The organism is Tautonia rosea, from assembly GCF_012958305.1.
GTDB classification, from domain to species: Bacteria; Planctomycetota; Planctomycetia; order Isosphaerales; family Isosphaeraceae; genus Tautonia; species Tautonia rosea.
This window is the reverse complement of the sequence record NZ_JABBYO010000017.1, coordinates 57,672-115,342: the sequence shown is the minus strand read 5'-3', so window position 1 is coordinate 115,342 and position 57,671 is coordinate 57,672. Positions and strand designations below refer to the sequence as shown.

Sequence of the window (57,671 nt, the reverse complement as noted above, 5' to 3'; positions counted from 1 at the left end):
CCGTGCTCCAGCAGGGTCTTCTCCAGCATCAACGCGCGGGCCTGGATGGAGGCCTCGCGCTCCTGCACCGGGATGGCCGAGGAGGGCTCGAGCATATCCATCGGCGGCCCTTGATAGCCCGAGGCCGACCGCTGCGGCGACGACGGCGGACGCACGGCGGGCACCCCCGGCGTTGGTGGCGGCCCAGCGGCGGCCGGAGTTGGCCGGGTCGGGGCCGGGACCCCGGCGGGCGGTCCCCCCGCGTAGGGGGAGACCGGGGAGGGCAGGTCGGCCCCTCTCGGCCGGGCGACTGCCGGGACCGAGGCCCCTGGATGAGCAGGCATCGGCTCTCCCGCCGCACCAAGCAGGCCCGACCGGCGTCGGGGGAGGAGGAAGATCAGGTCGTGGCAGAGCGCCAGCCCCACGACTGCCGCCGAAGTCAGCACCAGGGACAAACCGATCGGCCCGACCTGGCCGCGGAGTCCCTCGCCAATCAGGACACCGAGGTAGCCTCCCGAACCGACCGGAGCCGCGCCGGGCAGGTCGGGGCGAAGCTGCTGCAAGGCGGCCGAGGTCACGCTGATCAGCAGGCCCAGTCCGAGCAAACGGGCGGGAGGGTCGGTGATCGGCCGGGACATCAGGACCCGGACGGCCACGATCAACCAGGCTGGCAGCACCAGGAGGGCTCCATAGCCGAACCCGGTGTACAGAAGATGAGCAAGCACCGCGCCAACCGGTCCGCAGGGGTTAGACAGGGCATCCCCTCGGTTGGGCGGATAGACGGCCGCACCGGGGGCGTCGGCCGGGTCGTACCCGAGCAGGCTCAATGCCAGGAACAGGCCGCCCACGAGCAGGGCGAGGCCCCGTCCGTTGCGCCAAAGTCGCTGACGATCGAGCATGAACGCCCCCCGGGCCATCCGACGAGGCCCGGAACCACCGTCGAAGGCCGCCAGGCGCGACCCTCCGGGGTCGGCCTGTTCGCGACCCCTGGTGCGAACCCGGGTCCGATCGATCCGTTAGGCGATCATCGGCAGATCCGGGCGGCGAGCTTTGCTCCTCATCGGCCCGATCCGGGGCAATCGGCGCTCAGTCTTCCGGCTGGGTAAGGTCGACCGTCTCGCCGAGCGGCCCGCCAATGTCCTCGGCCTCATCCCGCATGCGGACATTGCCGGCAAGGTCCAGGAAAATCTTGTCCTGCATGATCTCCTGGATCACGATAGCCATCTTGTCAGAGGTGCGCATGTCCACCAGGGGGCGGGCCCCCTGGTTCAGGGCGATCATGCGCTTCTGGATCAAGGTGGAGAGCTTGAATCGACCGCCGACGCGGTTGACGATCTCTTCTTCCTTCAGTTCCTCATGCATCGCGGGCGTCTCCTCCGCAACCCGACTCGGCCAGCAAGGTGTCCAGATCGGCCACCGCGCGGTCGAGGTCGTCGTTGACGATGGTATGGGTGTACAGGTGTTGAGATTCGAGTTCACGTCGGGCGTTGTCGAGCCGACGGCGGACGACAGCCTCGTGTTCGGTGCCACGACCCCGGAGGCGGGCTTCGAGGATGGCGAGGCTCGGGACGGTGATGAAGATCGTCTCGGCCGACGGCACGGCGCGGAGGACTTGCATGGCCCCCTGGACGTCGATTTCGAGGATGACGCAGTGGCCGGCTTCGAGCGAGGCGATGACCGGCTTGATCGGCGTGCCGTAGAGGTTGCCGTGGACTTCGGCCCATTCGAGGAACTCCCCTCGGTCTCGGGCGGCCTCGAAGTCGCCTCGGGAGACGAAGTGGTAGTCGCTCCCCTCTACCTCGCCGGGCCGGGGCGGTCGGCTCGTCGAGGAAACCGACAGACGGGCCCCGACGCCGGGCCGCTGCAGGACCCTGCGCAGGATCGTACTCTTGCCGCATCCGGAGGGTCCGGAGACGACGAGCAAGCGGCCAGGAAGGTGGGTCCAGTCGTAAGTCATGAGGGCAGTAGGCAGTAGGCAGCGGGCAGCCAGAAGAATCCGGAGGATTGCAAGCGGGTCGGGTCTGGAACCGAGCGACGGTGCCGTGTGGTCGGGGGTGAATCGGGTGCCGAGGAGGAATCCTTCGAGGGAGGGGGTCGGACTCATTCGACGTTCTGGATCAGTTCGCGGATCTTTTCGAGGGAGCCTTTGATCTCGACGACCGATCGGCTGATTTCGACGTCGTTGGCCTTCGAGCCGATGGTGTTGGTTTCGCGGCCCATTTCCTGGACGACGAATTCGAGCTTGCGGCCGGGGGCATCGTCGGAGGAGAGGACGGCATCGAACTGGTCGAGGTGGGCACGAAGCCGGGTGATTTCCTCGGCGATGTCGGAGCGTTCGGCGAAGATGGCGACCTCTCGGATCAGGTGCTCGGGCTCGATCGTCAGGCCGCGGTCCTGGATCAAGGCGTTGACCCGATCGGTCAGGCGGTCTCGGTAAGAGGAAACGACCTCGGGGACTCGGGAGGCGATGCGGTCAAGGTGGCCGGTGATGTCGAGGGCCAGCGAGCGGAGTTCCTGCTCCATCGACTGGCCTTCGTCGAGCCGGCTGCGGTGGAGCTGATCAAGGGCCTCGGCGACGATCGGTTCGAGGGTCGGCCAGTGCTCCCTCGGGTCGTCGAGGGCCGCCGGACGGGCCGAATCGACGACGCCAGGCAGCGCAAGCAGGGCCGAGAAGAAGTCGGGGGGCGTCGGGCCGCCTCCGAGGAAGGCGAGCAACTGGGCGCGATAGCCTTCCAGGGCGGCGAGGTTCAGGCGGTAGTCCTCGGGGCGGCGGAGCGACTCGACCCGGAGGTTGAGCTGGACCGTCCCGCGTTTCAGGCGGTGGCGGACGAGCCGCTCGATGTCCGGCTCCAGGGCCGAGAAGGGCTCGCTGATCCGGGTCGAGAGCTTCAGGTGCCGCCCGTTGACGCTGCGGACCTCGACACTGATGGTCCGGGCCTCGTCTTGCCGACGGGCTTCGCCGAATCCGGTCATGCTCAGGAGCACGGCGAGCCCTCCAGGATCAAGAGGAACCAGACGAAACCAACCAGGACGAAACCGGAACGCATTGCCGAAGCCACGAGCCGGGATCCAACCAAGGCCCGTCCGTTGCCGAGGAACCGACGGGCCGAAGGTGCAGCGGGGATCGCGACGTCTGTCACGTCAGTTCGACTCAGGAGCGGGAGCGGGAGCCGGAGACGGATCGCTGGCACCGGAGCCGGGAGTCGGGGGCAGGTCCGACGTACCGAGGTCGAGGCCGAGCGGGTCGGAATCAAGGTCCGAGTCGGCATCCGCGTCGAAATCCGGGACTGACAGGCTGTCGGTGGCGGTTTCGGCTCCCTTGGGGAGGAACTCGCTCCCGGGGCGCTGCTGGGCGGTCCGGGAGACGTTGGCGTTGACGACCAGGCCCATGTTCAGGGCGATCCAGACCGAGGCGGTGACGATGGTGATTCGGGTGAAGACATCGCCCGCCCGGGTGCCGAAGGCGCTCGATCCGCCGACGCCACCGAAGGCCCCGGCCAGCCCGCCCCCTCGACCACGCTGGATGAGGACCAGGCCGATCATGAGGATCGAGACGAGGCCGATGAGGATGTAGGTCAGCACGGGCGGCAGCAGGTAGCCGAGGAAGGTGCAGACGACCAGCGCGATCAGGCTGCTGATCACATAAGGCAGGATTTCCACAGTCGGGGACCTCGCTAAGGGATCGATCGGGACGATCGGCGACGAGCAATCAGCAGAACGGTCGGGCCGGGCCGGGGCGAGCCCGGCGATTGAGGGAATGGTTCGGTTCGATCAGGCCTTGCCGGCCTGGGTGACGGTGCGGGCGGCCTCGATGATGCCGAGGAAGTCGGCGGCCTTGAGGCTGGCCCCACCGACCAGGGCGCCGTCGATGTCGGATCGGGCGAGCAGGTCGGCGGCGTTGTCGGGCTTGACGCTCCCCCCGTATTGGATGACGACCCGGGCGGCGATCGCTTCGCCGAAGCGATCGGCCAGGCGGGCCCGGATGAAGGCGTGGACGTCCTGGGCCTGCTCGGGGCTGGCGGTCTTGCCGGTGCCGATGGCCCAGACGGGCTCATAGGCCAGGACGACGCCGGCCATTTGCTCGGGCTCCAGGCCGGCGAGCGAGCCGTCAAGCTGCTCGGCCACAACGGCTTCGGTGCGGTCGGCTTCGCGTTCGTCGAGAGTCTCGCCGATGCAGACGATCGGGATGAGGCCGACCTTCAGGGCGGCGTGGAGCTTCTGGTTGATGAAGGCGTCGGTCTCGCCGAGGCCGTGCCGTCGCTCGCTGTGGCCGAGGATGACGTGGGTGCAACCAACGTCGTTGAGCATCGCGCCGGAGAGCTCGCCGGTATAGGCCCCGGAGGGTTCGGGGTGCATGTTCTGCCCGCCGAGGCCGATGGGGGAGTTGGCCAGGGCGGCGTCGATCCGGTGCAGGAAGACCGAGGGAGGGCAGACGGCGACTCGGACGGCGTGGTCCTGGCCAACGCCTTCCTTGACGGCTTCAGCCAGGGCGACGGCGTCGGCCTCGGTCGAGGGGTTCATCTTCCAGTTGCCGGCGATGAACAAGGGTCGCATCAGGCGGGGTCCCGGGCGTTAAGGGGTGTTGTTGAGAGACGTTACGGACGAATTGGTTCGAGGTGGCTGAGGTCATCTTGACCCCAGCGGCAGCGTCCTGGGCGTGAGGAGTCAGGGGTCGAGACGACCCCAGCGACCCGGACGGCTCATCAGATCAGACGGTCAGGCTCTCGCACGAGTCGACGGTGCGGCCGAGGACGTCGGCCAGGCGTCGGAGGTCGTCGACGAGGGCGGCGAACTGGTCGGGCAAGAGGGCCTGAGGGCCGTCGGAGAGAGCCTTCTCGGGGCAGGTGTGGACCTCGATGTGGACGCCGTCTGCTCCGGCGGCGACCGAGGCGCGGGCCATCGCCGGGATGAGGTCGGGCCGGCCGGTGGCGTGGCTCGGGTCGGCGATGATTGGCAGGTGGCTCTGCCCCTGGGCGTTGGGGATGGCCGAGAGGTCCATCATGTTGCGGGTTGAGTCTTCGAAGCTGCGGACGCCGCGCTCGCAGAGGATGACCTTGTGGTTCCCTTGCGACATGATGTACTCGGCCGACATGAGCAGGTCCTTGACGGTGGCGCTCATGCCTCGCTTGAGCATGACCGGCTTGTCGGTGCGGCCGACCTCCTTGAGCAGGTCGAAGTTCTGCATGTTGCGGGCGCCGATCTGAAGCATGTCGGCGTATTCGCAGACGAGGTCGAGCTGGCGGGGGTCCATGACCTCGGTGATGGTGGGCATGCTGAAGCGCTCGCCGGCAGCCTTGAGGAGCTTCAGGCCGTCTTCGCCCATCCCCTGGAAGCTGTAGGGGCTGGTGCGGGGCTTGAAGGCGCCGCCGCGGAGGATGTTGGCTCCGGCGTTGCGGACAGCCTCGGCAATGCCAAACAGCGATTCCTCACACTCGATGGCACACGGGCCGGCGATGATTCCCAGATGGCCGCCGCCGATGCGGACCCCCTTGACCTCGATGACCGTTGGCTCGGGGCGGAACTCGCGGCTGGCGAGTTTGAACGGCTTGAGGACGGGGATGACCTGTTCCACGCCGTCGATCGCCTGCAAGGGGGTGGCTTCGAGCTTCCGCTCGTCACCGATGACGCCGATGATCGTTCGAGAGACCCCCTGGCTCAGATGGGGCTGAAATCCGAGTTCTTCGATCCGCTCCAGGACGTGCTGAATCTGGTCGGGGGTGGGTTGCGGCTTCAAGACAATGATCATCGGCCTCGGATCTCCGGCTCGATCGATGCGGACTCGTGGTGGCGACGGCACGGTCGGTTGAGCCGATGGACCTTGGTGCGTGGCGCACCCTCCCCGACTCGGGCGTGGAAACGTCACAGTGTAGCGGACCGGTTCCGGCAACGGAAGTGCAAAGCCGATCGTGAGAATGGTCGGGCTGAGATGGTGGATGGGGCCGGGTGCGCCCAACGGGTTGCGGTGCGCGGCTCGGTGCGCCTCTCGGTGCGCTTGCTGGCAGACAGGAGGGAGAGCGGTTTGGTGTTGAGGGGGAAGGAGTTGCGGCGAGGAGGCTCGGTTCGTTTCGGGAATCGAGGAGGAAAGGTTGGAGCTTCGGATGGAACACGGATGGAACTTGAATGGGAGGGAACGGTGGGGAGGGGCGGTGGAGGGATGAGGACGGGACGAGGCGGGCTGTTGCGCTGGTCGTGCGCGGGCTGGTGCGCCGTCCGGTGCGCCGGGGATGTGGAAAGGCTTCGGATGGATAGGCTATTGAGAAAAGGAGTTACAGCGAGGAGGTTCGGTTCGTTTCGAGAATTGGACGGGGGATGTAGGGGCTCGAACGACGCCGGATGGAGAGGGTGATTCGAGCGAGGAAAAGGCATTCGTGGGAGCATGTATGTTTGGGTCTGGGCAGTCATGGTGGGCGTTCGAAAGGGTGCAGCGGGCGGGTGGCGGAGCGATACAGGGAGATCGGCCGACGAAATGATCGGGGAATCGGTTGGTTTTGGTCACACGAAATCATGAGGAGGGAAGAATTTTAGGGATCGGCATTGAGCACCGTCCGCGGGTGGTCTTCAACGCAATGAGACACGGCTGGATGCGCCGTCCCCCCGTGCCTCTGATCGCGGCCTCGACCAGCACAGCGGATCAGCGGGGCACGAAGAACAGGCCCTGATTGAAGCCGCTGGGGGGGAAATCGCGCGACGGGGTTTGGCCGGGCGTGACGCCCGGCGGCCTTGGAGCGATTGGAGCGATCTCGTTCACGCCCGCGCTGCCCAGCTCGTTGAGGTAGAGCCGCTGGATTACCAGGGTAAACCGGGCGAACGCCTCTGCCTGGTCCGGCGTCACCCAGATGTACGCCCCGTTTGAGTAGCCCACGTAGAGGGTCTCATTCTTCCGGGGCACGTCTCGCTTGCCGCCGCTTCTGACGAATCCCGCCGGGATCTGGTTGAGCCCGGTGTGTCCCAGGAAGCGGATGATTTCGCCCTCTTCATCGGGGTGGATCGGTAGCCCGAGGGCGAGACGATACGCCCCGCGCATGGCCAGGAGGCGATCAGGATTGGTGGTCGGTTTGAGCGACCAGTTCCCGGTGACCTCCCGGCTCGCTCCGGTGCCGAGGGTGTTTCGTGTGAATTCCTTGACCCTAACCTGGAACGAAGCATCGACGGCGCCGGAATCCCGGACGTTGGCCACGCCGTCCGAGATCAGGGCGAAGAACGGGATGGCCGAGGGATCGGCAGCGGTCCGGGCGAGGTTCGTCAGGATCTGGTTCTGGGTGATGTCGGGAAGCGAGGATGGCAGGCGCGAACTGGTATACCGCAATTGATCGGACATGCAGCCTGTCAGCACCGAACTCGCGGCGAACATCACCGCGATGCGGAGGCCCATCCTCCTCAGGATTGCATGATTTATCATGATCCATCACCCTCCATGAACGATCGCTACAGTCATGTCGGCCTTCAGGGTCGGTAGAATTCGCGCGGTAGCTCCAAGGATTATGATCCGTTCGGACGCGCCAATGCGGTCGCATTTGTCCCCGGTGGCTCGCCGACGAAGGCGGCGCAGCTGCGCGAGTTTCCCGAAGGCGGTGGGATAACCTCGCTTCGCTTTGCGACCTAGATTGGCGATCCACCGAGGTCACCTGTGGTTTTCGATTGGTCATATCGCCTCTGCCGGAAATGGGGGACAGGCACCTCGAAGACTCGGAGCCAGTCCCCATTTCCTGACGCGCCAGTCGCAAGGGAGAAACGCGTTAGGCGAGGGGCGGCTTGCGGGCGACGAGCCAGAGGTTGCTGGCGAGGAGCTTCAGGGGCCAAACCTGTTCGAGAAGGGCGTTGAGTCGGTAGAGGGGTCGGTCGAGGCGGTTGAAGGCGGTCTGGAGCCAGCGGGGGAAGCCGTAGAGCATCGTCGGCAGGACGAAGGCGAAACCGGCATCGACGACATGGAAGCCGGCGGCCTGGAGGATGGTGGTGGTGGATGCGATCGTGTAGAGGCGGTCGTGGGCGTTGTGTTTCAGGGTGCGCTGAAGGGCCTCGGTGTAGCTGAAGCGGTGCGGCAGGCAGGTGATGACGAAGGTGCCACCGGGCCGGAGAATGCGGGCGACCTCGTGGAGGGAGGTGGCGTCATCGGCGACGTGTTCGAGAACGCCGTTGGAGGTGATCACGTCGAAGAAGCCGTCGGGATAGGGCATGAAGACGGGGTGTTCGAGTTGCCGGTACTGCAAGCCGCTGAACTGGTGGAGGACGTGGAAGGGGCCGGGCGGGTAAAGGTCGGCGCCGTGCAGCTCCAGGGTGTCGCCGAGGCGGAGGCGGTAGACGCAGGAGTCGATCGCGTGCTGGCAGCCCCACTCGAAGACCCGGCCGTGCAGGTGCGGGGTGATCTGGTCGAGGACGCGGAGGCGGCGGCGGAGGGGGATGTCCTGCTCGATGTGGGCGGCGGTGTAGGCGAAGTCGGTGCCAAGGACGCCGGAGATGGTGTCCTCACGTTTCTGACGGTTCCAAAGGGTGCGGATTGCCTGGATCTCGGCGTCGTGATCCCAACGGAGGGGCTGGGAGGCGGGGACATTGTGCGGGTGAACGGCCGAGGGGCGGGTGGTGGAGGAAGGGCGAGACGACTCCAGGACATTGGCCATAAGGCGGGTTCCTTCCCGAAGGCGAGAGAGAGAGGAGCGATCGCGGCTCGGCTCGGATCAGCTCAGATTGGATCGGCCGGGTACCGATGCCCTGGGCTACTTGGCCGGTCGGCTCGCGTTGGCTCTGTGTTCTATCGTCGATTGGGCGGGTCTTGTCTAGCGGAGCCCTCGGCCGCGGAGCAGGCCGTCGGCCCAGGAGGCGTCTTCGCCGGAGAGGGAGGGAACGGGGTCGGCGCGGTAGTCGATGTCGTCGTACTCAGCGTTCTCGTAGACCTGATCGATGAGGGCCTGGAGGTCGAGCGGGACGTCAGGATCGTGTTCGCGGAGGGGGATGGGGATTATTGGAAGTGGCTGGCGGCGGGGGGCCCGGAAGACCTCGAAGGATTTCCGGTGGTGGGCCCTCCAGCAGACGATCTGGTAGGTCGTGCGGGCGTGGGGTGGGATGTGCTCAGGCCTGAGGATCATGACGCGATCGCCATCGCGGAGCAGGTCGATTTTCACGAGGTTTACGCCTGCATCCATGAGTTGCGCCTGCTTGCGAAGATGAAGTTCTTGTCCTCGTCCCGAGACCTTATTGGCAAGGCTCAGGAATTCGATCGACGTCACGACCCGGCCTCCGTTCCCGATGTCGAGGATCTGAATGAATCGCAGTTTCTGTTCGATCTCCGGCATGTGGACGACGATTGGCTCTGCAATCGCGACCCCTCCATCTTCACGGAGCGGCGAGGGTGCGTTCAGGAGCCTTTGGCCGTTCCACGACGACGACGTCGGGCTTGATCCGGCGATTGCCTCTGGTAAGGTCCTCAATGTAGACCTGTGTTTCGATGCGGGCCCGCAAGTCCCTCGGGAGACCTCGCTGGATTGCGTCGCTGGCGTAGATTGTCAGGCGGGGATGGATGTCGGACCAGAAGGCTTCGAGGTAGGGGGCCATGCCGGGGAATGGGCTTTTCATGATCGCGAGGCTCCCAAAGACGAGCGGAGAGGTCGCCATCGTTTATTGTAACGACTAGACCGGAAGCCGATGCGGTAATGCTCTTGCGATCAGCTCTCGACGCAATCGCCGCGGGGGTAGGAGCCGAGGACTTCGAGGCGTTCGCAGCGCTTGCGGACGAGGTCGAGAACCTTGGCGACCTCGGGCTTGTCGGCGTGGCCTTCGACGTCGAGGAAGAAGAGGTAAGAGGGGTCGCGGCCGGGAAGGCTTTCGGAGGGGAGGGGAAAGGACTCGATCATCGTCAGGTTCAGACCGGCCTTTTCGAAGACAGCGAGGACCTTGGAGAGGGCGCCGGCCTGGTTGGAAATGCGGAGCAAGAGGGTGGACTTGTCGCGGCCGGTGGGGGCCTCGGACTGTTCGGCGATGACGGCGAATCGGGTGACGTTGTAGACCTGGTCTTCGATGTTCTCGGCCAGGACGTCGAGCCCGTAGGCGTCGGCGGCGGTTCGGCTGGCGATGGCGGCGGAGAACTGCTCGCGCTGGGCGATCTCGGCGGCATGGGCGGTCGAGACGACCTCAACCAGACTGGCCTGCGGCAGGTTTTTGCTCAGCCAGTGGCGGCACTGAGAGAGGGCCTGGGCCTTTGAGTAGACGCGTCGGACGTCGGCCCAGGGAGTTTTGCCGAGTAGGCAGTGGTGGATTCGCAGCTTGACCTCGGCGCGGATTTTCAACCCCGCGTGGCGGGTGAACATCTCCAGGGTGTCGGAGATGCGGCCGTCGGTCGAGTTCTCCAGGGGCACCAGGCCGAACTGGACGTGGCGGCGGTTGACTTCCTCGAAGACCGCGGCGATCGAGCCGACGGGGACGTGCTCGACGGCGTTGCCGAACTTGGCGATCGAGGCGAGGTGGCTGTAGCTGTACTTGGGACCGAGGCAGGCCACGCGGAGGCTGCGCTGAATGGAGCGAGAGCCGCTCATCAGCTCGCGGAAGATGAGGCGGACGGTCTGTTCGGGCAAGGGGCCCTTACTCTGGGAGAGGGCCCGGGTGATGACCTCCTCCTCTCGGGCGGGGGACCAGACTTCGAGTCCGTCGCGTTCCTTGACCTGGCCGATCTGGGTGGCGATTTCGGCGCGACGGTTCAGAAGGAGGACGAGTTCCTTGTCGATCCGGTCGATTTCGGCGCGCAGGCTGGCCAGGGTCGGGGCGCGTCGGGCATCGACGCGTCCTTTCCCCCGGCGAGAGGAGACGTCGGGGGACGGTTCGCCTTTGGGCTTCGTCGGCATCGGGAGTCTCGTCGGCGAGCGGTCGGCCCCGGGAACGGGGCGGTGAGGCGGGGAGTTTACTCGGGTGGTTTGCAAGTGATTACAGGGGGGTCGAAGGGTTGTCAAGCGAATTCTCTCCGGCCGCTTTCGCCCCCGACGGTCTTCGAATACAATCCGGAAGGTGAGGGTCGAACTCGGGTCGCCGCCGGGGTGCTGTCAAATTGGCAGGCCTCGGAGATGCGGCCGGGAATCGGTCCTGTCATTTCGGCATTTGCTGGACGCGATCGTGGTGCGTTTCGGTGCGGGAGTCCTCGTCGGAATCTCTTTGATCACAGGAGCTTGCGTTGCTCCACCGTCGAGATGCTCGAAGCAATGGTACACCGCTTGCGTTGGGGACCAAGAGTCTATTGCCCGCCCGAGAACCCGGGAAGTGATCCGGGTCGGAAGGTCGGGGGAGCGGGCGGACCCTGAGGTCCGTCTGGAGCCTGGGGCGGATCACTTCGGGAAAGGAGCAGCGACGTGGCAGAAGGTGAAAAGATTATCGGGATCGACCTGGGCACGACGAACAGCGTCGTCGCCGTGATGGAAGGTGGCGACGTGACGGTGATCGCCAACCAGGAAGGCAGCCGGATCACGCCGTCGGTCGTTGCGTTTACCACCAAGGGGGAAACGCTCGTCGGCGAGCCGGCCAAGCGTCAGGCGATCACCAATCCGAAGGGGACGATTTACTCGATCAAGCGCTTCATGGGCCGTCGCCACAGCGAGGTCAAGGGTGAGGAGCGCATGGTCCCCTACGAGATTACCGGGGGCGAGAGCGATTACGTCCGGGTGCAGTCGGGCGGCAAGGACCAGACTCCTCCGGAAATCTCGGCCTTGATCCTGCGCAAGCTGAAGGAAGCGGCCGAGAGCTACCTGGGGCACAAGGTCCGCAAGGCCGTGATCACCGTGCCGGCCTACTTCAACGATAGCCAGCGGCAGGCGACCAAGGACGCCGGGCAGATTGCCGGCCTCGAAGTGGCCCGGATCATCAACGAGCCGACGGCCGCGGCACTGGCCTATGGCCTGGACAAGAAGAAGAACGAGAAGATCGCCGTCTTCGACCTCGGCGGCGGCACGTTCGATATCTCGATCCTGGACGTCGGCGACGGCGTCTTTGAGGTTCTCTCGACCAACGGCGACACGCACCTCGGCGGCGACGACTGGGACGAGGCGCTCATTCACCACATTGCCGACCAGTTCCAGCGCGAGCAAGGGATCGACCTGCGCAAGGACCAGATGGCCCTGCAGCGCCTGAAGGAAGCGGCTGAGAAGGCGAAGAAAGACCTCAGCTTCCAGGCCCAGGCCGACATCAACCTGCCGTTCATCACGGCCGACCAGACCGGGCCGAAGCACCTGACGATGAGCATCAGTCGGGCCGAGTTCGAGAAGCTGACCGACAGCCTGTTCGAGCGGTGCAAGGGGCCGGTTAACAAGGCCATGCAAGACGCCGGGTTGAAGGCCAGCGACATTGACGAGGTGGTGCTCGTCGGCGGCTCGACCCGGATGCCCCGCATTCAGCAGATCGTCAAGGACATCTTCGGGAAGGAACCGCACAAGGGGGTGAACCCCGACGAGGTCGTGGCCATTGGCGCGGCCATCCAGGGGGCGGTGCTGACCGGAGACGTCAAGGATCTGTTGCTTCTGGACGTGACACCGCTGTCGCTCGGCCTGGAAACGAAGGGGGGCGTGATGACCGTCCTGGTCCCCCGCAACACGACGATTCCGACCGAGAAGAAAGAGACTTTCACCACCGCCGATGACAACCAGTCGGCCGTGACGATCAAGGTTTACCAGGGCGAGCGGCCGATGGCCGGCGACAACCGGTTGCTCGGCGAGTTCAACCTCGACGGCATTCCGCCGGCGCCGATGGGCGTGCCTCAGATCGAGGTGACGTTCAACATCGACGCCAACGGCATCCTCAACGTCTCGGCCCGAGACAAGGGGACGAGCAAGGAGCAGAAGATCACGATCCAGTCCTCCGGCGGCCTGAGCCAGGACGAGATCGAGAAGATGCGCCGCGACGCCGAGAGCCACGCCGCCGACGACAAGCGCCGTCGCGAGCTGGCCGAGGCCCGCAACGAGGCCGAGCAGCACGTTTACCGCATGGAGAAGCTGATTGCCGACAGCAAGGAGAAGCTCTCTGAGGCCGATGTGTCGGCCGTGCAGGCGGCCATTGCGAAGGTCAACGAAGTGAAAGGCTCTGACGATGTGGCCGCCATTCGGTCGGCCATCGACAACCTGATGCAGGCCAGCCGGGCGATGTCCGAGCACCTGTACGCCTCTGCGGGAGGCCCGGGAGCCGAGGCCGGAGCTGGCGCGGCCGGTCCCGACGCCGGCCATGCCCCTGGCGGCGATGGCGCCCAGACGGGCGGCCACGGCGAAGACGTCATCGACGTCGAGTTCGAAGAGAAGAAGTAACGGATCGACACGCGTAACCATGACCCTGGCGGGGTCGCCGTTCCGATCGCCTGGAGATTTCCGGGCGACGGACGCGGTGGCCCCGGAGCCATTCGGCGGCCCTCGGGGCGTCGCCGAGTCCGCCCGGCTCAAGGGCTTGCAACCGCACCCACCCCCCTGCCCGGCTCCACCCGATGCCCCTGGAGCCCGGCTTCGTTGCCCCGTTTCCGGGAGGATGGCGATGGTTCTTGACGATGCCCGGCCGGTGTACCCCTTGCTGGTGAAAATCGCCCGCGAGCTGGCCGAAGATGCTCGCAACGGCAGGCGAGGCGGCTGGATCACCTATGATGACCTCTGCCGGCGCTGCGGCGAGGAACTGTCGATCAAGGAATCGCCCCGCACCGTGTTTGCCCGTCGGCTCAAGCCGATTCAGGCCGCCTGCCTCGAACACGACAAGCCCGACCTGGCGGCGCTGGTCATCCAGAAGCCCAAGCGGAGCGACTCGGGAGAGCTGCTTCGCCCCTCGGCCATCTGGTGGGAGATCTACGTCACGCGCTCCGAGGCTGAATCCGAAGACGTGCGCTTCTGGTTCGAGCGCTACCGAACGGCCCGCGACTTCGACTGGCCGGACGAGCCGTTCTTCTGAGCGGCCGGCCCAACGCTCGCGCCAACGTCCGGTCAGACGCCTCGCTTGATCGATGCGGACTTGAGCGATCGAGCATGAGTGACCGTGAGGGAGGACAAGGTGATGGCATCCCGAACCGAATCGGACGTCGATCACCGGAGGCATCCGGAGGTGGAGCCCACGCCCCCGGAATCTTGGTACGACCGCTCGTCGATCTCAGCCGATGCGATGGTCATGATCGAGGGCCAGACCGAGGAGGACTTCTTCCGGTTCGCTCCTGAGAATCGGTACTGCGAATTCATCGACGGGATCGTTTACATGCCGTCTCCCGTGTCGCCTCGTCATCAAAAGTTGGTCGGTTTCTGGTATGTCCTGCTGTCGACTTACAGCGAGGCTCGGGAGCTGGGAGAGGTCATGATGGGGCCGGCAGTCTTCCGGGTGGCCCCGAATCGAGACCTCGAACCCGATGTCTTCGTGACTCCGGTTGGAGAGGAACCCCTGCCCCCCGGAAACCTGGCCTTTGGTGCGGCGGTCCTTGTGGTGGAAATCCTCTCTCCGGGCAATCGGTCGCACGACCTGAAGCGCAAGGCGGGCATCGATAAGGACGCGAGAGTCCCGGAGATCGTCTTCGTCGACGATTGGAACAAGGTCCTGATCGTTGAGCGGTTGGTCGGGCAGGAATACGAGACACATCGCCTCAGTTCGGGCCGGTGGGAGTCCTCGGCAGTCCCGGGATTCTGGCTCGATGTCGGATGGCTCTGGAACGATCCGCTTCCAAACAAACAACGCCCGGTGAATGTGATCCTCGGCAACCCGGCAGGCTGATCGCCAAGCCTCGAGTATGACCGACCTCGACACCTTGATCCGACGCTCCTGGCCGATCCTGAGGGAGGCGGTGCAGATGGGCAGGACGGTGACTTATACCGAGCTGGCCGGGCGGGCGGGGCCGCCGTTGAACCGGAGGCACCTGCATCGGCAGTTGCTCATCCCGCTGTCCGAACGTTGCCGACGCTCGGGCTTGCCGGACCTGGCGGCCCTGGTTGTTCGCAAGGATACGGGCATGCCCGGCGGCGGCTGGCACGTGCCGTATCCGTCGGCCGATCCTGATCGGGCCTGGGCCGAGGCGCTGGAACGCTGCCTGCACTTCGACTGGCCACGCGAGGTGCCGGCCGGATTGCTGGGGCCTGACGCCTGAGTCATCCCCAGATTCAAAGATCATTGAGGGCGAACGATTCGGGGGTTTGTGTCGTACTGTCATGAACGAACGGATGGTTCGAGAAAATTCCATATGACGCTGGGGCCGATGACGGCCCGGAGGCGGGGGAAGGGAGGACGATCATGGCGATGCGATTTGAGAAATTGACCCTTAAGAGCCAGGAAGCGGTGCAGCAATCGCAGGGGATTGCCCGCGACCACGGCCATCAGCGGCTCGTGCCGATGCACCTGCTGGCCGCCCTGCTCGGCCCGGATCAACCTGTGGTCAAGTCGATCCTGGAACACCTTGGGGTCAGTCCCGCGCAGCTCAAGAAAGCGGTCGATCAGGGGCTCGACGCCCTGCCGAAGGTCTCGGGAGGCGATCAGACCCTGAGCCCCGAGCTGGCCCAGGTCTTCGACGCCGCGCAGGCCGAAGCCGACCGGATGAAAGATCAATATGTTTCGGTCGAGCATTTGTTGATTGGCCTTTGCAAGATCAAGAGCCGAGCCCAGGAGGTGCTGGCGGCCCTCGGCGTGACCGAGCAAGACTTGCTCAAGGCCTTGCAGAACGTCCGAGGGGGGCAAGCCGTGACCGACCCGAACCCGGAAGACAAGTACCAGGCGCTCGAACGCTACGGCCGAGACCTCGTCGAGCTGGCCCGGCAGGGGAAGATCGACCCGGTGATCGGACGTGATTCCGAGATCCGGCGGGTAGTGCAGGTGTTGAGCCGCCGAACGAAGAATAATCCGGTCTTGATCGGTGAGCCGGGCGTGGGCAAGACGGCGATCATCGAAGGCCTGGCGCAGCGGATCGTCTCGGGAGACGTGCCGGAAACGCTGAAGGACCGCAAGCTGATTGCTCTGGACATGGGGGCGTTGATCGCCGGGACGAAGTACCGCGGCGAGTTCGAGGACCGACTCAAGGCGGTTCTCAAGGAAGTGACCAGCTCCGAAGGGAAGATCATCCTGTTCATCGACGAACTGCATCTGGTCGTCGGGGCCGGCAAGGCCGATGGCGCGATGGATGCCGCGAACCTGCTCAAGCCAGCACTGGCCCGAGGCGAACTGCGTTGCGTGGGGGCGACGACGCTCGACGAGTACCGCCAGCACATCGAAAAAGACCCGGCCCTGGAACGCCGATTCCAGCCGGTCTTCGTGGGAGAGCCGTCGGTCGAGGACACCATCTCGATCCTCCGAGGCTTGAAGGAGCGCTACGAGGTTCACCACAAGGTCAAGATCAAGGATTCGGCACTTGTCGCAGCGGCAAAACTATCGGACCGCTACATCACCGATCGGTTCTTGCCAGATAAGGCGATCGACCTGGTGGACGAGGCGGCGAGCCGGTTGTCGATGGAGCAGCAGTCGGTGCCGACCGAGATCGACATGCTTCAGCGCAAGCTGTTGCAACTGCAACTGGCCGAGCGGATGCTCCAGGGAGAACACGAAGAACACGCCCAGGAGCGCCTGGCCGAGATCGAGGACCAGATTGCCGACATCGAGCGGCAGCTCCAGGACCTCCGCCGTCAGTGGGAGCTGGAGAAGTCGGGGCTGGGAGACATCCACGGCATGCGGGAGCGGCTGGCGCAGATCCAGATCGAGTTCGGCCGCGCCTACGACGAACTCCGGCAAATGCAGCAACGCGGCGAGCTTCCGGGCGAGGATCGCTATCGGGCATTGGCCCAGCTCGACGCCGAGCGCAAGGAGCTGGAGCGCCGAATCGGCGAGAGCGAGGCGAACGCCGAGGCCGACGGCCAGGCCCAGGAGGGCCGCCGCCTGCTCAAGGATGAGGTGGACGCCGAGGAGATTGCCGAGGTCGTCAGCCAGTGGACCGGCATTCCGGTGAGCCGGATGCTTGCGACCGAGCGGGAAAAGCTTTTGAAGCTGGAAGATCATATCCACCAGCGTTTGGTGAATCAGGAGCAGGCCGTACATGCTGTCTCCGAGGCCGTGCGACGTGCCCGGGCCGGGTTGCAGGACCCGAACCGGCCGATCGGCTCGTTCCTGTTCCTCGGTCCGACCGGCGTGGGCAAGACCGAGCTGGCCAAGGCGCTGGCCGAGTTCCTGTTCGACAGTGAGCAGGCGATGGTCCGGATTGATATGAGCGAATACGGCGAACGGCACAACGTCGCCCGCCTGATCGGTGCCCCTCCCGGCTATGTCGGTTACGAGGAAGGGGGACGGTTGACCGAAGCGATCCGACGGCGGCCGTACTCGGTGATCCTACTCGATGAGGTGGAAAAGGCGCATCGAGACGTGTTCAACGTCTTGCTTCAGGTACTCGACGACGGACGGTTGACCGACGGCCACGGCCGGACGGTCGACTTCCGGAACACGGTGATCATCATGACCAGCAATCTCGGCAGCCAGGCAATTGCCGAACTGGCCGGGGCCGACCGCGAGGACGAGATGAAGGCCGCGGTTCGGGAGGTGCTGCGGCGCGAGTTCCTCCCTGAGTTCCTCAACCGGATCGACGAGACGGTCATCTTCCACCCGCTGGGCATGACGGAGCTGACGCAGATCGTCGACATCCAGCTTCAAAGGCTTGAGCACTTGTTGACTGAAGCTGGTCTGTCCCTGAAGGTCACGCCCAAGGCGAAGTGGCAACTGGCGGAGGAAGGGTTCGACCCGACCTTTGGCGCCCGGCCCTTGAAGCGGGTGATCCAGAGCCGCCTGGCGAACCCGATTGCCACCGGCTTGCTCGACGGCTCGATTGCCAAGGGGTCAACCCTTCAGATTGACTGGGACGAGGCAGGCGAGCGCTTCACCTTCACCCCCGCCGACGCCGGGACACCGGCCGAGGCCTAAGCCGAAGTTCGGCATTCGTAAGCCCGATCGCACGACCCGGACGGCGAGCCTGTCGTCCGGGGTGCGTTCGCGCGCGGGGCGTGGCGCGGCAGACGATCGGGGGTCTCGACAACCTGGGCCAGGACCCGGAAAAGCCGGGATCGTGCTTCCGGGCAACACGGTTGGAAAATCGCTTGACAGTGGGTGTTGGATCGGAACACGATGGTCTGGTCTGCTGATTGTGTTGGGAACTTCCCAGCACACACCTTGAGAACCGACACCGGCTGGACTTGATCCTCGTCAATGACTGATCGCCTGACTCGACACCGCTCGTGGATTGCGTTGCTGTACGGCCTGGTGGTCGTGCTGGCACACGGGTTCCACGCCCATGAAGGGCCGGTGGCGATTGCCGGGTGCGAAACGTCGGACGATCCGTGTGGAGACGAGCATCCTGCGGAAGCTGCCAATCAGTTCTTCTGGGATCAGGACGAGAATTCGTCCTGTACAACAACGACCGGCTGCCTGTCTTGCGACTTCAGTCTGAGTCATCAGGGCACACTGGCCGATCAACCGCTGCTGGTCGAGCCGGTTTGGTGCCCTCATTTCGGTCGTCCCCCCGTGGCCGACCTCCTCATCTCTGCCTCGTGGGCTCGAACCCGAGCACCTCCTCTGAGCTGACCGTGTCATCGGCCCCATGCGTGTGTCGTTTCGGTCGTGCGCATGGTGTGAACCGCTGGCACGTGCCTGGTTGCGCGGCGGTCGGTTCTGATCGGAAGAACCGGCGCTGACGTGCCCGGCCCGAGTTCCTCGTCTCTCGTCGCGTGGCTCGACATGGAGACGGAGGAGATCGCACTCGCCATTCCTTTGTCGCCGGCGTGCCCATCATCTGGGCGTCGATCGTGCGATCCTATTTTATCGAGGTTTTCTCATGCGTGTTCTCCATCGCGCGAGTCGTCTCCGGGCGTTCACACTTGTTGAGCTGCTCGTGGTCATGGCGATCATCGGGATTCTTGTCGGTTTGCTGCTGCCTGCGCTGGCCTGGTCGCGTGAGTCGGCCCGACGGGCCCAGTGCCAGAACAACATGCGCCAGCTAGGTGCGGCCTGGCTGGCCTTTGCGACGGCCAACAATGGGCGATTCCCGAGCCTGTCTCACGAACTGCACAGCGGTGGATCACCGATCGATACGACGAGAGCCACCGTGTCCTGGATTCAGAGTCTTCGGCCGTACCTCGATAATAACGATCAAATTCGCGTTTGCCCGAACGACCCCGAGGCGGACGCTCGGTTGACGGCGGAGAGCGTTTACATTGAGAACACCAACAGCGGCGTTCTTACCGACTACTGGGTCGGCAACAGCACCAGCTACACCTTGAACGAATACTTTGCCGACAGTTTCCAGAGTCAGATGACCGGACTGGACGTGACTCGGGTCCGGAACCTTTCCGACGTGAGCCGGCCGGCTCATACGATTCTCGCGTTTGAGAGCATCATTCCTGCCTCGGAAGCCGAGTCGGGTGATCACACGCACTCAACGTCCTGGTTCCGGCCTCCTTACCGAAACAACTGGAGGGAGGTCCAGCGGGAGGTCGCCACCGATCGGCACAACGGGGCATCGAATCTCCTGTTCCTGGATGGTCATGTGGAGTCGGTCGAGGAGGAGGAACTTAAACTTCGGGCCGAGCAGAGCACGAATGTCAAGAACTTCGTCAAGCCTGGCGGTTGGTGATCGGTTCACCGGCCATTGATTCGTTGATTTTCGGTTCCACGAGTTGACGAAAAACGCCAATCCGGCGGCCTTCGGCACACCGAGGGTTGTCGAAACGGAGCGTGACGGGCGCTCCGTTTGGTTTGGCTCGAGGTGCGGGACGAGTGTCCGCACATCGGGCAATGATCGCTGTACGTCCTGAGCGTGACCGGCCGGCCCCAGCTCCGCGATTCGTCGAGAGTCAACGAGCCCGACGTGTCATGTCAAGGAACGCTGAACTGTTTTTCACTCAAACGTTTTCACACGGAGAGAGTTCTCGTGATCTTGCTTCATCCTTCTGTTCGTCTTGCGAGCCTGGCCCTTGCCTTGAGTTTGGTGCTGGGAACGACCGGATCCGCGTCGACGGTGGTCTTCACCAACCAGCACATCGACTTCGAGGCGGAATTCCACGGCGGGGAAGTTGAGCTTGGCTTCCACGACGAGGATACGGACACGCATTATTCGCTCGAAGACTACAACGTCGAGATCTTCATCGGCCTGGACCAGACGGTGCGTCGGAATGGTGCCTCTGCCGGATCCGGGTTTGATTTTCTGGGCGTGAATGCCGGAGACGAATTCTACGTCCTGCCCTTCTCGTTCAGTCCTTCGGAACTCGATTTCCTGTTCGGGGCCGGCACGAGCGACAACACGCCGGACGTCGTGTTCCTCGGTCTTGCAAATGGCCTGCGACCGCAGTTCCCCACGATCAACTTCGAGTTCCAGCGCGACCTGTTCGAGGGGCCCGGGGTGTTCTCGTTGTTCTCGGCCTTCGGTGAACTGTTCGCGTCGAGCAGTGCGACGGCGCCGGATTCCGCTCCGTCGACGATTCACAATCATTACAACTGGGCGTTCTCCGAAGCGGGGACGTATATTCTTCCGTTCAAGGTGACGGCGACCAATGCGAACGGCGACTCGGTGGAGTCGGAGATCTTCAACTTCACCGTGCAGATTGGCCCGCGCACGACGGTCATTCCTGAACCGGCCAGCATTGCCATGATGAGCATGGGAGTTCTGGTGGTTGGGGGCGTGGCCGTGGCCCGTCGTCGTCGGCAGGGATCGGAATCGGCCTCCGTGTGAACGGTGAGGCACCTGGCAATCCGGCAACGGGCGGCGAGTTGTTGAGTCAACCGCAAGGTCGCCTTGAGTTGCGTCGTCGGCCTCTCGGTCCTCGGACCAAGAGGCCGATTTTTTTGCACTGTGCAGTGACGATTCGTTGGCAATGGACATCGTTTCGGACGATTGGAGAAAATCGCACGCGATGATGTATTTTGTGCCGCTTGCAGAACCGAATCAGGGTGAATCAGTCGTGAGACAGATGACGATCCTCACGCTGTTCTTTCTCTCGGGGATGGCGGGGCTGATCTACGAGGTGTCCTGGTCGCGGCAGATGGGGCTCTTGTTCGGGCACACGGTGCATTCGGCGTCGGTGGTGCTGACGTGTTATTTTGTGGGGATGGCGATTGGGTATGTGCTGGCGGCGCGTTGGGTGAAGCGGGTGATCCCGCTGCTCGGCTACGGGGTGGCGGAACTGGTGGTGGCGGGATGGGCGCCACTGGTGCCGGTGCTGCTGGATGCGGTCGAGGGATCGTCGTGGGCGGCCTGGCTGTCGCATCCTGAGCCAGGCGTGCAAGTGTTCAATCGGTTTCTGTTGGCATTCGCCCTGATGCTCCCGGCGACGATCGGCCTGGGGGCAAGCTTGCCATTCATGGCCGAGCATCTTTCGCCGGATCGGCACCTGGCGACGGGTCGGGTGGCCCTGGCCTATGCGATGAACACGACCGGGGCTCTGGTTGGGGTGGTGTTGACGACCGCAGTCTTGATGCTTGTGGTCGGGGTTCGGGGCAGTGCGTGGCTTGCGGCGGCGCTCTCGGGAGGATGCGGGGTGGCTGCGTGTGTCCTCGCGGTCAGAGGGCGTATGGCCGCCCCGGAATGGAATCCGGCGGAATCTCCGGCGGCTCAGGAGCGATCGGGCGGGTTCTGGCTGGTTCTTGCGGTCCTTTCGGGGTTTGGGACGCTGGCATTACAGGTGTTGTATACCCGGATGTTTTCCTTGGTCTTTCATAATAGCACATATACGTTTGGCGCGGTGTTGACGGTGTTTCTGGCGGGACTGGCGATCGGCTCGGCGGCTGTGTCGCGGTTGCATCATCGGATGTCGGTCGAGCGGTTGATTGGAATCGCCGCCGGAATGGGGGCGGTGGCCATCTCGCTCTCGGTGCCGGTGTTTATTAGATTGACGGGTCTGGAATATTTCACCTTTGGAGAGACGTTTGCCGCGTATCTGGTAGGGGTGTTCGGGTTGGTGGCGCTGGTGGTCTTGCCGCCGGTGAGCGTGCTGGGGGCGATCTTGCCGAGCATCTGGAAGGCGGCCGGCGTGTCGAGCCCGGGAGGGGGCGTGGTGGTGGGGCGACTGACGGCCGGCAATGCGATGGCCGCGGCGATCGGGGCGCTGCTGGCAAGTTTTGTCTTCTTGCCGAAGCTGGGGCTGTGGTGGTCGATTGCAGGTGTTTCCCTGATTTTCGCCGTGATCTCGATCATGCTGATGGTTCGATCGGGGCGAAGTCTTGAGGCGGTTGGGGTCACCCTGGTGCTTGCGGGCCTGGCGAATTCTGCGATCGCGGTTCCGGGGCGGGTCCGGACCTTGCCTCCTGATCCGAACATCACGATTCTGGCCGGTTGGGAAGGTCCGTACGGGCTGATCGAGGTGGTTCAGGCGGCTCCCGAGAGTCGGATTTTGCGGCAGAACCTGCACTATGGGCTGGGTTCGACCGGCCGATCGACGGTCAGAGAACTGCGTCAGGGACACCTGCCGCTCTTGCTACATCCCGACCCGCGCGAAGTGTTGTTTCTCGGGCTGGGGACTGGCCTGACCTCGGCAGCGGCGACGATGCACCCGGAGGTCAATCGGATCGAGATCGTCGAGCTGATTCCGGAGGTGGTCGAGGCGGCCCGGTTCTTCGAGCCCGAGAATCTCGGGGTGGTGGATCACCCGAAGGTGACGATTCGGATCGACGACGCAAGGCACGACCTGATGGCCTCGGGCCGGTCCTACGACGCGATCATCTCCGATCTGTTTGTTCCGTGGGAAAGCCGCGCAGGGTATCTGTACACGGTGGAACAATTTCAACTCGCTCGATCCCGGCTGAATCCGGGGGGCCTGTTCTGCCTCTGGTTGCCGCTCTACCAGCTTGGGGCGAACGAACTGACGATGATTGCCGACAGCTTCGCCTCGGTGTTTCCGAGCACGTCACTCTGGTGGGGGCAACTGTCGTCGGAAACACCGATGATGGCGTTGATCGGTTCCGAGGAGCCGGTGACGATCGAACCGGATCGGGTCGAAGCCAGGTTGCCCTTGCTGACCGAGACGCGGGACGATCCCGAACGGTATCTCGACTCGACCGAGACCCTGGCCCGGCTCTATGCGGGTGACTGGCCGTCGCCTGCCAGAGGGGCTCGGCTGAATACGGACGAGCATCCTCGGGTCGAGTTCCTGGCGCCGATCCGACAACGCAACGATCTGTTGCTCACGGGGGATCGCCTGCTCGATCTGTTCGATCAGGTGTTGCGATCCCTGCCGGCTCATCCCTTGATTGAGACGCCGGAATCGGACGATCCGGCACTCTCGACGTATCGTCGTCGGGTCTGGCAGCGGGAGCAACTGGGTCGCGAAGCTCCCTGACATCAAACTGCCAGCGTGTGTTGTTTTGAGTTGTTGTTTGCGTTGATTGTGCTGTTTGGGAATCTTTGGCAAACAGTAGGAATTGATGGCGATCCGTGTTCTGGGGAGTCTGGTTTAAGAACCGGTCTCCCTCGAATGGGGCGGCGGGCTGGGGAGCTTTCCCAGTCGAGGGAACCGGAACCATCCAAGGCTGGCTGTGCGGGTGATCTGGTTTAAGAAATACGATCCCTCGAAAATTCTTTTGCGTTCTTGGCGGGGTGAAGCTATTGTTTGAGGCGCTTCTGGGAACCACTCCGGTTCCGATCTGGCAAGGAATGACCATGATGTGGTCAAAACCTCTCCCGGATTTGGTTGTTCCGATCGGAATCATTTCTCCTGGTTTCGATTGATCTGTGACGGGCTGTCGTTTCCTCTCCCTGCTCGTTTCCGTCAGTGTGGTGGTTGTTCGCGCATGGGTGCTGGCAGGAATGTCGGCGTGCTCATGTGTGTGCCACGCTGTTGTTTCGGAGTCCCCTCTGACAGGAGAGTGACCTTGAATCATCGAGAACGCCGCGGCTTCACGTTGATCGAGTTGTTGGTGGTCATCGCCATCATCGGTGTCTTGATCGCCTTGCTGTTGCCGGCGGTCCAAAGCGCTCGTGAAGCGGCTCGCCGGGCCCAGTGCACGAATAACCTGAAGCAGATTGGGTTGGCCGTGCACAACTATCACGACACCTGGGGAGCGTTCCCCATGGGCGAGATGCCTGGTGGTCTGTCGCCGCAGGTCGGCTTGCTGCCGTTCCTGGAACAGACCCAGGTGTATGACTCGTTCAACTTCAACCTGGGCCAGCGCTGGATCTGGACTCAACCGGCGACCATCACCGTGGGCCGGACCCGGATCAGCGCGTACCTGTGCCCCTCGGAAATTTACACCGAGTACGCGAGCGATTCGTTCCGGTTCTGGGCTTCGAATTACGCCTGGAACTCGGGCACGTGGTACCCGCGTACGCAGCAGTGGGACGGTTTGTTCGGCCGATCGTACGGCCGCAGCAACAGCCCCGAGACGACCATCGGCGGCTTGCCGAACAACGCCTTGAGCCTGGTCAACTTCGCGTCGATCAAGGACGGCTCCAGCAACACCTTGCTCTGCGCCGAGGTGGCCAATGGTCCCCTGGTCGTCGGGGCGGCCCGGACGAAGGTCTCCGACTGCTTCCAGGCAGTGGGTCTGACCAATACGTCGACGCCTCAGGAGGCCGTGGCGGCTTGCAATCAGATTGACTGGAATTCCGGTGAGATCCCCTGGGGCGGTTCGTGGCGGTACAAGGGGTATGCCTGGGTCGAAGGTTCGATCTGGCGCAACTGGTTCAATGCGATCCGGACCCCGAACCAGACCTGCTGCCGTCCGTCGGACTGGTGGTTCATCATGAAGCCTGCCTCGTCGTATCACCCGGGCGGTGCCAACGCGGTGATGGCCGATGGCAGTGTGAAGTTCTTCAAGGAATCGGTCGCCTGGCCGACCTGGATGGCGCTTTCCACCCGAGTCGGTGGCGAAGTTGTGAGCGCCGATCAGTACTGATGATCATTGACGGGCACGCCATTGTCACGGTGTGCATGGAATCCGGTTTTGGCCTGTTCCCCATTCCCAATTCGGGATGGGGAGCAGGCCTTGATCTGCTTACTCGCCAAGATTCTCCTGAAAGGTTTACGAGCAGATGCAACTTTTCCGAAGGAACGCGTTCGGTTTCGTGATCGGTCTCTCCCTGATGGCAGTCCTGAGCCTTCCCGGTTGTGGGGAGAAGCCGCCGCCGCCGGTCGAAATTGATGAAATCGATTTCGAGGAAGCCGAGCAGGAGGCGACCAAGGAATACGGCGGCGCCATGTAAGCCGCTCGCCTGAGAATCAAAGGGAGAGTCATTGCACATGGGTTTTCTCCCGGGAGGAAGGCCGTCAGGGGCCTTCCTCCGTGGCCTTGTGGTGCTTGGGCTTGGGGCTGCGCTGACAGCGGCGGCGGGTTGTCGAGGGGCGACCGATGGCGCAGTCGGTGATCGGGACGGATCCGGGTCGGCTCGGGTGCCGCCTCCGAAGCCCGAGATCGGCCCCTGGTTCGTAGATCGTGCTCCCGAGTTCGGGATCGACGTGGTGACGCGATCCGGCGATCCAAGCAAGCGCTGCGTGCTCGACTCGATCGGGATGGGCGTGGCTCTGTTCGATTTTGACGATGACGGCGATCTTGATCTGTTCGTTGCGGGAGGCTCCGAAATTCGAGACGGAGCGGTGCGGTCGGCCGGCGGTCCCTGGCTGTTCCGCAACGAGGGGCCCGGCCAATGGACGGACTCGACCGAGGCGTCGGGGCTGCGGCATACCGGTTGGGCTCAGGGCGTGGCTGTGGCCGATTATGACGCCGACGGTTTTCCCGATCTGATGGTGGTGCAACACGGTCCTGATACCCTCTGGCGAAACCAGGGGAACGGCACCTTCGCTGACGTGACCGAAGCGGCCGGGATCGACGACCCAAACTGGGGCGTTTCGGCAACCTGGGGCGATGTGGACGGGGACGGTTGGCCCGACCTCTACGTGACGAATTATCTGGACGTCGATCCGCTCAACCCCCCTCCCTTGAACGATTATCTGCCCGGCCTTCCCGTCTTCCAGGGGCCGGCGACCTTGCCGGGCCAGACCGACCGCCTCTGGCGAAACCGTGGGGACGGCACCTTCGAGGACTGGACCGAGCAGTCCGGGCTCTTGCGAACGCCGAACAAGGGGATGTCGGCGCTGCTGACCGATCTGGACGGAGACGGTCATCTCGATCTTTATGTGACCAACGACACCCACGCCAACGAACTGTTCCGGGGCCTGGGTGGGGGCCGGTTCGAAGAGATCGGCGTTGCGGCCGGAGTCGCATACAACAACTATGGAATTGCCGAGGGGAGCATGGCCGTGGATGTGGCTGACCTGAACGGCGATACCCGGCTCGACCTGGCCGTAAGCAATTTCCGTCAGGAAGGGAGCCGGGTGTACGCCAATCTCAGCAATCAAATGTATGAAGATCTTTCCGGGAATTACTCGCTCTGGGGGCTGACCGGCGGTTTTGTCGGCTGGGGCCTGGTTCTGGCCGACTTCGACGCCGACGGCTGGCCCGACCTGTTTCAGGCCAATGGCCATGTCTATCCCAACGTGCCTGATGCGGCTTACGACCAGCCGGTGATCTTCCTTCAGAATCGCGAGGGGCGATCGATGGAGGAGGTCACGGCCGTTTGGGGCCCCGACCTGGCGTCGATCCGATCGGGCCGCGCGGTCGCCGTGGGAGATCTGGACAATGACGGCGATCTCGATCTGGTGATCTCAACGATCGACGGTCCCTTGCGCATGTTGCTCAACGAAGGCATGCCCGAAGGGTCGGCCGTGACGATCCGCCTGGTCGGCCGAGGGCCGAACCGGGAAGCGATCGGGGCTCGGGTCGAACTGGAGGCCGGGGGGCGGACCTTCGTGAACACGGTCCGACGCGGAGGGAGTATCCTGTCCGCGTCGGACGTTCGGCTGCACTTCGGGCTTGGCGATGCCTCGACCATCGACGCGATGCTCGTACGATGGCCCGACGGCTCGGAAGACCGTTTCGACAATCTTGACGTGAATGAGTTCTTGACGATCCATCAAGACGGCCCGACCATGACGAGTCGTCCCTTTCAGGACTGATCCGATTCCTTCGATCCCCGTTCCGAAGGCGAATTTTGATGAGCCAGCAACCTGTCGATCCGACCCCTCCGACTCCTCCGGCCGAGCCGCCGAAGACGCCGAAGCCTCCCCGTTCCTCGTCCTGGCTGAGCCGGGTTTTGATCGCGCTGATCGTTCTCGGTCTGGGGGGATTCCTCTTCTGGAAGCTGGTTGGTGCCGACCTGTATGAACAGGTGAAGGAATATCAGCTTGCGGTCGAAGATCGCGACCTTTCGGCGCCGGTCGGGTATCTCGGTCTGAACTACCGGAAGGAATACAACTCGCGCCCACCCCAATTTCACTTTGAGGAGGACGGGAAGAAACTGCTCTGGGCCTCGATCGGCGATGGCGAGACCCCGGACTTCTATGACGTGACTGAGGCGCAGTTCGACCCACTGGTGCTCCAGGGCGGCTTCGGCCGCGACTCGATTCCGGGGGTTGATTACCCGATTGTCCAGGCCCCCGATGGGGAGATTGCCCAGAACATCGGCGATCGGAACGAGGTGGTGGGCGTGGTGCTCGAATCCGGCCCGCGTGCCTATCCGCTGGGAGTCTTGACGAAGGTCGAGGTGGTCAACGATTTCGATGGTGAAACACCCATCGCGATCGTCTATGCGCGGGGTCCGGACACGGTGCGTCTCTACCGTCGCGACATCGAGGGCACCACGGTGACGCTCGGCACCACCGGCTACGCGACCGACGAGAAGGTCCCATTGTTCTACGACCGGAAAACCAAGAGCCTTTGGCTGGAAGAGCCCGACGGCTCGGCCCTCTCCTGTGTCAACGGCGAGTACGTCGGCACCACGCTGCCGGCGCACAAAGCCCTGGAACGCCTAACCTGGGGCGAGTGGGTCGGGCAGTATTCGGACACCGATGTGGTGGTCGGCAACGATCGCTCGCAGCCGATTCCGGAGGAGTGATCGATCGCGGAATTGCGGGAAGCGGGCTCTCCACCGGAAATGGGGACAGGCGCCTCGAAGACTTGGAGCCAGTCCCCGTTTCCTAACGCGCAAGAAGGTCAGCGAGAACCGCGATTAGTCCCCGACCGCGACGCTTCGGCGTGCCGATGCCGAGGGGGAGGAGCGGGGCTTGAAGTCGGCCTTGTCGATGGCGTGAATCCGGAGCTTCTCACTGATGCTCCGGCGAGAGAGCCCGCTGTGGGCGGCCGAGCGGTCGATGCGGCCTCGGTAGCGTTCGAGGACGCCGCAAAGGTAAGATCGCTCGATCCGCTCGGTCAGCTCTCGGGTAATCTCGTGCAACGGCCGGCGGACGTCAAAACTCAGGTCGAGTGCGCCCTCGTCGGGGCCTTCGGCGAGATAAGGGGGCAGGTGCTCGACACGGACGACCTCTCCCGGAGCGGTGATCGCCAGTTGCTCGACCAGGTGCTCCAGCTCGCGAACATTGCCCGGCCAGTCGTAGCGGGCCATCCGGCTGAGGGTCTCGCGGGCGAAGGTCTTCTCCGGGTAGCCGCGTTCGCGGAAAAGTTCGAGAAAATGGTCGACCAGCAGCGGGAGGTCTTCCACCCGATCGCGAAGCGGCGGCAGGTTGACGGTGACGACGTTGAGCCGGAAGAACAGGTCTTCGCGGAAGGTTCCCTCAGCCACGGCGCGACGGAGATCGACATTGGTTGCGGCGAGAATGCGGGTGTTGACCTGCAACGTCTCGGTGCCTCCGACCCGTTCGAAGGTGCCGTCCTGCAAGACGCGGAGCAGCTTCGCCTGCACGCCGAGGGGAAGCTCGCCGATCTCGTCGAGGAAGAGGGTGCCCCCCTCGGCCAGCTCGAACCGACCCTGCTTGCGGCGGTCGGCCCCGGTGAAGGCCCCTTTTTCGTGGCCGAACAGCTCGCTTTCAAGCAACGGCTCGGGCAAGGCCGCACAATTGACGGCGACAAGCGGGCCGGATCGGGTGGCGTCGGCCAGGTGAAGGGCCTGGGCGACCAGCTCCTTGCCGGTGCCGGTTTCACCGGTGATCAGGACGTTGCAGTGGGCCGAGGCGACGCGCTCGACCCGCTCGAACACGTCTCGCATGCCGGGGCTGGTGCCGAGCAGGTTGTGAAAGCCGAACCGCTGGCGGAGCCGGTCTCGGGCGTCGTTGACCTCGTCGAGCAGGCTGCGGTCGGCCAGGGCGCGCTCAACAAGGACCTGGACCTGATCCGGGTCGATCGGCTTGGTCAAAAAGTCGTAGGCGCCAAGTTTCATGGCCTCAACGGCCACGTCGATCGAGGCGAAGGCGGTCATGACGATGACCGTCACCGGCAGGTCGCGCTGCCGGATCTCGCGGATCAGGTCGAGCCCGTCGATCCCCCGGCCGTCCATCCGCAGGTCGGTGAGCACGAGCGAGAACTTGCCGTCGACGATTCGTTCCAGAGCCTCGGTGCCGTTCGTGACGACCTTGATCCGGCGATCGGGTCGGCTGAGCAACAACGAGAGCTGCTGGCAGGTCAGCTCGCTATCATCGACCACGAGGATGCGTCGATCCATGGCGCTTCATCCCGGTTGAGCAAGGCCCCCGGGCCCCTCCTGGGCAGGCCCGGATTCGCCACTCGGGGCACTCCGGCCCCGATCCGGCGACAGGCGGGAAGTTCCCGCCCGGTGGCGCATCATGCGAAACGTTGCAACTGACTATGGTCCGCGAGCGGTCCTCTGTCAAGACGTTTGACCCCCTTCGCGTGCTCATGCGATCACGCGCGGGAATTGCCCAGGTGATGGTCGAGGAACTGGTACGACCGTTCCCGGACGTCGGGCGGGAAGTCGTGCTCGTCGTCCGGATACTCGACGACGAGGTGATCGGGAGCCCCCAGCAAGCGGTAAATCGGCGTCGCCGCGGCGATGCAGACGCGAACCCCCTCGACCTCGAAGTTTGCATCCCGCAGCGGGGAATTCGAGAAGAACGGCCGGGGAGCCAGAGCCCCGATGAGTTCGGGAAAATCAAACGGCATCCGCGCCGGATCCGTCCCGAACTTCGAGACGATCCGGGGCATGTACCCCTTGTGCGACCAGCCGGCGATCTTCCCCTCGTAATAATACGGGAAGCTGTTGTAGCCGCAGGAGGAGACGATTGCCTTCACGCGGTCGTCGAAGACGGCCAGGAAGATCGAGTTGTGCCCGCCGAGCGAGTGGCCGATGGCGCCGATGCGGTTAGGAGCGACCTCGGGACGGCTGGCCAACAGGTCGATGCCGCGCATGTGGTTCCAGATCCCCTTCATCGAGGCACTGGCGTAGCCAAGGGCGTAGGGATCGACCGTGTATTCGCCGAAGTTCGGATAGTCAGGGGTCAGGACGACGTAGCCCCGCTCGGCCAGCTCCTTGGCCGACGAGCGATTGGGACGGGCGTCGACTCCGACCGGCTCGTCCTTGCCCGACCGCACCGTCTGGTGCAGGCAAATCATGGCCGGGAAGCCCCCCTCGGGAGGGTCGCCGTCGGGAATCGAGAGCCAGGCCGGCACGCGGTCGCCCGGCTCGCTGGCATAGGTGACGTGAATGCGCGTATAGCCGTCCTCGGACACCGATTCGCCGTACTCGGGGGCCAGGGGGACCCGGCGTTCGCCGCCGGGGAGCGTCCCCATCACCTCCTGAAGGTGAAACAGGATGTGCGCCCGTCTGACGTCCCAATCGCTCGGCGAGGCGATGGGATGAGATTCCCCCTCACCGTCGATCACCACGGTCAGGTCGGTGTGGTCGTCGTAGGTCGGGGCCTTGAGCGAAGAATCGGGCTGACGGTACATCGTGGTGCGGCTCCGGAAATGCTTGGCTCAGGCCGGGGCCGTTCAGGTCGTCGACATGTCGCTCAGACCTCGGCCAGATCATCGCCCTTGTTGTACGGTCTGGAGGAGTGCGAGGCAACGGCCAGTCCCCGGCCCTCTCCCCCGAGTTGAGGGAGAGGGTGGCAAACGTCTGGCGGCCAAGGAAGTTGGGGGGATCTCTAAGACATCTCCGAGGTCAAGCGTTATCGGATCAAGGGGCGTGGTACACTGAAGGCCACGTCTCCGGGGTGCCGGTCCCGCCCGGCGCGGTCGATCGACGAGCTGCGATGAGGAATCGCGAACACAAAAGGCGAATTACCAAAGGAGCGTCTGCCATGAGGAACTGGCACGGCCGAGCCACCGTCTCGATGGCCCTGGTGCTGTCGGGGGCCATTGCCGTCTTCGCGCAACAGGGAGGGGAAGACTCGAAGGACGCTTCCGACGTTGCGCCGCTCCGGGTGCCGGACGCCCGGCAGGTGATTGAGCCGATCGCCCCCGACCTGCCCGGCACAATCGTCGATCGCCTGCAAGACGGGCAGTATGTCGAGGCCGCCGCCCTGCTCGACGCATGGGGATCGGGCGACGAGGCCGACGCCGACCGCCGCGCCTATGCCGCCTGGATTCGAGGCGTGGCGCTGCGCCTGGGCAAGCAGCCGGATCAGGCCAGGGACGTCTTGACCGCCGCCCTCGATGCCGACCCCGACGGCCGATGGTCGGTCAAGCTCCGCTCTGAGCTGGCCGCGACCGAGCTGGCCGCCGATCGTCCCGAACAGGCCGAGGCCCTGGCCCGCGCCCAGGTCGAGACCTTGCTCGACCCGGCGCGCAAAGACAGTCTGGCCGGCGTGTATGTGGCCTTCGCTGATCGCCTCCTGGAGCCCGAGCAACCCTCTGCCACACCCGATCCCGAGGCCGCGCACGCCCTGCTCGACCAGGCCCGATCGCTGGCGAAAGGAGACGAGCTTCGCGCCAGGATTCGCTTCCGGATGGGCTTGGCCAGCCAGCAAAGCGGAAACCACGGCCGAGCCGTGGACGAATTTCAGGATTACATCGCCTCGTTCGAGGAAGGAGCGGATCGGCCTCAGGCGAGGTTCCATCTCGGGGAGTCTCAGCTTGCCCTCGGCCAGGCGCTTCCGGCCCGATTGACCTGGACCGACCTGGCCCGCGACCTTGAGAACGTCGATCCCGCGAAGGACGTGAGGGCCGACGCCCTCTTCCAGATCGCCCGGACCTACGGCATTCCTCAGCCGCCCGACGACACGAGCCTCGACCTGGGCATTGCCGCCCTGCGTCGCTATCTCGACGCCTTTCCCGAACACGAGCAGGCCGTGAAGGCCGCGGCCTGGATCGGGACCTCGGCTCAATTCCGCGGCCAGAGCCAGCGGGCGCTCGATGCCTTCCGCGCCTTCCTCGCCGAGGAGTCGTTCCGCGTGACGACCGACGCCGCCCGCGAAGACCTGGCCGAGCTTCGGATGACCGTCGCCTTTCAGGTGGCCCAGGTTCTTCGTCAGCAGGAACGCTTCGCCGAGGCGATCGACGCCTTCCGGGGCTACCTGGCCCAGTATCCCGATGGTCCGCAATCGGCCGACGCTCAGCGCGAGATCGTCAACACGCAACTCATGATCGCCAACGATCACTTACGCAAGGAACAATTTGACGATGCTCGGTCCTCGTTCCGGCAGTTCGTCACTCAATATCCGCTGGATCCAAGAGTGCCGGAGCTGTTGTTCCAGATTGGCGAGAGCTTCGCCCAGCAAGAACGGTTCGATGAGGCGATTGCCGCGTGGGAGACGCTGATCGGCAAGTTCCCCGGCACCGAGCCGAGCGGCCACGCCCAGTTTCGCATCGGCGAGGTGCTGGAAGTGGAGCGGCGACAGCCCGAGCAGGCTATCGACCGCTACAAGCGCGTGGCGGTCGAACCCTGGCAGTCACGGGCGACGCAGCGTATCGTCATCATGGAATCGACCGAGCTGACGGTCGTCACCCCGCGTACGTTTCGATCGGGCGAGGTGCCGATCCTGGAGATCACGACCCGGAATATCGAAACACTGACCTTCCGATCGTTCACCCTGAACCCCGAGTCGTACTTCCGCAAGAAGCACGCCTTGAAGGGGGTCGAATCGCTTGATGTGGGGCTGGTTGCGCCGGATGCCGAGTGGACGGTCGAGGTTCCCGAGTTCACCAAGTATGCGCCGATCAAGCATGAGTTTGCGTTAAACACGCTTGAGGTTCCGGGCGTTCACGTCATCAAGGTGAGCGACGAGGAGAAGCTCCAGGCGACGACCCTGGTGATCGGCAGCGATCTGGATGCGATCGTCAAAACCTCGCGTGACCAAATGCTCGTCTTCGTGCAGGATATGGTCAAGGGGTCGGGACGCCCAGGGGCTCGCGTCCTGGTGTCGCAAGGAGGCCAAGTGATCGTCGAGGAGACGACGGGAGACGACGGCGTGGTCCTGGCCGACTGGCCGCAGCCGAGGGACCCGGGCGCTCCCCTGTCGTACCTCGTGATCGACGGCCCGCACGTGGCCGGGACCGGCCTGGGCGTGCCGCAGCAAGTGGCGCGCGGCCTGAGCCCGAGGGCGTTCCTCTACACCGACCGCCCTGCCTACCGGCCAGGCCAGCAGGTCGAGCTGCGCGGGGTGGTCCGCGAGGTGAAGGAAGGCCAGTATGATCATGTGCCGGGGGCGACGTATCGCCTGGAGGTGATCGACAGCCGAGGGCGTCGGATCATCGAGAAGGAGGTCGCGCTCTCCGACTTCGGCACTTTCCATGAGTCGATCCCGATTGATTCGTCAGCCCCGGTCGGATCGTATCAGATTCGGCTGGAACAGCCGGGCAAGAGCAGTTTTTCCGGGGCGTTTCAGGTTCAGGCATACCAGCTCCGCAAGGTCGATCTCACCATCGACCTGCCGCGATCGGTCTACTTTCGCGGCGAGACGGTCGAGGGGAAGGCGATTGCTCGCTACCAGTACGGCACCCCCTTGGCGGGGCGATCGATCCTGGTGGAGCTACCCGACGGTCGCACGCTCTCGGGAGAAACCGATGACAACGGCGAATATGAATTTGTGTTCGAGACGACCGGATTCGGTGAGGAACAGCCGTTGATGATCATCGGCCGCCTGCCTGAGGAAGGGGTGGCTGTTTCCGGATCGGCCATGCTGGCCGTGCGAGGCTTCCGAATCGACCTGTCCACGCCTCGCGATGTCTATCTTGACGGGGAGGCGTTCCGCCTGACCGCCCGCACGATCGACGCCCTTGGCGAGCCAACCAAGGAGGCCTTGGAACTGGCCATTCTGAAACGGGTGGGTGAACGTGGGGTGATCGCCGAGCGTCAGGTGGAGACCAAATCCTTCGAAACCGATGACGCCACCGGGACGGCGTCGGTCGATCTGGTCATCAACGATTCCGAAGGAGGTTCGTACGTCCTTCGGGCCTCGGGAACCGACCGCTTCGGCAACCCGATTGTCGCGGAGCGAGTGGTGACGATCTCCGGCTCCGAGGACGCCGAGAAGCTCCGCATCCTGGCCGATCGCCTCGCCTTCAAGGTGGGTGAGCAGGCCGAGGTAAATCTCCATAACCGATCGGGCACTGGGCCCGCGATCGTGACCTGGGAGGCCGATCGCATTCTCGACTATCGCATCGTCACCCTGAACGATGGTGAGAACGTCGTCTCCTGGGATGCGAGCGACGCTCAGTTCCCGAACGTCACCCTGGCCGCGGCCCGGATGGCCGATTCGGCGTTTTACACGGCTCAGGCCGAGATCACCCTGCAACGGGATCTCCGGGTGACGATCGAACCGGCGAAGGAGCGTGTCGGACCGGGGGAGGACTTCGAGGTCGTTCTGACCGCGACCGACCAGCTTGGCAATCCGGTGAAGGCCGAGTTGTCGCTCGCGCTCGTCGATCGAGCCCTCCTGCGCATGTTCGACGATCCGCATCCGCCAATCGGCCCATTCTTCTATGATCAGATTCGCACCGGCGCCTTTGCGACCGAGGCGACCAACACCTTCCGCTACGCCCCTCCGACCGAGCCGATCGCCGATGCCCTGCTCGAAGAACAACAGCGAGAGGATCTGACCGTCCTGATGTCACAGGAGTCCGAAGCCGTCCGCGCCCAGGCAGGTCAAATGATGGGCATGGGTGGAGGTATGGGAGGCATGCCAGGCATGCCAGGTCCGGATGGCCTGTTTGCCGCACCGAGTGCGGCTCCTGCCTTGCCCGAGCTTGCCGCCGAACCCTTCGGAATGATTGCGGCGGATGCGGCGGCTCCCATGGTGGACGATGAAGGGGTGGCCCTGGGTCGTCGGATGCGAGGAGCGGCTCCTGCCCGGCCCAAGTTGGGATACCTCGGTCAGGAGTTTGCTGATCGTCGTGGTGGGGGGCGTTTCGATACGGAGGCGCCTGTCACTCGTCAGCAGTTTGTCGAGACGGCCTACTGGAACCCGAGCATCGTGACCGGCGACGACGGCACGGCCCGCGTCACCCTGACGGCGCCGACGGCCCTTTCGCGCTACGAGTTCTCGGCTCGTGGAGTCACCGGCGCCGACACACTTGCGGGGCAGACGACCGCCGACGTCCAGGTCGCCCAGGATTTCTTCGTCGAGCTGAGCGTGCCGAGCATCTTGACGGAAGGGGACCAGCCCCGGTTCCTCGCGCGGGTGCATCACACCGGGGTGAAGGGACGGGTCGAGCTTCGCCTGGGGTCGTATGCGACCGGCCAGGATCGCGAGGATCCGAAGACGATTGAGGTGGACAGCGACGGCGTGACCGAGGTCCTTTTCGATCCGATCCCGATTCCTGACGCGACCTCGATCGAGCTGACCCTCACCGCTCGTGCGGGCGACAAGGCCGACGAGATCCGGACCAACGTCCCGGTCCGTCCCTGGGGCGTGCAGGCGATTGCCTCGGCCTCGGGATCGAGCCGAGACGATGCCACCGTCTTCCTCGAATTGCCGAAGGGACGACGCTACGACGCTCCCGAGATGCTCATCACGCTCTCGCCGTCGATTCAGCGCATGCTGATTGAAGTGGCCCTGGGCCAGCAGTTCTGGTTCCGATCGGGCGGGATCGACCGCGACCTGGCGCGCATTTGTCTGCCGCCGTCGAACTCGATGGCCGATCGGGCGTCGGATCTCCTGGCCGCGACCGAGGCCCTAGTGTACCTCCGCAAGGTGGGCGGGGCCGACGCCCCCGAGGCCGCTCGTCTGACCGATCGCATTCGAGGGCTTGTGGCCGAGCTGGTGGGCCTGCAAAACGATGACGGCGGCTGGCCGTGGGTGCCGTCGCGGCCGGAATCGCCGGGCGCGAGCGATCAACTCACATCAGCATCGGTCCTTTGGTCACTCTCAATGGCCGAGTCGCTGGGATTGCTCAGCGATCGCTCGGTGGCCGATCGGGCGGTCGGATGGCTGGAGCAGCAATTCGCCCAGCTCGATGCGGGCGACCGCGACACCCGGGCCGCCCTGCTCCACGCCCTCAGCACCCGAGGCCGCGCCGGATTCGAACAGGCGAACCGCCTGAACCGCGATCGCCAGGATCTTTCAAACAGTGCGCTGGCGTTCCTTGCGTTGACGTTTGCGAATCTCGATCGGTCGAGCCTCGCCGCCGAGGTGCTCGGGGTGCTTGGACCCCGATCGAAAACCACCGCTCCCGAACCCGGTGCTCCCTTGCAACGCTACTGGGAGGCCGACACCCGCCATCCCTTCTTCCAGACAACGACCGAGGTGACGGCCCTGGCCACCCTGGCGTATGCTCGGGTGCGGCCGACCACCCCCGAGGTGGACCAGGCCGCCGCCTGGCTCCTCGCCCATCGGGTCGGCTTCGGCTGGAACCCGCCCAAGGCAAAGGGCTCGGCAATCGCCGCCTTGGGCCGCGTCTTCGCCGAGGCCGACGCTGCGGGGGACAATTATCGACTGGTGATTACGGTCAATGACGAGGAAGTCCACCGCATTGAAGTCTCCGGACGCTCTGAAGGCCAGGCGATCCGCGTGCCTCGCAAGGCGATCGATCCCGCCGCTCGCAACCGAGTCCGCTTCAACCTGGAGGGTCGGGGGACGTTCGGCTACGCCGTCACGCTCACCGGATTCACCCGCGAGTTCGGTCCGGATCAAGACAAGCGCAATCGTTCCTTTGTGATCGATCGCCGCGTGGTCCTGGCCGCGGCGCCGGAGTTCGAAGGCAAGCCGCTGCCCACCGGTTTCTCGGTGGCGGTCAACCCGCAGACCTTCCGGAACGAGGTCTCTCAGGTGGCCCTCGGCGGTCGGGCTCGTGTGGAACTGTCGGCCAGCCGGTACATCCGATCGGGCCAGCCGACCTGGGAGCGCGAGTTCCTCGTGATCGAGGAGCCCCTGCCCTCCGGCGTGATGCTGGTCGAGGACTCGATCCAGACCAGTGCCTCGCATTATGAGGTGAACGACGGACTGCTCACCCTCTTCTTCGCCCCCGACCAGTATCCGGGGACGACCACGTATGATGTCTTCGGCAACCTTTCGGGGACCTTCCGTGCCCTGCCCCCTTCGATCCGGAGCGCCTACGACCCCGGTCGTGCCCACCTGGGCGAGCCGACGAATCTGACCGTGCTGGAACCCGGCCGGTCGTCGACCGATCCCTACCGACCGACCCCGGATGAACTGTTCGCCAGGGGCTCGGCCCTGTTCGAAGACGATCGATTCGCCGAGGCAGCCGAGGCCCTGGGGGCACTCTGGTCCGGATACACCCTCCGCGACGACATCGCCCGACAGGCCGCCCGGATGCTCCTGACCGCACACATTCGGCTCGATCAACCCCGGCCGATCGTCCAGTTCTTCGAGATCCTCCGCGAAAAGGCCCCCGAGATCGTGATCCCGTTCTCAGAGATCGCCGCCGTCGGCCGCTCTTATGCCGCGATCGGCGAGCCGGAACGAGCCTATCTCGTCTGGCGGGCCACCGCCGAGGCGAGCTACCTCGAAGACGCCCGCGTGGGCGAGGTGCTTCGCCAACGTGATCGTCCGCTCGAATCCGTCGCGTACTTGCTCGACCTCTGGCGAACCTCTCCGAAAACCGCGTCCATCGAGAGTGATTTCTTCGCGCTCTCTCAGGTGCTGGCCGGGCTCGCGAGTCAGGCGATGGAGGACCCGAGCCTCCGGAAGACCCTGCTCGATGCCGAGGTGGCCCCGCCGCAGTTGCTCTTGCAGTCAATTCGGCTGGTGCGAACCTTCCTCGCTCAGTCCCCTGATAGCCCGATGGCCGACGAGGCGAGCCTGGCCCTGGTCAACACGTATCTTGACCTGAACGATCATGAAACCGTGGTGACGCTGGCCGAGCGGTACGCCGATCGCTTCCAGGAAAGCACCTATCTCGATAGCTTCCGCTACTCTGAGGCCCTTGGCCGCTTCCGTCTTGGTCAGTACGACCGCGCCATTGCCGTGGCCGAGACGATTGCCGCCGCCACCTATCGAGATGACCGCGGGGCCGAGATCCCGAGCCCGAACAAGTGGCAGGCGATTTACATCCTCGGCCAGATCTTCCACGCCCGTCGCGACGCCGCAAAGGCTGTCTCCTTCTACGAACAGGTTGCCGACCGCTTCACCGACGCGGCCGGAGCCATCCGGCAACTGACCCGAGAGGAGCTGGAACTCCCCGAGGTCACCGAGATTCATCCTGCGGTTGCTCCCGAGGTCGCCGCCGGTGGCGATGGAGTCGTCCGAGCCTTCCTCGACGAGGACGACAACCCGGCGGACGAGCCGTCCGTATCGCTCCGCTCGCGCAATATCAAGGAGGCGGCTGTGACGGTCTACCCGGTCGACCTGATGCGGCTCTATCTGACGCGTCGCAGCCTCGATGGGATTGCCGGGATCGACCTGGCGGGGATCACTCCTCTCGTCGAGACGACGGTGCCCCTCTCTGAAGGAATCGACTTCGATGCGCGATCGACCGACATTGCCTTGCCCGTCGAATCGGAGGGGGCATATCTGGTCATGATCCGAGGAGATGATCGCTATGCCTCGGGGATCGCGCTGGTCAGCCCGCTGGAGCTGGATGTACTGGAAGAACGGGGGGCCGGTCGCGTTCGCGTGACCGTTCGGCTTGCGGAGACCGGCGAATTCCTGCCAGGCGTGCAGGTTCGCGTGATCGGATCGGGTAATGAACGGTTTTTCAGCGGAGAAACCGACCTGCGCGGCGTCTTCGTGGCCGAAGGTGTCCGCGGCCAGGTGACGGCCGTCGCCCGCCGCAACGGCGATCAATACGCCTTCTTCCGAGGTGAAGCGCTCGTCGGTCCTCCCGAGAGTCCGGTCCAGGCTCCCGAACCGATGGAGCCGGCCGAGGCGTCGCTCGAAGAAAACCTTCGCTTGCAAAATCGCTCGAATCAGCTTCGTCAAATGGAACGCCTTGAACAGCGATTCCAGGAAGGCGGAGGGAAGGGCGTGCAGGTGGATAAAGCGTACTGATCGGGAGAGTTCGTTCGGAGATTTGCGATGTGCCATGGCGATCCGACCCAGATTTGCCTGGGTCGGATCGACATGGCATGATTGTTCATGAACCCTGATCAAAATGCCGAACGATTGAGGTCGGTTTTCGCTCGCGATTGCAACGCAGTGGCCTGGCCGACGGCTCGCCCCTTCGATCCCGATCGTGCCCTTCGGCTGATCCATCGGCTCGCATTTCCCCGAGCGGTCGGAACACCCGGCGAGCGGCTGGCCGCTCGTCTGGTCGAGCGAGCGTTGACCCGATCCGGCCGCCCAGTCGTCCGAGAGCGGTTCCCGGTCGGCACGACCGCCCGAAGGGTTGGCAGTCTGCTCGCCTTTCTCGGCGCGAGTGTCCTGGTCACAATCGGCGTGATCCTGGCGGCGAGCTGGCCTTTCCTCTCGGCACTGTGCGCGCTGGGGGCCGGATACCTCGTCAATGCTCCCTGGATCGTCACCCGATCCCTGGCTGATCGCTTTCGGGCTCGGGTCTGGTCCGACAATCTCGTTACCTGGCCAACGACGGCTGACGATGCCGAAGCCGCTCCCGCTCGGGTCGTCTTTCTCGCGCACTACGATTCAAAATCACAGCGCTTGCCGACTGGTTTGCGGGTGGCATTGGTGGTGTCGGTGACGGTGGGTTGTGTGATTCTGGTCGGCTTGACGCTTGCGAAGATGGTCCTGGGGCACGTGGTCGGGTTCTGGCCGTTTGCCGTGTTGGGCACGGTGATGAACGGTTGCCTGATTGCCTTGATGTGTAACGCGTCCGGCAATCGGAGTCCCGGTGCGCTCGATAACGGATCGGGCCTTGCCGTCTTGCTGGAACTGGCCCGGGTGTGGGATGCCCGGGACGACGCCCCGGTCGAAGTCGTCTTTCTGGCCACGGGGGCCGAGGAGGTCGGCCTCGACGGCGCCCGAGCCTTCCTCCTGCGGCATGAGTGGTGGCTTCGCGAACGCCCAACCCTTCTGATCAACCTCGAAAGTCTGGGGGCCGGCTCCCGAGTCTGGCTTGCCGGATCGCCAGGCGCCGTCAGCCTGGCCGAAGCCGTGGCCGAGTCCCAGTCCATTCCCACCGCCCGGTTTCGCATTCTCGGCGCAGGGATGGACCACGAACCGTTCGCCGCCGCGGGGCTCGACACCGTCAGCCTGCTCGGAGATGTGGTGGGCACCTCCGCGGTTCTTCATACCCCGCACGACGGGATTCATTTGATTGATCGTGATTCGTTGATTCGATCTGCGCGACTTGCCACGCATCTCGCCCTGAGCTGGGCCGATCGGCTTCGACGTTCTGGAGATTCTCCCGCGCTGGCAGTCGTTCGATCCGACGAAGAAGGATGACCACGCGTTGCCGCTTGTGTCGTAGGATAACAAGCGGGATCATTCCATGTTGGAATGGCGTGTCCAGATTATTCAGGCGTGATTCAGGGGAGAGCGATCATGCCCATTCTGCGTGGCTTTCTTGCGTTGATGCTCGTGGCGGTTTGCTCCGCCACCGCTTCGGCCCAACTTTATCCCGGACCCTTCATGCGAGGAGGTTGGGGCGGTTTCGGCACGGGAGGGCGAGATCCCGGAGCCGATTACCTTCGCGGCAGCGGCTACTACATGCGGGCTCAGGCGGATTATCAGGTCAAGGCGGCCGAGGCCAGCAAGCTTCGGGCCGAGGCCTATGCCAAATGGAACCAGACGATCTCCGAAGCACGCAAGGCCAAGGAAATTCGAGATGCCCAGGCACGCGACCGCCAGGCCGTGGAAACCGCCATCGTGAACCGAGAAGGGCTGGTCGAGGCCGGCATTCTGCTTAATCAAACGATTGATCAGATCCTTGATTTCCCAACCGACGGCACGCATGATGCCCTGGCGGCCATTCCGCTTGGTGCCGATGTTCTGCGCGACATTCCGTTCGAAAATGCCTCGGAACCGATTACCGCGTGCCTGGCCATCCTCACCCAGGAAGACGGCTGGCCGCCTCTTCTCCGAGAAACCGAGTTCGAGAAACCGCGAGAGACCTTCTCGAAGGCCATCACCGCTGCACTGGCCGAAGACCTGAACGGCTCGATCTCCGACTCGACCCGATCGGAACTTGACGACGCCCTGAGTGAGCTGCGCATCATGATCAAGAGCGAACAGAACGGTTTTCCCGTGGTCGGGGCCGATGACGCCGATCAGTTCCTCCGTACCCTCGCCGGAATGATCCGGCTGCTCGAAGACCCCCAGGGAGGTGCTGTCTATCGGATGATTCAGTCGTATGAGCAAGGAACGATGGCGGACCTGGTCGGGTTTATGCACGCCTATAATTTGCGTTTCGGCCGTGCCAAGACGGATCGTCAGAAAGAGATTTATCGGCAGTTCGATGCCATGCTAACTTCCATTCCCGTTGCTCAGGGCGCAGCGCCCGACGTGGCCACGAAGCCCCTGGTCGAGAGCAGTAAGCTGGTCGGCGACTCGGCCAAGGAACTGTTCTCGAACCTGAGCTGGGACGACATCGACAAGGCCGGTTCGAAATGACCTTTGGGCCGTTGTGCCTTGAGGGGTCAACACGTCTCACCGTGCCACGGACGGCGCGGTGGGTCAGCGAAGCACAAGGGCTGCGGGATCATGGTCTGTCCCGACGAGGGTCCACCCCTGGTCGTCGTAGCGGAGGTCGTTCACGGCAACATGTCGAATGGCGATCCGGTGGTAATCGGCCGGGGAAAACGATTCCATCAACGAGGTGATCAGCACGCGAATCACCACGCCATGAAGCACGACGACGATTGTTTCGCCCCGATGACGATGGGCCAGGATCGAGAACGGCGGCACGACCCGATCGCGCATGGCTCGGTACGATTCGCCTCCGGGGTGGGCGGCATCGAGATCCCCTTCCCCCCAGCGACGAATGAAGTGATCGACCTCGGCACGGACCTCGGCAATCGTTGCGTTTGACATCGATCCCATCCGGCGCTCGTGGAGTTCGGGAAGGATTCCCGGCTCGACTCCGCACGATCGGGCGATCGGTTCCGCGGTTTCGCGCGCTCGCCTCATGCCCGAGCTGTAAACCGCCTCGGGCCGAAGCCGGGCGAGCGCTTCAGCGGCGGCCAGGGCCTGCTGATGCCCTTCGACACCGAGGCCGATATCGGATTCAGCCCCGTGAAAGCGATCCGGTGCGGCGGTCTTTGCGTGGCGAAGGAGCAAGATTCGCGTGGGATTGGACGAGGAGGAGCCGGCGGTCATCACGGTTGGGTTTCTCGGTCAAATGGTGTAAACTTTCAGGTAAAGTCTCGGTTTGGCAAAGCGTCCGACGACGGCCTCATCCCAAACAATCGGCCGGAGTGTTCGTCGGGTTCGTGACACAGAACGCTTGCCGACCCCTTGCCACGTTCCCGATTGCGTGAGGTCGTCTCATGGCCCTGCCCGACAAGTTTCGGACCATTCTCCTCTTCGGTATGCCGGGCAGCGGCAAAGGGACGCAGGGTGTTGTGCTCGGCCACCTGCCGGGAGTGGTGCACATTTCCAGCGGCGACCTGTTTCGGAAACTCCCCAAGCACGGCGATCTGGGGCGAGAAGTCGTCTCGTACACGACGCGAGGCTTACTCGTACCAGACGATTTGACCATCCGCATCTGGAAACGTCACCTCCAGATTCTCATGCTCCAGGACGAGGTGACTCCCGGCTGCACCACGCTGGTGCTCGATGGCCTGCCGCGCAACTTTGAGCAGGCAGGAATGCTCGACGACGTCCTCGATGTCATCCAGATCTTCCACCTGATGATCTCCGACATCGAGAAGGCTAAGGACCGCCTTGCTGCCCGCGCGCTCCGCGAAAATCGGCTCGACGACATCAACGAAGAGGTCGTCAAACGCCGCCTGCAGGTCTACCACGATGAGACCTTCAAGACCCTTCAGTTCTACAACCCGTCGATCATTTATGAGATCAACGCCTCGCAGTCGCCCCTGAAGGTCCACATGGACATCATCCAGCGCCTCTGCGAAATGGAGAAGATCCGCCAGTTCTCCACCCCCCTCGATGTGGGAGCCCCCGTCGAGCAGAGCCCCGCAAACGGTCAGCGATCCGACTTGACCGACGCGACCGATGCGGATAGAACCCCTTCGACGGTCGGTTAGCCCTCTGGGTTCCCCTGCGCGGCGAGCCCGAATTGCTCGCCGCGACCGCCCCGGATCGTCCCGGAACGACTTGAATCCACTCCACCGCGCCGAGGGACTGCCGCGCGATGGCTCACGCGACACGGAAGGTCGCCTTTCTGACCCCGCTCTATTTCGACGAGGCTTCGTGCCTCGGCGGTGGTGAGCGTTACGCGACCAACATGGCCGCCGGACTGGTCGAAGCCACCGGCGGACGCTACGAGGTTGACCTCATCTCCTACGGCGTGGCCCCCGCCCACCGCGAGCTACGCCCCGGCGTAAGCCTTCGTGTGCTGCCGGTCGCCCGACGGCCCGACGACCCGCTCGATGCTGTTTCGTGGGAGCTGCCCGCCGCAATTGCCGAAGCCGACCTTGTTCATGTTCACATGGCGTTTAGCCGATCTGGCGAGTTCGGGCTCCTTGCCGCTCGGCAGCAGCGGAAACCGACCTGTGCCTCGGACCACGGCGGTCATTCCAGCTGGCTTGGCGCGTCGCTGGGAAGCCTGGAGCTGGCCGATCGGATTGTCGCGTACTCCTCGTTTGGTGCGTCCCTGTTCCGCACGCCGACGCCCGTGGTTGTGATCCGAGGTGGAGTGGATGCCTCTCGCTTCGCTCCTCCCGAGCCTCGTCCCCCTCGCGACCGAGTTCTGTATGTTGGCCGGCTGCTGGCACACAAGGGGATCGACCGCTTGATCGCGGCCCTTCCCCCCGAGTTGCCCCTGACCGTCTGCGGGCGACCCTACGACCCGGATTACTTCGCCTTGCTTCGCCGCCTGGCCGTCAGCAAGAACGTGACCTTCGTGACCGACGCCAACGACGCGACCGTCCGCGACCTCTACGCGAGGGCCTGGTGCAACGTTCTCCCGTCGGTCTATGTTGATTGCTACAACCGCCGCTATCGGGCACCCGAACTCATGGGCTTGACCTTGCTGGAAGCGATGAGCTGCGAGACTGTGCCGATCGCCTCTCGCGTGGCAGCGATGCCCGAATTTATCAAGCCTTATCAAAGCGGTTACCTGTTTGATACCCCTGAGGAACTGACGAGCTTGCTTCGCCGCCTGGCGAACGAACCGGAAACAGTTGCGCGGGTCGGTCAGGAAGCCCGCCGCGAGGTGTTGCGAGCGTTTGATCTCACCGTTGCCGGCGCGAAGCTTGCCGCCCTGTACGACGAATTGCTCGAATCCCACTCAGGCAGGAAGGAGCGGGTCTCGTGAAGATTCTCGTTCTTTCGAACTTCTATCCGCCCGAGGTTGTCGGCGGCTACGAGGTGGCCTGTGCTCAGGCGGTCGAAGCCCTGCGTCGACTCGGACATGAGGTGCGGGTCCTGACCGCATCGGCCCGGACCTTTGTGGAACCGCAACCACACGTCCGCCGGGGATTTGCGATCACGGACATTTGGAACCAGCACGCCATGAATCGTCGGCCTCCGGTGGTTCAACGGATGCTGGATGTGCGCTCTCGTCTGATCAACGCCTCGAATGTTCATGCGCTTGCCGAGACCGTGGCCGACTTTCGCCCCGATGTGGCCTATGTTCATAATTTGACGGGGCTGGGAGGGCTCGGCCTCATGGCGGCCCTCAACCATCTCGGGGTTCCATGGGCCTGGCAACTGGGTGACGCGGTGCCGTCGTACTGCTGTTCCGTCTGGGGCAAGGTGATTCCTGCCCTGGCGGAACGCTTCGGGGCGGAGATGCGAGGGACGTTCATTGCGGTCAGCTCGCGGCTGGTTGAGGAAATCGAGGGCCAGGGGGTTCCGCTCAATGGTCGCGTGGAATTGCTGCCGTACTGGATTGACGGCAGTCCGACTCCCCTGCCCCGCCGATCGGTCCGAAACGGCCCGCTCAGGGTCGTGTCGGCAGGTCGATTGACTCCGTACAAGGGAATCGACCTCTTGATCGAAGCGGTCGGGCTGGTTCGGAAAGAGCGCTGGTCCGTCGAACTGGATCTCATCGGAGCGATTGCGGACGTTGATGAAAACCACTACCCGGCTCTCGTCCAACAGCACGGAGTCGAAGACCGCGTTCGCTTCCTCGGACCGCTTGAGCACCCCGACCTGATTGCTCGATACCGGAATTACGAGCTCTTCGCGTTCCCGACCTGGGAGCGTGAGCCGTTCGGCATTGGGCCGATCGAGGCCGCGGCGCACGGGGGGTGTCTGCCCCTCATTTCGCAAAGTTGTGGCCTGGCCGAGTGGCTCGTGCACGGGGTCCACGGTCTGAAGGTCGAACCCACGGCGGCCGCGATCGCTCGCGTGTTCCTCGATGTGCTGGAGCGTCGGACGGATGCTGAAGCGATTGCGGAACGAGCCCGTGCGTCCACCTGGCGCGACTTTCATGTGGACGCTTTGGCGCCCCGGCTTGAACGCTGGCTTGAAGAGGCTGCGAACACCCCTCCTCAATCCGCGCCCGGCGCTCCGGCCGATACCGTTCGACTCGCTCGACTCGCCGAAGGCCTGGCAGAATCGTTGGTGACCCAGGCGGCCTGAGTGGGTTTGGTCCGTCTCTCAGTGTGTGTCGCGTGCAGGATTCGGAACACGATCCTGGTTCCCAGCAAGGAGGCCCGATTTCTCGTGCGAGACTTCGCCTTTTACAACACGGGCATCAACGATGCGAAGGGGCCGAAGCGTGTGCTTGGTCTGGCCCGTCGCCTGGTGCGCAGACTCCTCCGACCCATGTTTTTCCATCAGGAAGTGCTCTACCGCGACCTCCAGGCCCAGATCGACCACCTGAGTGGACAGGTTGAGGCACTCAGTCAGCGCTCGGCAACCACCGATGCGTTTCGCTGGGACTCGCTGGCAATGGCTCGCCGGCTCGCAAGCATCGAAGATCATCTCGCGCGGATGCAACCCCCTGCGAATGCCGAACGAGCCGTCCCTTCTCCCGGTAGTCGTATCGACCCGGCCAGCGAGCGCGGCTCGCCTCATGTGACTCCGTACAAGGAATTCTCAAGTTCGCAATTTTCGGTTCCTTCCTCCGGTGGCGACACTGATCTGACGTGAGCTTCCGCTCGCTGGAGTGAACCCATCGCAGTCCTGAACCTCGGCCGACGTCCCATGCCCACGACTCCTCGTCCGCATTTTGCGAAGTTCACCGCTGGTTCGATCGCCACGCACGAACCGTTCGCATCCTCGGCGACGGGACGAGGGTGCCCCTCGCCTGACCGCTTCCGTGTCCTGATCGCGACCCCCACCACGAACCAGATGTACTCCGGCATCGGCCGAGCCATTTTCGAGCTGTCCAGGCGGCTGCAAGGCCGAGTGGAGTTCACCTTCGCGATGGATGACCGGGATCCCCGGTCGTTGCGTCGCGTCTGGGATTTCGCCACGCCGCTGGGAATTCCCATGTGTGTTGGCCCTCATCGGTTCGAATCGGATTGCGTGGAACCGCTCAACGAACGCTTGCCTGAACTGATCAGATCATCACGTTGGGACGCGATTGAGCTGATCGGCTTTGCCAACGCCGCGACCGGTCGTGCCGTCCTGGATCACATCGACGATCGGACCGTGCTGTGCTACACCCCTCATGATCAGCCGCTCTGGACGGTTCCCATGTCGCCCGAGCAGGAGGCGAACGTTGCCGCGACCCATCGCCGCGTGATCGAACGCGCGGATCTGGTCCTCGCCGATTCACCTGCCGAATGTCGAGCCTTGCAACGGCTCGCGCCTCGACAGGTCAACGCCGTGACCTTGCCCCTCGGCTGCGATTTCGAAGCGTTCGACCTTGGGCCTCTCGATCGCCCTCCGCAACTGCTCTTTGTGGGGGATCTGGCCGAGATTCGCAAACGCTTTGATCGCGTTGTTCAAGTGTTTGAACATGTTGTCAGGCGAAGTCCCGAATTCCGACTGGTCGTCATCGGCAATCGGAGCGAGGCATCGGCAGACCGGATTCCTCCGGCCCTTCGCCCCTTTGTCGAGTTGCGCGGCTATGTGAGCGAAGCGGACCTGCGGGAGGCGTATCGGTCAAGCCGAGCACTCCTGTTGCTTTCCGACGTCGAAGCGTTTGGCCTGCCCATTCTTGAAGCGCTCGTCAGTGGAACACCGGTGTTGCTCAGCCGCTTGGAAACGACTGAGAGCCTATTCGGAGACTGCCCCGGAACGCATTTCTGTCCGATCGACGATCCTGAAGGAACGCTTCAGATTGTGGATCGGCTGCTGGATCAACCCTCCATCGCAATTGCCCAGGCACGAGCGGATCGACCGCGCTTACAGCCCCTGTTCGACTGGAATGCACTCGCCAATCGGAAGCATCAACTGGTCATGTCGGCATGGGGCAGACGCAATGCCTGGGCCTGGCATGAACCTCGGCCTTCCGCTCTGGATCGTGGTTCTTCTGCAAGCATTTCCTCGATCAAAGCTCTGTCCTCGCCTCCAACTCCCGAGAGCGTCCCATGCCCATGATCTCCTACGCTCAGAATGCGGAAGACGTTCTCCTCCGGCGCGTCTTTCCGGACAAGGAAGATGGTTTTTATGTGGATGTTGGAGCCAATCATCCCACCTTGCATTCCGTGACCCGGCATTTCTCGGATCGCGGCTGGACGGGGGTGAATGTCGAGCCGGTCGCCCGAGTCTGGGAAATGCTTCAGGCCGAGCGCCCTCGCGATGTGAACCTCTCGCTTGCGATCTCGGATCACGAAGGGATGATGACCCTGCACGAGCCAAGCGACTCGCTCGGCATGTCAACCCTCGACCTTGACTTCGCCGCCGGCCTGAAGTTGCACGGCTATTCGTATGTTGAACGGACGGTTGAGGTCATCACCCTCGCCACACTTTGCGAGCGATATGTGGGCGACCGGACGATTGATTTCCTCAAGATCGACGTGGAGGGGCACGAGCTTGCCGTCATCCAGGGGGCGGACTGGAGTCGCTGGCGTCCTCGGGTGCTCGTGATCGAAGCCACGATTCAGCCCGAGCTGTGGGAGCCGATCCTCCTTGCCGCCGATTATCTTCGAGCCGCCTTCGACGGGCTGAACCGCTACTACCTGCGACTGGAAGACCGCCGCCTGCTCTCGAAGTTTCGATCGCCGGTCAACGTCCTTGATGATTATGTGCCGTTTGAGCACGTGCTAGAGCTGGAGTCGCTGCGCCGCGAGCGTGACGAGGCTCTGGCCCGGCTTTCCCGATACGAGGATCTGGGTACCACGAGCTTGACCGTCGCCCGCCATCTTCGGCGAGTGGCCCGGCATGTGCCGATCGTGCCGTCGGTCGTCCGCCGCATGCTCCCCAAGGTGGGATAGTCGAACAGCGAAAACGGGATTTCAGATCAAAGCGATCTGAAATCCCGATGATTCCTACTCCGGTCGGACACGTCGGTCGATCAGACCTGATCGGGCACGACATACGGCGCCCGGTAGTCGCGCTTCAGCATGGCGTTGGCTTCGGGATCGTCGAGGAACGCCTCGTTCTCGACATCAATGTGCAGCTTGCGGCCCAGGCGGAGGGCGATGTTTCCGAGGTGGCAGAAGGCGCTCGACAGGTGGCCTTCCTCAATCTCGGCGTTGAGGATCGAGCGGTCTCGGGTCCGGACGGCCTCGATGAAGTTGGCGTAGTGGTCGCCGCCGCCGGTCCCCTTCGGGCCTGGCTCCATCTTGTGGCCGAAGAAGGTTTGCCACGAGGTGTAGCTGTCGAGCGTCAAGATCCCCTCAGTGCCGTAGAAGATGTCGCCGACTTTCACCCCTTGCTCATCGTTGGTGGGCAGGCCGCGCACCTCGAATTGAAGCAAAACGTCATCATATTCAAAGTTGACGGTCTGGGTGTTGGCGGTTTCGCCGTCGTCTTCGTAACCGTAACGGCCACCGGCCGACATGACGGTCTTCGGGAACTCGTTCTTGCCGATGCCCCAGCGGGCCAGGTCCATCTGGTGGATGCCCTGGTTGCCCAGGTCGCCGTTGCCGGTGTTCCAAACCCAGTGCCAGTTGTAGTGCAGGATGTTCGGGTTGTAGACGCTCGGGTCGCCGGGCTTGTGGAATTCGGCAGGGCCGGTCCAGAGGTCGTAATCGAGCCCTGCGGGTACCGGTTGGAACGAGCCGTGGCCGATCGAGCCACGAGGCTTGTAGCAGAGCCCCTTGGCCATGTAGATCTTGCCGATTCCCCCGTTGCGGAGGAATTCCATCGCGTCCTGAATCCCCTTGTGGCTGCGGCACTGGGTGCCACACTGGACCATCCGGTCGTATTTGCGAGCCGCCTCAACCAGTTTCCGGCCTTCCCATACATTATGACTGACCGGCTTCTCGACATAAGCATCTTTGCCCGCCTGGCAGGCCCAGATGCCCATCAGGCTGTGCCAGTGGTTCGGCGTGGCGACGGAGATAATATCAATCTCCGGGTTGTCGAGCACCTCGCGAACATCCTTCACGAGCGACGGAGCCGATCCGCTTGCCGTCTCGATCGCCTTCATGGCATTCCCGACGACGTTCTCATCGACGTCGCAGACCGTGGTCACGCGCACGCCGTCGTCTTTCAGGTTCAGGAACCCTCGGACGTGGTCCATACCCCGCCCCCGGACACCCACCACGGCCACGTTCAGCGAGTCGTTCGCGCTGGTTCGCCGCGGGGCCGAGCGGGGTTCGGCAGAGGCTCGTGAGGCGGTCGAGGCGGTCAGGGCGGCCAGGCTGGCGGCCGACGCCTGAAGGAAATCGCGGCGCTGGAACGATCGCATCGTGTTGGACTCCGGAGAAAATCTCGGGAAAATGGGAGGGCCCGATGCCTTCATGAGAACCTCCCGGCGCGGCCTCGTCAAGCATGGAGCCGGGTCGATCCCTCGTCCTTTTTTCGCAGGGCATTGCCGTGATCTTGACGATTCCGAGACGCTGCCTCGTCGTCCTCATCGGACCGACCGGTTCGGGCAAGAGCACCTTTGCTCGCCGTCATTTCCGGCCCACCGAGGTCGTCTCGTCCGACGATTGCCGCGCCCTCGTGTCCGACGATCCGAACAACCAGCTTGCCACGGCCGATGCCTTCGATCTCGTTCACCTGATTGTCGACCGCCGCCTGGCTCGGGGACGTCTCACGGTGGTCGACGCCACAAACGTCCGGGCATCGGCCCGGTCGGCCCTGATCCGCCTGGCCCGAACCCACCATGTCGAACCGATCGCTCTGGTCTTCGACCTCCCCGAATCCCTCCTGCTCGATCGCGCCCAGACGCGGACCGATCGGCGGATCGAGGCCGACGTGGTCCACCGGCATCGCGAGCAACTGTCACGGTCGATGACCGACCTGCCGCGCGAGGGGTTTGATCGCATCGTCACGCTTTCGAGCGTCGATCAGGTTGAAGCTATCTCCGTCTCCCGCGTCCCCCTGGCCTGCGACCGCCGAGGCGATCGAGGCCCGTTCGACTTGATCGGCGATGTGCACGGCTGTGCCGACGAGCTGGAGCAATTGCTTGATCGGCTCGGCTACGAGGTCGTCTCGCAGTCGATCGAACCCGCCTGGCCTGGCCCCATCTACGAGCATCCGGAGGGCCGGATCGCCGTCTTCGTGGGAGACCTGGTCGATCGTGGACCTCGGATTCTTGACACCGTTCGGATCGTGCGAAACATGACGGCCCGCGGCTCGGGCCTCTGCGTCATTGGCAATCACGACGACAAGTTTTTGCGCAAGCTGCGCGGTCGAAACGTCCGGGTCGCCCACGGTCTGGAGCAGACCCTTGCCGAACTGGATTTGCTTCCCTGGGGCATCCGCGAAACCACCGTCGAGGGCGTCATCGACTTCTTCGGTTCCATGACGCACCATTATGTGCTTGATCGTGGCCGCCTCATCGTCGCTCATGCCGGATTACCGAAGCCGATGCACGGCCGAGACACCCCCGGCGTGCGCGGCTTCGCGCTCTATGGAGAAACGACGGGCGAGGTCGATCAGTACGGCCTGCCGGTCCGCTTGAAGTGGGCCAAGAACTACCACAGCCCTGCCCTGGTGGTGTACGGTCACACGCCCGTTCCCGAGCCGGAGTGGATCCGACGATCGGTCAATCTCGACACAGGTTGCGTCTTTGGCGGCCACCTCACCGCCCTGCGATACCCCGAGCTGGAACTCATCTCCGTTCCGGCCGCCCGCGAGTATTATGCGTCGAGACGCCCCTTCCGAACGGCTCAGCAGCCCGTTTCGCCCTCCCCCAACCTTCCCGATCCGACCGAGACGCCTCCGAGATCCGGAGCGTGACCGACCCAACGCCGGGCCCCCTTGGCAGATTGCCAACGCGGGGCCCGGCGATCGGCGATCATTCCCCGCCGGTCAGTTCGTTCAGCAAGGCGTCGGCCTGGTAGACCGACTTCAACGCCTCGGCAATCACCCGAGAATCAACCGAAACGGCGCGGGCGAGCGTGTCGTCGTAGCCGAAGTCAAGAATCAACGAGTGAATATTGCCGTCGAAGATCAGACCGACCACCTTCCCCTCCCGATCGACGACCGGGCTGCCGGAGTTGCCGCCGATAATGTCGGCCGTCGAGACGAAATTCATCGGTGTCGACAGGTCGAGCCGCCCCGACTCCTTCGCCTCGACCCACGATTCGGGAACGTGGTACGGATCAACGTTTCCTTTTGTCTCCGCCTTTTCGAACAGGCCCTCGACCTGCGTGTAGGGCGGGATCGTTTCACCGTCTTCCTCCCAGCCGGCTACGGTGCCGAAGGCCAGGCGGAGGGTAAAGGTGGCATCGGGGTAGATCGCATCTCCGAGGCTCTCGAACAGAGCCTTGGCGATCCTCCCGTACTGGGCCGACTCCACCCCCTCAACGTCGTCTTCCCAGATCTTCCGCACGGCCCTCGACTCAGGATCGACGGCCACGGCCAGGGCGATCATCGGGTCGTCGCTGGCGGCGATCGCCTCCGAGCCTCCCTTGGCCATCATTTTGCGAACCTTCACATCGCCCAGTTTCGTCCCTTCGACCAGCGATCGGGCGACCTCCTCCGGTTCGCGATCCCCCAGCACGCGCTGAACCACCGGGTCGTCCGCGCCGACGGTGTCTCGCCAGTACGTCAGGGCATTGGTCAGGCGAAAGATCTCGTATTCCGGGTAAATCGGCGCTTCGGAGTAAAGGCCAAGGAACAACGACGGCAAGGCGGTTTCACGATACTCCCGCAGGCGGTTCTCGTTCGGCGTCTCCTGCTCCGCGGCCAGGCGGGCGAGGGTTCGGGCGATTTGAAAGAGGCGAGACTCGAACGCCTGACCTCGCTCCAGCATGTTGTACGCCACCAGATGCTCAGCGGCGACGCTCCGAGACGCGGCAATCTTGTCCCAGGCGTCCGCGTAGGCGGCGGCCGATTCGGGGTCCGACGCAACCTGCTCGCGGAGCGCCTGCTCGGCTTCTTGCTTGCGACGCATGAAGTTTTCATCGCGCAAGCCTTGGTAGCCTCCCAGGCGGGCCTTGCGGCTGTTCTGGTAGCCGAACAGATCTTCCTTCGCCTGCCGTGCTTCTTCCTCGCCCTGCTGGCTGAAGACAGAAAGGGAGGCCTCGCGGTTGCGGATCAGGTCGAGCAGGAACGGAAAGCCGGTGTCACGGAAGTATTCCAGGTGGGCCACCGTGTTCAACCGGCTTGTCCGGCCGGGGTGGCCGGCGACGAAGACGAGATCCCCCGCCTCCGACCCGTTCGCGCTCCAGCTCAGGTAATGCTCGGGCCGGGCCGGCTTGCCATCCTCGTAGGCCCGCACGAAGGCCACGTCGAGGCAATAGCGAGGATATTCGAAGTTGTCTTCATCTCCACCGAAGAACGCGACATCGAATTCGGGAGCGAAGACAAGTCGAACGTCCGTGTACTTCTTGTAGGTGTAAAGATGATACTGTCCCCCTTGATACAGGGTGACGACATCGTTCCTCAGGCCGTTCGCCTCGGAGGCCGCCTGCTCAATGCCCGCCATTGCCGAGCGACGCGCCGCGGCCGCCTCGGCGTCCGACATCGACGCGGTCACGGCCGCGTTGACCTGGTCGGTCACGTCCTGGATGGCCACCGTGACGTTCAGCTCCAGGTCGGGCGCGGGTAGCTCGGCCTCGCGATTCTCGGCCAGGAAGCCGACGCGGTAGTAGTCATTCTCCGCGGTGCTCAGCTTTTGCAAGGTGTCGGCGGCGACGTGGTGGTTGGTCATCACCAGGCCGTCGGCCGAGACGAACGAGCCGGAGCCCCCGTTGTTGAAACGCACGGCCGACGAGCGAATGCGGGTGATCCACTCCTCGGTCGGCTCGAAGCCGTACTTGGCCTTCAACTGGTTGAGCGGCAGGTTGTTGAAGACCCACATCCCCTCATCGGCCGGGGATTGAGAAGCCGTCGTCATGATCGTCAAGAGCCCGATCAGGGCCATCCTTCGTCTCAATGTCATCGTTCGGGTCCACGTCTGGGCGGTGTGTGGTGGTGAAGCCCCGTGCCGCGGGCGGATGCGGCTCGATGCTGATTGTCTCAGGTTTGGCACCGTGTCGGAAAGAGGGAGTCTCAGTGTTCGGGGTTCTTCGGTCGCTCCTCGAGACGGGTTCCCGAGTCCGAGCGATGGGTGATCTTCCCCGTTCGACTCCCCCGAATCGCACGGCCAGGGGATTCCCAAACGCTCAGGCCAGGGGGTATCATGACTCGCTGCCATGCGCCTCTTCCGCCACGCTCATTTCCTCGGAGTGTTGACGGTTTCCGGTGACGCCAATCCATCCCCGAGTGCTCGATCTTCACCCATCGCTCCCATCTGCTTTTGTCTGCGGATTGATCGCCTTCCGGAGGATTCCTTACCTCCCTCTTGACGAGGTTCGTGACTTGATGACCCCTTCGACGCATGCGATCCGAGATCGAAATCATGCCGATCTCGGCGCGATCCTTCGCCGCGACGCCGAGGCGATTCTCGACACCTGGGCCGAGCGTGCCATCGCCCAGGGACATGGTCGCCCGGGGGCCCATCGGGAGGAGCTGCGCGACGACCTCGACGACTTCCTTCGAGCCCTCGGAGACGATCTCTCCGGCGGCAACGATTCGCCGCGAGAGGAAGCGGTCGCTCACGGTCGTTATCGCTGGAAGGTCGGTTGGGAGTTGCAAGACGTCGTCATCGACTATCAGTTACTCCGCATCGTCATTCTGGATCATCTGCACCAGGCGCTCGGCCACGAGCCCGGGTTCGAGCAGGTGGTGGCCATTGGCGTGCATATTGATGATGCCATCGCCAGGGCGGTCGTGGCTTACGTCGAGCATCAGGCGGCCCAGCTCCAGCAGGCCCACCAACGGCTCAACGAATTTCTCGGCGTGCTCGGCCACGAGCTGCGCAACCCGCTCGGGACGATTGCCGTCGGCCTGCAACTGGCAAGGCTCTCTGGTCCCATTCAGGGCGACCTTGCCGATGCGGTCGAGGGGATCAGCCGGGGTGTCCTGACCATGACCCGGTTGATGGACGACATGCTCGACGTGGCCCGCGTGACGCGAGGAGACCTGGAGATCCGCCGTTCCCGGATCGCGCTGGCCGAGGTCGTTTCGTCCGCCGTCGCCTCGACCCGGTCCATCGTGGACGAGTCACGGCACCGCCTGACCGTGTCGCTCCCTGACGACCCGATGACCATCGAGGCCGACCCAACTCGCCTGGAACAGGTGATTGTCAACCTAATCACCAACGCGGCGAAGTATACCGATCCGGGCGGCCTGATCGAGGTGCTGGGCCATTGCGACCCGCGCCAGGCCGTCATTCAGATCCGGGACAACGGTCACGGAATCGACCCTGAGTTCTTGCCTCATCTGTTCGATCTGTTCGCCCAGGCCCCGGAACACAACGGCCGGGGACTGGGAATCGGCCTGGCGCTGGTCCGCAACCTGATCGAACGCCACGGCGGCACCATCTCCGCCCAGAGCGACGGCATCGGCCAGGGCAGCACCTTCACCATTCGCCTCCCGCTGGCCGATCAGGCCGTCTCGACCCTCGCCGGACCGACCCCAGAGGCGACTGCCGAGAGCGGCTCCGTTTCGGCCTCGATGCCAAGACGCATCCTCATCGTTGACGACGAACGCGACGCCGCCCGGTTGCTCGCCCTTTTGCTCGAACAGGAGGGTCACGAGGTCTCCGTGGCGTTCGACGGGACCTCGGCCCTGGCCGAAGTGGAGCGAATGCAACCGGATCTGGTCTTGCTCGATCTCGGCCTGCCGGATCTCGATGGCAGAGACGTGGCCCAGCGCATCATCGACTCCTCTGGCTCGGATCGCCCCGTGATCGTTGCCCTGACCGGCTTCAGCCCCGGACAGCGGCCGGGGGAAACGCCTCTCGAACAGGACGCTTGCTTCGACCTCTTTCTCACCAAGCCGGTCGAGGCGGAAAGCCTGGCTCGCGTGCTTGCGCTCCGTCAGCGTGCCTCGGAATCATCCGACGGGGGCTGACCGAGTCTTGCCCCTCCCAGGCCTTCCCCGCCCAGAGACCCCGAAGCCCCGAGGATCGCTTGTGTGTTCGATGATCCCGGGATGCTCAGGAACCACCCCTGCAAGGTGCCGCTCCAGAGCCCCATGCAGGCGAAGGCCGTGACCAGCCCCAGCACGACCGCAATCCGAGCCCGCAAGGCGATCATTTTCGAGCGATGCTCGACCCGTCTCAGCTCCTTCGCCAGCAGGGTCATCTGACATTCGATCCATTCAAACCGCTCGATGAGCATGTCTGACGGCATCGAGGCGCCCTGGCTCTTGTCGTCCAGCTCACCGGCACCGGCCGCCAAGGCGTTGCGCGTGCTGTCCCAACGACGACGGCGCTCGTGAAGGGCGAGCCGCTGCAGTCGATCGAAGACCTCGGGTTCCTGGTCACGACCCAGACGCTCTGCCATGTGTGCCCAACTCCCAAACTCCTCGGAAAGGGTGGTCGCACTGCGCTTCCGGTTCCGTCTTCGCGAGGGGACTCGTCCGCCGATCCTCGATCCTTTTGCACGATCAAGGGCGAGGGAGCCAGACTGCCGGCCGCGTCTTTCGCAAAGTCCTCGTGACCCTCCCTCCGTCGGTTTCCGGTGGAGAGCATGGCCGGAGGCCGGGTGAGGGAACCGAGCGTCGAACGAACCTCGACAGACCATCGAGCACCGCTCTCAAGCACTCTAGTTCGTCATTTCCGAGACGAACGTGCTCTGGTCGTGTGCCGCTCCGAAACCTCTGCTGGATTGGCGGGCGTTCCTCTCCCGTTTCTCCGGATTATTGTGCTTGGCCCTCCTCGTTTTCCTGATCCTTATAGAGAAGGAGTCGTCTCCCTGGTTTCGCTCCGAAGTGTCGAGGAACACTCCGCACGAGATCCGGAGGCTCGTCTTCCGATTGTGGCTGCTGCGTGCGAGGAACGGCCCCCCTGGCCCTTCTTCCCCGCGTGTCGGGGAGAGGCTGGCGGCCACTCACGAAACCAGGCTCGTTGAATCCCTCGAGACGAACGTTGATCTGACGAAACGAACGATCTCGATCGCCCGAAGTTGTTCTTTGATAATCAGTTCCGTTATTTCTCCCCGGCGCACCGCGAGCGCACCGGACAGCGCACCGCGAGCGCACCCGACGGCACACCGCGCCTTGGAAGGACGCCATCAGGTGGCTGATCGCGATGCCGGCGGACCCTCGGCAATCGTTCGGGCCATCGTCCTCGTTCCTCGGTCGAGAGTGTCCGAACGAATTACCGAAACGAACGGGTTCAATCGTCAGAACTCACGGCTTAATCACACGTTTCGACGTTTGCATTCAGCGCACCGAGCCGCGCACCGAAGGCGCACCGCAGGGGGCGCCTCGGTTCGGCTCGGATCAGGACGAGGCCGGCGGGTGGACCGAGATCCCGTTGACGGACGAGGGTGATACGGGTTCCTGAGGCGTTTCTTCCTCGGCCCGGGCGGTGGCGGCTCCCTCGGCGGCAATCGGTTCGGGAAGGTCCTCGAAGAATTCGCCGATGCGGCGGAACTTCTGGTAGCGATGTTCGAGGAGTTGCTCGCGGGGGATCTCGGCGATCTTGCGGAGCGATCGGGTCAGGAACCCTTTCAGGGCGATGGCGGCCCCTCGGGGGTCTCGGTGGGCACCGCCGGGAGGCTCCTCGACCACCTCGTCGATAATCCCGAACCGCAGGAGGTCGCGGCCGGTCATCTTCAGGGCCTCGGCGGCGCGGTCTTTCCGCTCGGCGGTCTTCCAGAGGATCGTGGCGCATCCTTCGGGGCTGATGACGGAGTAATACGAGTGCTCCATCATCCCCACCCGGTCGCCGATCCCGATGCCCAGGGCGCCTCCGGAGCCCCCTTCACCGATGACCACGCAGACGATCGGCGTGTCGATCTGGCTCATCGCCATCAGGTTCTCGGCAATGATGGCGGCCTGCCCTCGCTCCTCGGCCTGGATCCCGGGATAGGCCCCGGGCGTGTCGATCAGGCACACGATCGGCAACTGGTGCCTCGCCGCCAACTTCATGGCGCGCAACGCTTTACGGTATCCTTCGGGGTGGGCGCAGCCGAAGTTGCAGGCAGTTCGCTCGGCCAGGTCGCGGCCTTTCTGGTGGCCGAT

General features: G+C 63.9%; 43 protein-coding genes (2 of these 43 cut by a window edge). 24 read left to right on the top strand and 19 right to left on the bottom strand.

Going from position 1 to position 57,671, the window contains the following annotated elements:
• The 12 genes from HG800_RS23220 to pheA all read right to left on the bottom strand — a co-directional run.
• On the bottom strand, positions 1–878 hold the 5' portion of the coding sequence (locus HG800_RS23220) for a DNA translocase FtsK (RefSeq protein WP_169980052.1). 1,399 nt of this gene lie to the left of the window's left edge; the window shows 878 of its 2,277 coding nt (coding positions 1–878); the start codon lies at positions 876–878; the stop codon falls past the left edge of the window.
• Between the two features lie 187 nt (positions 879–1,065).
• A complete protein-coding gene (locus HG800_RS23215) occupies positions 1,066–1,341 on the bottom strand; it encodes a DNA-directed RNA polymerase subunit omega (protein ID WP_169980050.1) in 276 nt (91 codons plus the stop codon).
• On the bottom strand, positions 1,334–2,083 hold the full coding sequence (gene gmk / locus HG800_RS23210) for a guanylate kinase (RefSeq protein WP_235963901.1): 750 nt from the start codon (positions 2,081–2,083) through the stop codon (positions 1,334–1,336). Before gmk ends, HG800_RS23215 begins: the two co-directional genes overlap by 8 nt.
• On the bottom strand, positions 2,080–2,964 hold the full coding sequence (locus HG800_RS23205) for a YicC/YloC family endoribonuclease (protein WP_169980048.1): 885 nt from the start codon (positions 2,962–2,964) through the stop codon (positions 2,080–2,082). The genes gmk and HG800_RS23205 overlap by 4 nt, the downstream gene beginning before the upstream one ends.
• A 156-nt stretch (positions 2,965–3,120) precedes the next feature.
• Positions 3,121–3,639: a preprotein translocase subunit SecG gene (secG, locus tag HG800_RS23200; protein ID WP_315852095.1), complete on the bottom strand. Its 519-nt coding sequence runs from the start codon at positions 3,637–3,639 to the stop codon at positions 3,121–3,123.
• A gap of 111 nt (positions 3,640–3,750) precedes the next feature.
• On the bottom strand, positions 3,751–4,533 hold the full coding sequence (gene tpiA, locus HG800_RS23195; RefSeq protein WP_169980046.1) for a triose-phosphate isomerase: 783 nt from the start codon (positions 4,531–4,533) through the stop codon (positions 3,751–3,753).
• A gap of 154 nt (positions 4,534–4,687) precedes the next feature.
• Positions 4,688–5,725, bottom strand: a complete 1,038-nt coding sequence (gene aroF, locus HG800_RS23190) for a 3-deoxy-7-phosphoheptulonate synthase (protein WP_169980044.1) — start codon at positions 5,723–5,725, stop codon at positions 4,688–4,690.
• Positions 5,726–6,610: 885 nt separating this feature from the next.
• The gene (locus tag HG800_RS23185; protein WP_169980042.1) at positions 6,611–7,378 is read right to left on the bottom strand and encodes a hypothetical protein; all 768 of its coding nucleotides are present in this window, start codon (positions 7,376–7,378) and stop codon (positions 6,611–6,613) included.
• A gap of 337 nt (positions 7,379–7,715) precedes the next feature.
• Positions 7,716–8,594 (bottom strand): class I SAM-dependent methyltransferase, encoded by an 879-nt coding sequence (locus HG800_RS23180; protein ID WP_169980040.1) that lies wholly within the window; start codon positions 8,592–8,594, stop codon positions 7,716–7,718.
• 156 nt (positions 8,595–8,750) lie between these two features.
• A complete protein-coding gene (locus HG800_RS23175; protein ID WP_261345975.1) occupies positions 8,751–9,401 on the bottom strand; it encodes a DUF4058 family protein in 651 nt (216 codons plus the stop codon).
• On the bottom strand, positions 9,307–9,546 hold the full coding sequence (locus HG800_RS28095; protein WP_169980036.1) for a DUF4058 family protein: 240 nt from the start codon (positions 9,544–9,546) through the stop codon (positions 9,307–9,309). The genes HG800_RS23175 and HG800_RS28095 overlap by 95 nt, the downstream gene beginning before the upstream one ends.
• 89 nt (positions 9,547–9,635) lie before the next feature.
• Positions 9,636–10,808, bottom strand: a complete 1,173-nt coding sequence (gene pheA / locus HG800_RS23165; RefSeq protein ID WP_169980034.1) for a prephenate dehydratase — start codon at positions 10,806–10,808, stop codon at positions 9,636–9,638.
• Between the two features lie 498 nt (positions 10,809–11,306).
• On the opposite strand from pheA, the gene dnaK reads away from it, so the two are divergent.
• From dnaK to HG800_RS23100, 13 genes are all read left to right on the top strand, one after another.
• On the top strand, positions 11,307–13,244 hold the full coding sequence (gene dnaK, locus HG800_RS23160) for a molecular chaperone DnaK (RefSeq protein ID WP_169980032.1): 1,938 nt from the start codon (positions 11,307–11,309) through the stop codon (positions 13,242–13,244).
• A gap of 220 nt (positions 13,245–13,464) precedes the next feature.
• Positions 13,465–13,869 carry a hypothetical protein gene (locus HG800_RS23155; protein ID WP_169980030.1) on the top strand — a complete coding sequence of 135 codons (405 nt, stop codon included), beginning with the start codon at positions 13,465–13,467 and terminating at the stop codon, positions 13,867–13,869.
• Positions 13,870–13,971: 102 nt separating this feature from the next.
• On the top strand, positions 13,972–14,673 hold the full coding sequence (locus tag HG800_RS23150) for a Uma2 family endonuclease (protein WP_169980028.1): 702 nt from the start codon (positions 13,972–13,974) through the stop codon (positions 14,671–14,673).
• Positions 14,674–14,689: 16 nt separating this feature from the next.
• The gene (locus tag HG800_RS23145; RefSeq protein ID WP_169980026.1) at positions 14,690–15,043 is read left to right on the top strand and encodes a hypothetical protein; all 354 of its coding nucleotides are present in this window, start codon (positions 14,690–14,692) and stop codon (positions 15,041–15,043) included.
• 143 nt (positions 15,044–15,186) lie between these two features.
• Entirely contained in the window at positions 15,187–17,847 is a 2,661-nt protein-coding gene (clpB, locus tag HG800_RS23140; protein WP_169980024.1) for an ATP-dependent chaperone ClpB, read from the top strand.
• 282 nt (positions 17,848–18,129) lie between these two features.
• On the top strand, positions 18,130–18,504 hold the full coding sequence (locus HG800_RS23135) for a hypothetical protein (RefSeq protein WP_169980022.1): 375 nt from the start codon (positions 18,130–18,132) through the stop codon (positions 18,502–18,504).
• A gap of 250 nt (positions 18,505–18,754) precedes the next feature.
• Positions 18,755–19,552 (top strand): DUF1559 family PulG-like putative transporter, encoded by a 798-nt coding sequence (locus HG800_RS23130; protein ID WP_169980020.1) that lies wholly within the window; start codon positions 18,755–18,757, stop codon positions 19,550–19,552.
• Between the two features lie 297 nt (positions 19,553–19,849).
• On the top strand, positions 19,850–20,647 hold the full coding sequence (locus HG800_RS23125) for a choice-of-anchor M domain-containing protein (RefSeq protein ID WP_169980018.1): 798 nt from the start codon (positions 19,850–19,852) through the stop codon (positions 20,645–20,647).
• A 238-nt stretch (positions 20,648–20,885) separates the two neighbouring features.
• Positions 20,886–23,249, top strand: a complete 2,364-nt coding sequence (locus tag HG800_RS23120; RefSeq protein WP_235963910.1) for a spermine/spermidine synthase domain-containing protein — start codon at positions 20,886–20,888, stop codon at positions 23,247–23,249.
• Between the two features lie 532 nt (positions 23,250–23,781).
• Complete coding sequence (locus HG800_RS23115; RefSeq protein WP_235963900.1) at positions 23,782–24,804, top strand: DUF1559 domain-containing protein; 1,023 nt, start codon at positions 23,782–23,784, stop codon at positions 24,802–24,804.
• Between the two features lie 136 nt (positions 24,805–24,940).
• Positions 24,941–25,111 carry a hypothetical protein gene (locus HG800_RS23110; RefSeq protein ID WP_169980012.1) on the top strand — a complete coding sequence of 57 codons (171 nt, stop codon included), beginning with the start codon at positions 24,941–24,943 and terminating at the stop codon, positions 25,109–25,111.
• A gap of 37 nt (positions 25,112–25,148) precedes the next feature.
• Positions 25,149–26,921, top strand: coding sequence for a CRTAC1 family protein (locus HG800_RS23105; protein WP_169980010.1), 1,773 nt, complete (start codon positions 25,149–25,151; stop codon positions 26,919–26,921).
• 38 nt (positions 26,922–26,959) lie between these two features.
• The gene (locus HG800_RS23100; RefSeq protein WP_169980008.1) at positions 26,960–27,859 is read left to right on the top strand and encodes a DUF3179 domain-containing (seleno)protein; all 900 of its coding nucleotides are present in this window, start codon (positions 26,960–26,962) and stop codon (positions 27,857–27,859) included.
• A gap of 114 nt (positions 27,860–27,973) precedes the next feature.
• On the opposite strand, the gene HG800_RS23095 is transcribed toward HG800_RS23100, so the two are convergent.
• Positions 27,974–29,419, bottom strand: a complete 1,446-nt coding sequence (locus tag HG800_RS23095; RefSeq protein ID WP_169980006.1) for a sigma-54-dependent transcriptional regulator — start codon at positions 29,417–29,419, stop codon at positions 27,974–27,976.
• Positions 29,420–29,619: 200 nt separating this feature from the next.
• Positions 29,620–30,663, bottom strand: coding sequence for an alpha/beta hydrolase family protein (locus HG800_RS23090; protein ID WP_169980004.1), 1,044 nt, complete (start codon positions 30,661–30,663; stop codon positions 29,620–29,622).
• A 353-nt stretch (positions 30,664–31,016) separates the two neighbouring features.
• Between HG800_RS23090 and HG800_RS23085 the strand changes: the two genes are divergently transcribed.
• The 3 genes from HG800_RS23085 to HG800_RS23075 all read left to right on the top strand — a co-directional run bounded on the left by HG800_RS23085 (position 31,017) and on the right by HG800_RS23075 (position 41,624).
• The gene (locus HG800_RS23085; protein ID WP_169980002.1) at positions 31,017–39,104 is read left to right on the top strand and encodes an MG2 domain-containing protein; all 8,088 of its coding nucleotides are present in this window, start codon (positions 31,017–31,019) and stop codon (positions 39,102–39,104) included.
• 87 nt (positions 39,105–39,191) lie between these two features.
• Positions 39,192–40,457, top strand: coding sequence for a M28 family metallopeptidase (locus HG800_RS23080; RefSeq protein ID WP_169980000.1), 1,266 nt, complete (start codon positions 39,192–39,194; stop codon positions 40,455–40,457).
• A 99-nt stretch (positions 40,458–40,556) separates the two neighbouring features.
• On the top strand, positions 40,557–41,624 hold the full coding sequence (locus tag HG800_RS23075) for a hypothetical protein (protein ID WP_169979998.1): 1,068 nt from the start codon (positions 40,557–40,559) through the stop codon (positions 41,622–41,624).
• A gap of 63 nt (positions 41,625–41,687) precedes the next feature.
• Here HG800_RS23075 and HG800_RS23070 read toward each other — a convergent pair whose 3' ends face one another.
• Positions 41,688–42,329 carry a histidine phosphatase family protein gene (locus tag HG800_RS23070; RefSeq protein WP_169980072.1) on the bottom strand — a complete coding sequence of 214 codons (642 nt, stop codon included), beginning with the start codon at positions 42,327–42,329 and terminating at the stop codon, positions 41,688–41,690.
• Between the two features lie 170 nt (positions 42,330–42,499).
• Between HG800_RS23070 and HG800_RS23065 the strand changes: the two genes are divergently transcribed.
• The 6 genes from HG800_RS23065 (at position 42,500) to HG800_RS23040 (ending at position 48,469) form a co-directional block, all read left to right on the top strand.
• Positions 42,500–43,219 carry an adenylate kinase family protein gene (locus HG800_RS23065; RefSeq protein ID WP_169979996.1) on the top strand — a complete coding sequence of 240 codons (720 nt, stop codon included), beginning with the start codon at positions 42,500–42,502 and terminating at the stop codon, positions 43,217–43,219.
• Positions 43,220–43,326: 107 nt separating this feature from the next.
• Positions 43,327–44,451 carry a glycosyltransferase family 4 protein gene (locus tag HG800_RS23060; protein ID WP_169979993.1) on the top strand — a complete coding sequence of 375 codons (1,125 nt, stop codon included), beginning with the start codon at positions 43,327–43,329 and terminating at the stop codon, positions 44,449–44,451.
• Positions 44,448–45,722, top strand: coding sequence for a glycosyltransferase family 4 protein (locus HG800_RS28320; protein ID WP_169979991.1), 1,275 nt, complete (start codon positions 44,448–44,450; stop codon positions 45,720–45,722). The genes HG800_RS23060 and HG800_RS28320 overlap by 4 nt, the downstream gene beginning before the upstream one ends.
• Before the next feature lie 84 nt (positions 45,723–45,806).
• Positions 45,807–46,235, top strand: a complete 429-nt coding sequence (locus HG800_RS23050) for a hypothetical protein (RefSeq protein WP_169979989.1) — start codon at positions 45,807–45,809, stop codon at positions 46,233–46,235.
• A 54-nt stretch (positions 46,236–46,289) separates the two neighbouring features.
• Positions 46,290–47,633 (top strand): glycosyltransferase family 4 protein, encoded by a 1,344-nt coding sequence (locus HG800_RS23045; protein WP_169979987.1) that lies wholly within the window; start codon positions 46,290–46,292, stop codon positions 47,631–47,633.
• Positions 47,624–48,469: an FkbM family methyltransferase gene (locus HG800_RS23040; RefSeq protein ID WP_169979985.1), complete on the top strand. Its 846-nt coding sequence runs from the start codon at positions 47,624–47,626 to the stop codon at positions 48,467–48,469. Before HG800_RS23045 ends, HG800_RS23040 begins: the two co-directional genes overlap by 10 nt.
• 80 nt (positions 48,470–48,549) lie before the next feature.
• Here HG800_RS23040 and HG800_RS23035 read toward each other — a convergent pair whose 3' ends face one another.
• Positions 48,550–49,890, bottom strand: a complete 1,341-nt coding sequence (locus HG800_RS23035; protein WP_169979983.1) for a Gfo/Idh/MocA family protein — start codon at positions 49,888–49,890, stop codon at positions 48,550–48,552.
• 128 nt (positions 49,891–50,018) lie between these two features.
• Here HG800_RS23035 and HG800_RS23030 point away from each other — a divergent pair, with 128 nt between their 5' ends.
• A complete protein-coding gene (locus HG800_RS23030) occupies positions 50,019–51,389 on the top strand; it encodes an AAA family ATPase (RefSeq protein ID WP_169979981.1) in 1,371 nt (456 codons plus the stop codon).
• A 58-nt stretch (positions 51,390–51,447) separates the two neighbouring features.
• Here HG800_RS23030 and HG800_RS23025 read toward each other — a convergent pair whose 3' ends face one another.
• Positions 51,448–53,520: a S46 family peptidase gene (locus HG800_RS23025; RefSeq protein ID WP_235963899.1), complete on the bottom strand. Its 2,073-nt coding sequence runs from the start codon at positions 53,518–53,520 to the stop codon at positions 51,448–51,450.
• A gap of 440 nt (positions 53,521–53,960) precedes the next feature.
• Here HG800_RS23025 and HG800_RS23020 point away from each other — a divergent pair, with 440 nt between their 5' ends.
• A complete protein-coding gene (locus tag HG800_RS23020) occupies positions 53,961–55,553 on the top strand; it encodes an ATP-binding protein (protein ID WP_169979977.1) in 1,593 nt (530 codons plus the stop codon).
• Here HG800_RS23020 and HG800_RS23015 read toward each other — a convergent pair.
• Positions 55,520–55,987 carry a hypothetical protein gene (locus HG800_RS23015; protein WP_169979975.1) on the bottom strand — a complete coding sequence of 156 codons (468 nt, stop codon included), beginning with the start codon at positions 55,985–55,987 and terminating at the stop codon, positions 55,520–55,522. The two genes, HG800_RS23020 and HG800_RS23015, sit on opposite strands and share 34 nt — an antisense overlap.
• A gap of 940 nt (positions 55,988–56,927) precedes the next feature.
• Positions 56,928–57,671 carry the 3' portion of an acetyl-CoA carboxylase carboxyltransferase subunit alpha gene (locus tag HG800_RS23010; protein WP_169979973.1) on the bottom strand. 378 nt of this gene lie beyond the right edge of the window, so 744 of the gene's 1,122 nt are visible here — the last part of the coding sequence; the start codon falls outside the window, past its right edge — the gene reads right to left on this strand; the stop codon is at positions 56,928–56,930.

Coding starts and splice junctions, on each gene's coding strand:
- HG800_RS23135 (WP_169980022.1), top strand. CDS start 18,130: ATGACTGATCGCCTGACTCGACACCGCTCGTGGATTGCGTTGCTGTAC.
- HG800_RS23060 (WP_169979993.1), top strand. CDS start 43,327: ATGGCTCACGCGACACGGAAGGTCGCCTTTCTGACCCCGCTCTATTTC.
- gmk (WP_235963901.1), bottom strand. CDS start 2,083: ATGAGTCCGACCCCCTCCCTCGAAGGATTCCTCCTCGGCACCCGATTC.
- HG800_RS23035 (WP_169979983.1), bottom strand. CDS start 49,890: ATGCGATCGTTCCAGCGCCGCGATTTCCTTCAGGCGTCGGCCGCCAGC.
- HG800_RS23090 (WP_169980004.1), bottom strand. CDS start 30,663: ATGTACCGTCAGCCCGATTCTTCGCTCAAGGCCCCGACCTACGACGAC.
- tpiA (WP_169980046.1), bottom strand. CDS start 4,533: ATGCGACCCTTGTTCATCGCCGGCAACTGGAAGATGAACCCCTCGACC.
- HG800_RS23065 (WP_169979996.1), top strand. CDS start 42,500: ATGGCCCTGCCCGACAAGTTTCGGACCATTCTCCTCTTCGGTATGCCG.
- pheA (WP_169980034.1), bottom strand. CDS start 10,808: ATGCCGACGAAGCCCAAAGGCGAACCGTCCCCCGACGTCTCCTCTCGC.
- HG800_RS23110 (WP_169980012.1), top strand. CDS start 24,941: ATGCAACTTTTCCGAAGGAACGCGTTCGGTTTCGTGATCGGTCTCTCC.
- clpB (WP_169980024.1), top strand. CDS start 15,187: ATGGCGATGCGATTTGAGAAATTGACCCTTAAGAGCCAGGAAGCGGTG.
- HG800_RS23145 (WP_169980026.1), top strand. CDS start 14,690: ATGACCGACCTCGACACCTTGATCCGACGCTCCTGGCCGATCCTGAGG.
- HG800_RS23025 (WP_235963899.1), bottom strand. CDS start 53,520: ATGGCCCTGATCGGGCTCTTGACGATCATGACGACGGCTTCTCAATCC.
- HG800_RS23095 (WP_169980006.1), bottom strand. CDS start 29,419: ATGGATCGACGCATCCTCGTGGTCGATGATAGCGAGCTGACCTGCCAG.
- HG800_RS23070 (WP_169980072.1), bottom strand. CDS start 42,329: ATGACCGCCGGCTCCTCCTCGTCCAATCCCACGCGAATCTTGCTCCTT.
- HG800_RS23085 (WP_169980002.1), top strand. CDS start 31,017: ATGAGGAACTGGCACGGCCGAGCCACCGTCTCGATGGCCCTGGTGCTG.
- HG800_RS23180 (WP_169980040.1), bottom strand. CDS start 8,594: ATGGCCAATGTCCTGGAGTCGTCTCGCCCTTCCTCCACCACCCGCCCC.
- HG800_RS28095 (WP_169980036.1), bottom strand. CDS start 9,546: ATGAAAAGCCCATTCCCCGGCATGGCCCCCTACCTCGAAGCCTTCTGG.
- HG800_RS23185 (WP_169980042.1), bottom strand. CDS start 7,378: ATGATAAATCATGCAATCCTGAGGAGGATGGGCCTCCGCATCGCGGTG.
- HG800_RS23100 (WP_169980008.1), top strand. CDS start 26,960: ATGAGCCAGCAACCTGTCGATCCGACCCCTCCGACTCCTCCGGCCGAG.
- HG800_RS23045 (WP_169979987.1), top strand. CDS start 46,290: ATGCCCACGACTCCTCGTCCGCATTTTGCGAAGTTCACCGCTGGTTCG.
- HG800_RS23020 (WP_169979977.1), top strand. CDS start 53,961: ATGACCCCTTCGACGCATGCGATCCGAGATCGAAATCATGCCGATCTC.
- HG800_RS23080 (WP_169980000.1), top strand. CDS start 39,192: ATGAACCCTGATCAAAATGCCGAACGATTGAGGTCGGTTTTCGCTCGC.
- HG800_RS23155 (WP_169980030.1), top strand. CDS start 13,465: ATGGTTCTTGACGATGCCCGGCCGGTGTACCCCTTGCTGGTGAAAATC.
- HG800_RS23215 (WP_169980050.1), bottom strand. CDS start 1,341: ATGCATGAGGAACTGAAGGAAGAAGAGATCGTCAACCGCGTCGGCGGT.
- HG800_RS23120 (WP_235963910.1), top strand. CDS start 20,886: ATGACGATCCTCACGCTGTTCTTTCTCTCGGGGATGGCGGGGCTGATC.
- HG800_RS23015 (WP_169979975.1), bottom strand. CDS start 55,987: ATGGCAGAGCGTCTGGGTCGTGACCAGGAACCCGAGGTCTTCGATCGA.
- HG800_RS23040 (WP_169979985.1), top strand. CDS start 47,624: ATGCCCATGATCTCCTACGCTCAGAATGCGGAAGACGTTCTCCTCCGG.
- HG800_RS23150 (WP_169980028.1), top strand. CDS start 13,972: ATGGCATCCCGAACCGAATCGGACGTCGATCACCGGAGGCATCCGGAG.
- aroF (WP_169980044.1), bottom strand. CDS start 5,725: ATGATCATTGTCTTGAAGCCGCAACCCACCCCCGACCAGATTCAGCAC.
- HG800_RS23105 (WP_169980010.1), top strand. CDS start 25,149: ATGGGTTTTCTCCCGGGAGGAAGGCCGTCAGGGGCCTTCCTCCGTGGC.
- HG800_RS23130 (WP_169980020.1), top strand. CDS start 18,755: ATGCGTGTTCTCCATCGCGCGAGTCGTCTCCGGGCGTTCACACTTGTT.
- HG800_RS23075 (WP_169979998.1), top strand. CDS start 40,557: ATGCCCATTCTGCGTGGCTTTCTTGCGTTGATGCTCGTGGCGGTTTGC.